The organism is uncultured Phycicoccus sp. (assembly GCF_947495705.1).
Classification (GTDB): Bacteria; Actinomycetota; Actinomycetes; order Actinomycetales; family Dermatophilaceae; genus Phycicoccus.
Genome location: NZ_CANLZR010000011.1, coordinates 1 through 56610 on the forward strand (window position 1 = coordinate 1; position 56610 = coordinate 56610).

Here is a 56610-nt window from a genome sequence, read left to right on the forward strand (position 1 = left end):
AACGGGTCCGGGCTGTGCGCCCGCTGCAACGGCGTCAAGGAAGCCCCCGGCTGGCAGGCCCGGGTGCTCTCCACCTCACCCCACGAGCTCGAGGTCACCACCCCGGCCGGGCACACCTACCACTCCCACGCCCCGCCCCTGCTCGGCTGGGGCACCGACCCACCCGACCCCGAACCCGAGCCCGCGTCAGGCACCGAGCCTGACCCAGACTCTCCCCTGGAACGACACCTCCAGGCACTCCTCCACGCCGCCTGACCCGGGCGGCCGAGGGCACACCTCCGGAGCAGATGACCTACGTCAAACGCGGCCCGGAACGACGCAGTTGCAGAGTGTCCGACTCTTCCGAGGGGCAGGCACATGCATCCTGGAACCGACCACGCCGTCCAGCTGGGGGCGCTGGGCCAGGTGCTACACCCTGATGGCCACCACGGTGTAGTTCTCTGCCTCAGGGTCAAACGTGCTTGTCTCGACTTCTAGCCCGACGCGCTCCAGTTCCGAGACGAGGTCGACGTACCGGTACGGCCACGACGACAGCCGTTCGGAGTGAACCAGGACCGAGTTGTCCTTTGCGACTTCCGCGATAGCGATCTCGATGTGGTGCTCGTCCTCCCAATGCGGCGCGATCTCCCACCAGTAGACCACCATGCCATCCCGGCCGTTCCGGCTGATGAGTCGGTCGCCGACGTCAAGCCGGGAACCTCTGGACCTGACGAGCTCCCACGTGCGGGAGGTCAAGACCAGGCGCCCGCGGGGGCGTAGAAGGCGTGACATCGACTCCAGGGCTGCCGCTCTTCCTCTCGCGCCCACGGCATGGTGCAGCGAGTTGCCGACGCAGAACACCATGTCGAAGGTGTCGTCGTCGAAATGGTCGGGCAGTTCCTGCCAGTCCGCCCATACCGTCCGGACAGATGCCCTGTGCTCCTCGGCGAGCTCCGCGGTCCGACGAACCATCGCTTCGCTGGCGTCGGTGGCGACGACCTGCATGCCACGACCGGCGATGCCTACCGCCAGCTGTCCCGTTCCGCACGAACAGTCGAGGACGTGAGCGTTCGACGGCAGGAGATCGAGGACGTCGTCGAACGACGCAGCGAACTCGGCTGGAACCAGCTTTGCGTCGGAGATGAGCCACTCGTAGACCTCAGCCAGCTCGCCGTAGCTGGTCACAGCACCCCCTCCGTCACACGGCAGACTCACGATGACGCATCAGTACATCAACGGAGCAGTGAGGGCACAAACGCTTTGCCGCAAGCGCAACTCGTCCGCTCGTGCCGCAACCCGGGCGGTCGACACGCGGCGCTATGCAGCGGGTCCACGACCTCGGGGAGGCGGTTCAGGGCACGTCCGATGGCTCAGCCCGTGGAGTTGCCACCCCAACGGCAGTGCCGCCACCCGCGCCCTCGACGGAGTAGCCCGTCGCCCCGACGAACGACGAGAACATGCCGCGCCGCTGACCTCGTCGACGGCGTGTTCTCGTCGTTCGACGCAGGGGTGGTCGGGGTAGCCCCTTCTGGGCGAAGAGACGCAGGTTCAGCTCGGGCCGGGGTCGCGCAGTCGGCTGGGATCCCTCGGTGTGCGCCGCCGTAGACTCCTGCGGGTGAGCAACCCTCCGACGTACCCCACGATGGAGGACGTCATCGGCGACACCCCACTGGTGCGTCTGCAGCGCCTGCCCGGGCCGGAGAACGACCGCCGCGGCAACGTGCTGCTCGCCAAGCTCGAGGGGAACAACCCGGCCGGCTCGGTGAAGGACCGGCCGGCGATCAGCATGATCCGGGGCGCTGAGGCGCGAGGGGAGATCGCCCCCGGCGACACGCTGCTGGAAGCCACGTCGGGCAACACCGGGATCGGCTTGGCGATGGCGGCGGCGATCAGCGGCTACCCGCTGGTCCTCGTGATGCCCGAGGACGCCTCCACCGAGCGGATCCAGACGATGAAGGCATACGGAGCCGACCTGGTCCTCACCCCGGCAGGTGGCGGCATGGAGGAGGCCCGCGACGTCGTGACGCGGATGGAGCGGGAGGGCCGCGGCCGGGTCCTGGACCAGTTCGGGAATCCGGACAACCCGCGTGCCCACGAGGACGGGACGGGCCCGGAGCTGTGGCGCCAGACCGACGGACGGATCACGCACTTCGTGTCCGCGATGGGCACCACCGGCACGATCACCGGGGTCTCGCGGTTCCTGAAGTCGCGCAACCCCGGCATCCAGATCGTCGGCGCACAGCCCGCGGAGGGCTCCAAGATCCCCGGTATCCGTGCCTGGCCACCGGAGTACGTGCCGAAGATCTTCGACCCGTCGGCGGTGGACCGGACCGTGGAGGTCACCCAGACCGACGCCGAGGAGGCGGCCCGCCGGCTGGCCCGCGAGGAGGGCATCTTCGGCGGCGTCTCCGCGGCCGGCGCCTGCTGGACGGCCCTACAGGTGGCCCGGGAGGTCGAGGGGGCGACGATCGTCTTCGTGGTCTGCGACCGCGGCGACCGGTACCTCTCCAGCGGCGTGTTCCCCGCCTGAGAGCGTTCCCGCGGCGGCCGTTCGCAACAGCGACGTCGAGTCACGCCACCCGTGAGGAGAAGGACGAGGAGCCGTCCTCGGCGGTCTCCAGGCGGTGGTCGGAAGCCAGCCGGTCGGCGTCGCGCTCAGGAAGGAAGCCCGAGTCCTGGCGACAGTCGTGGCAGACCGCGACGGCTTGGCGGCCGAGATGGACGACCTCGACCAGGTGAGGCTGGCAGGCCTCGTCACCTCCGTGGTGGTGGTCGCGTCGGTGGACTGCTTCGACGGTGCTGACGGCCACCGGGTTGTGGGACTGCGTGGGTGTCGAGTCGAACATCGGGCCGGCCCTTTCGTGAGGTCGTGTCTCTGCCTCCACTGAACCGCTGTCCGACGCTCCGGATCATCGGGCGATGGGCCGGGGGGCCCCGACGAACGGAGGAGCGTCAATCGGGTGATCGACCAGCCCGGACCATAGGCTGTCGACGCTCACCCCGAGCGACCCCGTCAGTCAAGGAACCCCATGTGCCGAGTGCTCGCGTTCATCGGGCCGGAGACCCCGCTGGCGAACCTGCTCCTCACGCCCACGAACAGCCTGTTCAACCAGGCACTCGACCCTGAACGGCACCCGGAGCTCCAGCTGGCCGGATGGGGCTTCGGCGCGTGGAGTGAGCACCTCCTGAAGCCGGAGGACCCGTTCATCTACCGCCGTCCCATCGCAGCCTTCTACGACGACAACCTCGAGCGCATCGTCCCGAGCCTGCGCGCCAGCACGATGCTCGCCCATGTCCGGGCAGCCGCCTACGACGCGAAGGTCGTCCTGGCCGACGAGAACTGCCATCCCTTCTCGTTCGCCGAGACGCCCTGGATCGTCGCCCAGAACGGCTACCTGCCGAACTGGCAGCTCCTGCAGCGGGAGCTCCTGCGACACTGCAAGGACACCTACCTGGAGCAGATGCGTGGCACGACGGACACCGAGTTTCTCTACGTGCTCCTGCTCTCGCTGCTCGAGGGCGACAGCAACGAGGACGTCCAGCGTGCGGTCGAGGAGATGATCCGGCTGATCGCCGGAGCGATGGCGGACCTCGACCTCCCGGGTCTGACCAAGCTGAAGATGGCGCTGGTGTCCCCGAACCGCATCATCGGGGTCAACGCCGGTCTCGGACTCCACGGCGAGACGAACCCGACCGGCGACTGGAAGGAGCTGCGCGAGTCAGGTCCGGGCACGGACGACTTCGCCCTCTCCATGCTCCTGGAGCCGATGTACCTCCTGATGGGTCGCAACTTCGAGAAGGACGAGACGACCTACAACTTCGAGACGTGCGACGAAGAAGGGGCGACCGGCGCCATCTTCGCCTCCGAGGCCCTCACCGACGACACCGACGGCTGGTCCTACGTCGAGTTCGGCGAGATGGTGTTCCTCGAGAACGACGGCGAACGAGTGACCAGGACCGTCAGCACGCTGTCGGTGTAGGCGCGAACCCGACCCGGGCCGCGGGTGCCGACGCCTCGGATCAGACCCGACCGCGGACCGGGGTGCGGCCGACCTCGTCCCCGTCCTCGTCCGGCATCGTCATCTCGGCGCGGACGCCGAGGAGCCGCACCTCCCGGCCCTCCTCGAGGTGGTCGGCGAGGAGGGCCTGGACCGCGGCCTGCACCGCCTCGGGCTCCGACGTGGGGGCCGGCAGCTTCCGGCTCCGGTTGACGGTGAAGAACGGGGCGTAGCGGATCTTGAGCCCGACCCGCTGCACCGGCCGTCCCTCCCGGTGCACGTCCTGGAGGACCTGCGCGGTGAGCACCCGGACCGCGTCGGCGATCGTCTCCGTCGTCGTGAGGTTCTGCTGGTACGTCGTCTCCCGGCTGTGGCCCCGCGCCACCCACGGCGCGTCGTCGACCTCCGCGCTACCCTCCCCGCGGCCGAGGGCGCCGTACCAGGCCCCCATCCGCGGCCCGAACTCGGCGACGAGCACCTCGGGGTCGGCCGCCGCGAGCTCGTCGACGGTGCCGATGCCGTGCTTGTCGAGGCGCGCCGACACCCGGGACCCGACGCCCCACAGCGCGATCGTCGGCCGGTGCCCCATGACCCCGGCCCAGTTCTCGGCGGTCAGCCGGTAGACACCTCGGGGCTTGCCGAAGTCGGTCGCGATCTTGGCCCTGACCCGGTTGTCCCCGACGCCCAGCGAGCAGTGCAGCCGGGTCCGCTCGAGCACCGCCGCCTGGATGCGGCGGGCCAGCGACTCCGGGTCGTCGGTGTCGCCGCCGACGAAGCCCTCGTCCCACCCGAGCACCTCGACGACGAGGCCGAGATCGCGCACGGTCGCGAACACCTCCTCGGACGCCGCGAGGTAGTGCGGCCCGTCGACGGGCAGGAACACCGCGTCCGGCGCCTTGCGGGCCGCGACCCGCAACGGCATGCCGGAGTGCACACCGCGCTCGCGCGCCTCGTAGCTGGCCGTCGAGACGACCGCTCGCTCGCTGGGGTCCCCGCGCCCGCCGACGACGACCTCGCGCCCGGCGAGCTCGGGGTGGCGCAGCACCTCGACCGCCGCGATGAACTGGTCGAGGTCGAGGTGCAGGACGAAGGGGAAGGCGCGCGCCGCCATCGCCCCATCATCCCCTCCAGGCTCGCGGATCGCCCGGCGGTGGGCAGGTTGTCCGGCCGGCGTCGGGTGGGGGTGGACACTCCTGGCCACAGTGACCCGGGTCGACCGCACAGGGATGCCAGTCGATCGCGCAGACTCTAGGGTGGGCTGGACCGAGCTCCGACCCCACAGCGAGGTGGACGACAACCGTGGCGCACTACCAGGCGATGGGCAGCATTCCCCCCAAGCGGCACACCCAGCACCGCCGGCCCGCCGGCCGCGGCAAGCAGGGCGAGCTGTACTACGAGGAGCTCATGGGGGAGGAGGGGTTCAGCTCGGACTCGAGCCTGCTGTACCACCGCAACATCCCCTCGACGATCGCCGGCGCCCGGGTCTGGACCCCCGGCGACCTGTCGACGACGCCGAACCACCCACTGACGCCGCGTCACCTCAAGCTGCACGACCTCTTCGCCCCCAAGGACGTCAAGAGCACCGACGTCGTCACCGGCCGCCGGCTCGTGCTCGGCAACGGTGACGTGCGCATCTCCTACGTCGTCGCCGGCGAGCCGAGCCCCTGGTACCGCAACGGCGTCGGCGACGAGTGCGTCTACGTCGAGCGCGGCCAGGCGCGGGTCGAGACCGTCTTCGGGGCCTTCGACGTCGCCGAGGGCGACTACCTCATCATCCCGCGGGCCACGACCCACCGCTGGATCCCGAAGCGGTCGACGAAGGACCCGCTGCGCGCCTACTGCATCGAGGCCAACAGCCACATCGCCCCGCCCAAGCGCTACCTCAGCAAGTACGGCCAGCTGCTCGAACACGCCCCGTACTGCGAGCGTGACCTGCGCGCCCCGCAAGGCCCCCTGCTGGCCGAGGACATCGGCGCGAAGGCCACCGACGGCGCCGAGGTGTACATCAAGCACCGCGGCAACGGTCCTGGGGGCATCGTCGGCACCATCCACGAGGTGCCCTTCCACCCCCTCGACGTCGTCGGCTGGGACGGCTGCCTCTACCCGTACGCGTTCAACGTCCGCGACTACGAGCCGATCACGGGCCGCGTGCACCAGCCGCCGCCGGTGCACCAGGTCTTCGAGGGCTGGAACTTCGTCATCTGCAACTTCGTCCCCCGCAAGGTCGACTACCACCCGCTGTCGATCCCGGTGCCGTACTACCACTCGAACGTCGACAGCGACGAGATCATGTTCTACGTCGACGGCGACTACGAGGCCCGCAAGGGCTCGGGCATCGGCAAGGGCTCGATCTCGGTGCACCCCGGCGGTCATGCCCACGGGCCGCAGCCGGGAGCGTCCGAGGCGTCCATCGGCGTCGAGTACTTCGACGAGCTCGCCGTGATGGTCGACACCTTCCGCCCGCTCGAGCTGGGGGAGGGCGGGCTCGCCGTCGACGACGGCGTCTATGCCGACTCCTGGAACCGCGGGCGCGGCTGACCCCACCGGGCCTCCTATCCTGGGGCGGTGTCGCTCGCACCCGTGACCGAGGAGGTCGTGACCCCCGAGGGGGACGTGGCTCCGGATGTCCCCTGGGTCACGATCGTGTGGAACGACCCCGTCAACCTCATGTCGTACGTGACGTTCGTGCTGCAGCAGCACTTCGGGTACTCCAGGGCGAAGGCCGAGAAGCTCATGATGCAGGTCCACACCGAGGGCCGCTCCGTCGTGAGCACCGGGCCGCGCGAGGCGATGGAGGCCGATACCGAGGCGCTCCACGGCTACGGCCTGTGGGCGACGTTCCAGAAGGACTCCTGATGGCCAAGGCCTTCCGGCGTCAGGGCAAGGGCGCGGACCGCCGCTACGTCGCGACGCTCGACGCCGACGAGCGCGAGATCGTCGCGACGCTCATGGAGCAGGTCGCCGACCTGCTCGAGGCACCCGACGTCGCGGGGACCGGGGACGCGCGGTTCGACGCGATCGTCGCCGGGATGACCTTCTCGGGGGACCCCCACGAGGCGACGAGCCGGGGCCGCACCGCCGGCGGGGGCCAGCGCGACCCGGCCCTGGACCGGCTCCTGCCGACGGCCAACCGGCAGGACCCCGAGGCGGCCGACGAGTTCCGGCACCTCACCGAGGGCGGCATCCGGCACCGCAAGGCGGCGGGGCTCGCGGCCTCGGTCGCCGCGGTGCGCGCCGCGAGCGGGGACGACGTCGTGCTCGACGCCGACCAGTCCCGGGCGTTCCTCACCGCGCTCACCGACGTGCGCCTGGTGCTCGGCGAACGGCTGGGCCTGCACACCGACGAGGACGTCGAGGCGGTCGAGGCGCGTGCCGACTCCTCGGACCCGGACGACCCGCTCGTGTACGCCGTGGCGCTGTACGACTTCCTCACCTGGCTCCAGGAGACCCTCGCGACCGCACTCCTGAGGCGGTGACGCCCGTGCGACGCCCCGGGGCCGGGGCGGCCGTCGTCCTCGCCGTGCTCCTCGTGCCGGTGCTGCTGTGGCCCGACGGCGAGGCCGTGCGCCGCGTCGTCGTCGACGGCTACGTGGTCCTGCTCGAGCGGGGGATGCCGCAGCAGGTCCGGCCGGAGCACTACGCGGCCCTGCTCAACGTGCTCGTCTTCGTCCCGTTGGGGTGGCTCGGGGTGGCCGCCCTGCGCGCCCGCGTCCTGACGACCGTCCTCGTGCTGGCGGGTCTCAGCGGCGCCGTCGAGCTCGCCCAGCTGCTGCCGGTCATGGAGCGCCAGGCGAGCCTGCTCGACGTCGCCTGCAACACGGCCGGCGCCGCCGTCGGGGCGCTCGTCGCGTCACGCGTACGTCAGCACGCCGGCCGCGACGAGGTCGTCGACGAACCGGGTGACGTCGTCCGCGACGACCTCGGCTGAGGTCTCCGCCGCGGCGGCCACCCGCGCGACGACCTCGGTGAGCGTCCCGCCCGGGACCGCCGCTCGCCACACGAGCGCGCCCGGGCCGTGCAGGACCAGGGGTGGGCCGTCGGGGAGCGCGGCCGCGTAGACGACACCGTCGACCTCGACCCAGCCCGCGGCGGCACTGACCTCGACACCCGGCGCTGTCATCGGCGGACCATCCGGCCCGCCACGGCCCCCACCCCGGTGCGCAGCCGCCGGACGAACTCGGCGGCGACGTCGGACCCGGTCGGCTCGTGCCCGAGCCGCTGCCGCAGGTAGTACCGGTTCACCCCGAGAGACCGGACGGCCACCGAGACCTTGGCCGCGGGGCCGCGGGCGGCCCGCCAGCGGGCCCGCCACTCGCCGAGCCGGTCGTCCTCCCGGGCGAAGACCTCCCACAACGCCGCCTCCGGCGTTCCGGCGTGCCGGGCGAGCTCACCGATGGCCGCGGCCAGGGCGACCGTCGCCCCGGTGCGCTCCGCCAGTGCGCGCAGGGCGTCCCGGTCGGCGGCGGTGCGCTCGGTCCAGTTCGGGGCGATGTCGGGATGCTCGCCCGCCGTGCGGGTCCGGGCCGCGTGCAGCAGCAGCACCAGGGACTGCCCCAGCGGGCTCGGCACGGCGCAGGCGACGTGGGCGAGCGGGCGGGCGCCGCGCTCGGCCCACAGCACCTCGAAGGCCGCCGCGGGCTCGTGGTCCATCCCGGGGTAGAGGCGGTGGACGTCGACGAGCCCCCAGCTGGGGTGGTACAGGTTCGCCGCGTGGTCGAAGGCCGACCCCGCCTCGAACGTCGTCTCGACCCGCCACCCGTGGGCGGCGAGGGCGGCCATGAGCCGGTCGACCCCGTCGGGGCGCACCAGGACGTCGGCGTCGGAGCCCGAGGACTCGTGACGACGCAGCCCGGGGTCGACGGCCGGACCCTTGATGTGGAGCACGTCGACCCCGCACGAGTCGGCGAGGCGCTGCACGGCGGCGTGCGCCAGCTCGACCCGCACCCGCAGGGGGACGGCCTGGCCCTCGGACACGAGCCCACTGTAGGTGGGCGCGCCGGTGCGCGGTGGCAGCATCGGGCCGGTCGTCAGTACGCGCCGCGCGCCCGGACCACGGCCGAGGCGGTGCGCCACAGGATGGCGAGATCCTGCACGAGCGACCAGTTGTCGACGTAGTACAGGTCGAGGCGCACCGAGTCCTCCCACGACAGGTCGGAGCGGCCCGACACCTGCCACAGCCCGGTCATGCCCGGGCGCACCGCGAGCCGGGTGCGGACGTCGTCGGTGTACCGCTCGACCTCGCCCGGCAGCGGTGGGCGTGGCCCGACGAGGCTCATCTCGCCGCGGAGGACGTTGAGGAACTGGGGGGTCTCGTCGATCGAGAAGCGCCGGATCACCCGGCCGGGGGGAGTGACCCGCGGGTCGGTGGCGTCCTTGAACAGCACGTGCTCCTCGCCGTGCATGTTGCGCGGGGTGCGCTCGCCGGTCGGGGCGTCGGCGTCGATGACCATCGAGCGGAACTTCAGGCAGTCGAAGAGCTCGCCGCCGCGACCGACCCGTCGTTGCCGGAAGATGACGGGCCCTCCGTCGTGGCGTCGGATCGCGAGGGCCGTGACGAGGAGCAGGGGGCTCGCGAGGACGAGGCACAGGCCGGCCCCGACGATGTCGAAGGCCCGTTTGGACACCCGGCTCGCCCGGTGCGCGCGCGGACCCTCGAGCTCCATGAGGTGCAGCCCGGCCGCCGGTCGGACCCGCACCCGGTCGGTCGCGACCTCGGTGAGGCTCGGGACGAGCATGATCTGCACGTCGGTGTCGTCGAGGTCCCAGGCGGTCCGGCGCATCTGCTGGGCGGAGGTCACGGCGCCGCCGGCGAACAGGACGATGTCGCAGGCCACCTCGGCGGCTACGGCTGCGGTGCGGGCCGTCGAGCCGAGTACGGGGATGCCGCCCGGGGTGCCGGTGCCGGACTCGCCGGCGGGCAGCAGGGCGCCGACGACCCGGAACCCGAGCCACGGCTCGCGTCGCAGCACGTCGGCCACCTCGTCGACCTGGCCCGCCGACCCGGCGACGACGACGCGGTGGGTGAGGTGCCCGCGCCGGCGCAGCGCGTGGATGGCCCGACGCAGCAGGTAGCGGCCGAGGAGCAGCGAGGGGACGCCGAAGAGGAGGAGGAGGAAGAAGAACCCCCGGGACAGCGGGACCTTGCCGAGGAAGCTCACGACGCCGATGGCACCGGCGGTGACGAGCGACGCCCGGACGATGACCTTGTACTCCTGGGTGCCGGCGCCGAGCAGGTGCGGGGCGTACCCGCCGTGGAGCGCGATGATGGCGACCCAGCCGACGACGATCGGCGCTCCCGCCATGGCGACGAGCTCGGGGACGTCGCCGACGTCGACGAACACCGGGAGCCGGGCCCGCCCGAACCCCGCGGCCAGCGTGACGAGCACGGCGAGGGCGAGGTCGACGAGGACGGCAGCGGCCGCGGGGGCGCGGCGGTTCCAGCGGGCGGAACGGGCGGCGAGCCGGGGCGCGAGGAGCTCGTTGACGGTCATCGGCGGCCTGGGGTCGGGAGTGTCGGGGGTGCCAGTATGGCCAGGCCCGGCGCTGTGCGGGGCCACGCCGGGGTCCTCCCGTCCGTTCGGACGAGGGCGGCGGTCCGGCCCGTGCTCAGGCACGGTCACGCGCCCCCAACAGGTGGACCTCGTCCCGGAGCCGCGTCGCGAAGCCGGCCTCGGCGAACCCAGCGGCGTGGGCCCTCAGGATCTCGGGGTCGAACGGTCGCGCCAGCGACTCGAGGGCACCGGCCCGCAGCAGTGCCGGGTCGGCCCGCTCGACGTACCGGCCGGTGACGCCGTCGCGGACGGTGTCGAGGTACCCGCCGGCGCCGAGGGTGAGGCTCGGGACCCCGAACGCGGCGGCCTCCAGGGGCGAGAGGCCGTAGTCCTCGATGCTCGGCGCGACGAGGAGACGTGAGTGCGCGTACGTCCACCGGACCTGGGCGTCGCTGATGCCCGAGACGAGGCGGACGTTGCCGGGCATCCGGGCCAGGAGGGCCTCGCGGCCGGGCCCGTCACCGACGACGACGAGCCGCAGGTCGGTGCCCCGGACGGCCTCGACGACCGCGTCGACGTTCTTGTACGGCAGCAGCCGCGACACCACGAGGAGCCAGCCCTGATCGGCCCAGTCGGCGAGTGCGGGCACCGGCTCCTGAGCGGCAGCGGGGTCCATCGAGTGCGGCGCGGGGACGACGTCGGCGTCGATCCCGTACGTGCTGCGGATCCGGCTCTGGACGATGCGGGAGTTCGCGAGGTAGCGGTCGTTGCGGCGGGCAGCGTTCGCGTCCCATCGGCGCAGCGGGGGTCGCATCGCGAGGAGTGCGACCCCTTTCGCCGACCGCGCCGGCGAGCCGCCGAGGTAGGTGGCGCTCTGGTAGAGCCAGCGGGCCGGGCTGTGGCAGTAGACGATGGACCGCCCGGTGTGCCGGAACCCGTGGGCCCAGCCGCTGGAGGAGACGAGGGTGACGTCGGCGTCCACCGTCATCGCGCTCGCGGCCGGGGCGAACAGCGGCAGGCCCACCCGGTGGTCACGGCGTACCGGCCCGATCCGGTTGAGTGGCGAGGTGACGATGTCGTGGTCGGCGAACTCGGGGTAGGTCGTTCCAGGCTCGTACAGCGTGGTGTGGATCCGCGCCTCGGGGAAGGCCCGGGCCATGGCGAGGACCACCCGTTCGGCGCCGCCCCGCTGGGTGAGGTAGTCGTGGGCGATGGCCACCGGGGGGCGCGCACTCACGCTGCGACCCGCTCGGACCCGGTGCGCAGGCCAGGTCGCGAGGGCAGGACTGGGGCACCCGGGGCGGCGGTCTCGTCGCGGACGTCGCCGAGCACCTCCGAGTCCTGGCCGCCGGCGATGCCGGTGCTGAGAGCACGACTCATGAGGACAGTGTCGCCTTCGCTGTGTGGTGAGCGGTCATCCTCGCAGACCAGCCGTGACCTGGACCCCGAGGTGATGGGTCAAGGCAGCCGCGGTCCGCTCCGCGACACGCTCCCACGTCCATGCCGCCGATCGCGCCGGACCCGCCAGAGCGAGCTCGCCGGCGCGGACCTGGTCGGTCAGGACGGTCGCCATGGCAGTGGCCATCGCCTCGACGTCGTGGGGGTCGGCGTAGAGGCCGGCGTCCCCGACGACCTCGGGGAGGGAGGTCGTCGACGAGGTGACCACCGGGGTGCCGCAGGCCATCGCCTCGAGCGCCGGGAGGCCGAAGCCTTCGTGGGTCGACAGGACCAGCACCGCTGCGGCGCCCCGGTACGCCTGGGCGAGTCCGATGTCGTCGAGTCGGCCGAGGAACCCGATCCGGTCCAGCACGCCGACGTCCTCCGCGAGGGCGCGGACGCGCGGCGCCGGGTCTCCGCTGAAGAGCAACAGCGTGTCGTCCGTGCCTCGCGCGAAGGCCTCGAGCATCCGGGGCAGGTTCTTGTGGGGCTTGTGGTTCCCGACGTAGAGGAGGTAGTCCTTCGGCTCCTGGCGGCAGGGGCCGTCGGGGCTGAACGTCGAGCTCACCCCGTTCCCGACGGTGACGACGCGCTCCGGCGGTAGACCGGCCCAGCGGAGGATGCGCGAGCGGGAGTGGTCGGAGACGGTGAGGACGACAGCGGCCGATCGCACGGACCGCAGAACGACGGTGTCGAGATACGCGCGCCGGGCGCGCCCGGCCTCTCCCGGCACGTCGCGGTGCATCAGGTCGTGGATCACGACCGCGGTCGGAGCGGGCCAGCTCAAGGGCGCCATGAACCCGGGGCACACGAGCGCCCGGGGGGTGGGTCTCCGGCGTTCTCGCACCGAGGCCAGCTCGAGGTCGAGCAGCCCGCGAAGGGAGGCCGGCGCGGCGTCCCCCGCGGCGATCGGGGGGATGCCGAGGCGGCCGCGCACCTCACGGCTGAAACGTCCGATGCCGCTGACCACCTCCCAGCGGGTGTCCCACGCGATCGTCGACGGCGGGGTCACGTGCGCACCTCGCGGTAGACCTGGGCGATGTCGGCGCACATCTGGGCCCGGGTGGGCCAGCCGGCGGGCAGGGCCGGCCGAGTCGACGGCTCGAGCCCCTGCCGGGCGACGGCATCCGCGACGGCGGCCGGCTCGTCGTGCGGCACGAGGGCCGCGGAGGGCAGGATCTCGGTGTTGCCACCCACCGGTGTGGCGACGACGCCCACCCCGTGGACGAGGGCGTCGAGGAGGGAGTACGAGCAGTTCTCCCACACCGACAGCTGGACGAGGACGTCGGACCGCCCGAGCAGGTCCGCGGCGTCGACGTGCCCGGGGAGCTCGGTGGCGTCGGCGAGGCCGAGCTCGTCGACGAGGCGGCGCACCGGCTCCTCCAGCGCGCCGGTCCCGGCGAGGGTCAGCCGGGCACCGGGATGGGTCGCGGCCAGCGTGGCGAAGGCCCGGACGAGCGCGTCGAGCCGCTTCTCGGGGGCGAACCGGGCGATCGAGCACACGTGCAGGCCCGGCGCCCGCTGCTCGCGGTGGGGGAGCGGGTCGACCCCGTTGCGGACGACGCGCACCCGGGTCGAGCGGCCCGGATGCCACCGGGCCCGCACGCTGCGCGCGGTCGCCTCGGACACCGCGATGACGGCATCGGCCCGGCGGAGCCGCGCGGTGTGCAGCGCCGCCTTGGCCCGGGACCGCCACACGGTGCGGTGGTACACGAGGTCGTCATCGGCGATGCCGTGCTCGGTGCTCACGAGGGCGGTGCCCGAGCCCACGGTCGCGGCGGCCGTGACGACGTCGGCCCAGGACAGGTGGGAGTGGACGACGGCGGGGCGTCGCTCCCGCACGGCTGCGCGCGTCGCGATGAGGGCCGAGCGCCCTCCGTGCTCCGGGCCCACGGGGCCGGTCGTGACGTCCGCGCCGCCGGCCCGCAGCCGGTCCGCGAGCGGACCGGGCGGGCACAGGACGGCCACCCGGTACCCGGGGATCCCGACCTCGGTGACGTCCAGGACATGGCGTGCGACCCCCCCGAGGTCGGAGACCGGGAGGACCCACAGGGCCAGCGGAGCCGTCAGAACCACTGCTCCAGCCGTTCGAGCGCCACCCAGAAGCCCTCGCCGTGGTTGACGTGCCCCTGCCAGATCTCCGGGATGAACGGGACCCCGGGGGCCTGCGCGTCGAGCTGCTCGGCGAGCACGGGCCAGTCGATCTCGCCGTCCCCGACCTGCGGGCCCTCGCCGTCGACCCCGACGGCGTCGACGAGGTGCAGGTGGATGGTGTGCGGCGCGAGGAGGTCGACGGCGTCCCGGAACGAGCGCCCGAGGAAGTTCGTCGCGAGCTTGGTGTGCGAGGTGTCGAGCGTCAGCGGGATGCCGGTGGAGCGGGCGAAGTCGGCGGTGTCGTCGGGGTCGAGGAAGAGGTTGTGGAAGTGCTGGCCTCCGATGAGCCACGGGTACGGGGGGAGGGTCTGGGCCGTGAGCCGGACCCCGGCGCTGTCCACCTGGGCCACGGCGGCCTCGACCCGCTCGTACCGGATCGCGCGCTCCGCAGGGTCGAGGTGCCGGTCGGAGGTGAAGCCGCCCATCGTCGCGACGACGACGGGGTCGTCGGTGAGGGTGAACCACTGCGCGAGCCGGCGGGTCACGTCGATCGTGCGCTGCAGCTCGTGGATCGACCGCTTCCAGGTGTCGTCGTCGAGGGAGGCGAGGTCGACGATGAAGTCCCGGGAGAACAGGTCGGGCAGGTGCGTCGTGAACGCCATGCCGAGCACGCCCGCGCGGTCGGTGCAGTGGTCGGGAAGGTCCCGGAAGAACGCCTCGGGCTCGAGCTCGAGGTCCTTGTACGAGAGGTGGAACTCGAGGAAGTCCGGCCGGGTGTCCGCGACGAGCTGGCGCCAGTCGTGGTAGCGGACCGGGACGCCCCACGGCCTGCGGAACGTGTAGTCGCGGGCCGTCGGCACGGAGTCGGCGAGGTCCGAGGCGTAGAAGAAGTCACCGGCCGCCAGCGGCCGGTTGGCGGTCCGCCCGACGAGCCGGTCCATCGCGTTCGGCTGGAGCCCGCGGCCGGGGCTCTTGACGTCGACGGCGGGGCGGTCGATGACCTCGCCCGGCGCGATGTCCCGGGCGGCGACGAGGCTCTTGGCGAGGTTGACCCGGTTCATCATCTCGCCGGTCGACACCTGACGCGGTGCGCCGCTCCCCAGAGCCTCCTCGACCTCGCGGATGCGCACGACCATCGCGCGCAGCTCGTCGGGCAGGAGCGAGACGGTGTGGTCGTTGCCCTCCATGGACCGGTCGACGGTGACGTGCTTCTCGATGATCGTCGCGCCCAGGGCCACGGCCGCCAGCGGGACGTGGAACCCGCGTTCGTGCCCGGAGTAGCCCACCGGGCAGTCGCCGAGCTCGGCGAGCCGGGCCAGGTAACGCAGGTGGACGTCCTTGAAGGGCGCCGGGTACGTCGACTGGCAGTGCAGCAGGGCGAACGGCGTGCCCGTGCCGCGCAGGAGCGCGACGCTCTCGCGGATCTCGGCCTCGGTCGACATCCCGGTCGAGACGACGAGCGGGGTGGCCGACGCGGCCGCATGGCGCAGCAGCGTGTGGTTCGTCAGGTCGGCCGAGGCGATCTTGAGCGCGGGCACGCCGTACTCGACGAGGGCGTCGACGCTCGGGGCGTCCCAGGGGGTGCACATGACGTCGACCCCGACGTCGCGGGCGTGGTCGAACACCTCGAAGAGGGACTCGGCGGGGAGGTTGACCCTCGAGAGCAGGTCCAGGGTGTACTGCGGACCGAGATCCTCCCCGGCGCTGCTGCCCGCCGTGCCGCGGTACAGGGCCGCCATGTCGCGGAGCTGGAACTTCACCGCGTCGGCCCCGGCCTCGGCCGACAGCTCGACGAGGCGCTTCGCGAGCTCGACGGACCCGTTGTGGTTGTTGCCGATCTCGGCGATGACGAACACCGCCTGGTCCTTGCCGACCTCGCGACGGCCGACCCGGAAGGCGTCGCTGCGGTTGACCGCGACGGCGACGAGGTGCCCGTGCTCGTCGAGGATCGGGATGTGGTCGACGGCCTCGGTGAACAGGGGCCGGATCTCGGACGGGGTGGCGGCCTCGGGAACGCTGACCGGGGCGGTGTTCGCCACGTCGGAGCACGGACGCGAGAGGTCCACGGCATCCTGGCCGGCCATCCAGCGGCGGACGTCGCCGTCGGAGATCGAACCGACGAGGTGGCCGTGCTCGGTGACGCAGAAGACGATGCGGGCCTTGTTCGCCGTGATCTTCTCGAGCGCCCTCAGGACGGGGTCCTCGCGGTAGACGACGAACGGGGTGACGGTGCGCTCGATGATCACGACGTCGCTCCGGGGGCCGTGGTGAGCGAGCGCAGGGTCTGCTCGGCGACCGCGAGGTCGAGCTCGGTGTCGACGTCGACACCTTCGAGCTCGTCCATGACGAAGAGGCCGACGCGCCCGCCGATCCGGTTGTCCAGCTCGTCGTACACCCAGGTCCGGGTGAGGTAGAGCGACCCGGTCTCGCGGTACCGGAGGGTCTGCGGGGTCAGGTCCTGGCGGCGGGGGCGGGCGGTCACGTCGTACGCGGCGCTCGGTTCGGGTCCGTCGGTCCAGATGAACGGGGCCTGCGGGACGACCCCGACGAGCGCGTCGACGCCGGTGGTCTCGAACTGGGCCACGGCCCGCGAGATGGTGCCCGGGAGCCGGACGGGTGAGGTGGCCTGGAGCAGCATGACGGCGTCAGGTGCAGCGTCGGCAGCGCGCGCGGCGGCGATGGCGTGCCGGACGACGGGTTCGGTGGGGGTGTCGTCGCGGGCGAGGTCGGCGGGACGCAGGAACGGCACGAGCGCGCCGGCGGCCCGGGCCACGGCGACGATCTCCTCGTCGTCGGTGGACACGACGACGTCCATCGCGGGCCGGGCGGCGAGCGCCTGCTCGACCGTCCAGGTGATGAGGGGCCGCCCCGCGACGGGCCGCACGTTCTTGCGGGGGACGCCCCGGGACCCGCCGCGTGCGGGGACGACGCAGAGGATCCTCACCTGTTCATCATCCCCTCCACGACGTCGGCCACGGCGCGGGAGGGCTGTACGGCGGGCCGTTCGGGGGAGGCCGTCGGGGGGCCGCCCCACGGGCTGAGGCCGTACCGGTCCCAGAGGGCGGTGAGCCACGCCGGCGCATCGGGGCAGTACACGTGGGCGGGCAGGCCGGCGGCGGCGGCCTCGAGCACCCCGGTCGAGAACACACTGACGACGGGCGCGCCGAGCTCGCGCAGCGGGGTCCCCGTGCGGTCGACCGTGATGCCCGTGGCCTCGAACCGGGTGTGGACCGCGCGCGAGCGCCGGTCGCGCTCGACGGGATGCGGCCGGTAGGTGGCGCCGGTCGTGCGGCAGAAGGTCTCGGCTGCGGCGACGAGCAGCTCGTGCGGCAGCTCCGCCCCGTGCATCTGCCCGAGGAAGACGGGCGGGACGCCGGGCCGGGCGGGTGACGCGGGCGGCCGTCCGGCCTCCCAGAGCAGCTCGGAGCCGACGACCGTGGGTCGCACGTCGTCGCGGCCGGCGCCCCAGAAGGCGGCGTCGGCGTCGGACCAGGCGAGCAGCGTCGTCCCCTCCGCCAGCGGGGGCGCGTGCGGGGTGAGCAGGCCGTGCTGGACGGTGACGAACCGGGCGGGGTCGGTGACCGCGTCGCGCGCCGCGCGGCCGAGGGGAAGGTAGTGACCGGTCGAGAGCACCGCGGGGGCCCCGGCGGCGAGGCGTGGCAGGTCGTCGTACACGAGGCCGCTCGACTCCCGCCACACCCAGGTGGGCAGCAGGTCGCGGACGGGCTCGGGCGAGAGCACGGTGACGCCCGCGAGGTCGAGGTGCTCGAGCGGGCGCGCGAGCGCCGACACCGTGCTCGTCGAGCGGGAGTCGAGGACCACGAGGACGCGCGTGGGTCCGGTGCCGCCGCGGGTGACGACGACCTCGCCCGGCCGGGTGCTCGGTCGCGCGATGTCCGCGAGGACCCCGGCGAGGTTGCGGACCCGGCGGCGCCACGGCTGACGTTCGAGCTGCCACCGGTGCCAGGCCTCGAGGTCGCGGGGGTGGGTCAGTCCGTCCACAGCGACTCCAGGGCCCGGGCGCGGTGCGCGAAGGTGTGCTCGGCCAGGGTCCGCGCGCGGCCGGCACGGCGCAGCCCGTCGGCCCAGGTCCGGTCCGTGGCCGCGCGACGGGCCAGCTCGACGGCCTCGTCGGCGTCGGTGAACACCGCGACCTCCGTGTCGGGGTCGTAGTGGAGCGTGACGTCGGCGCGGTCGAGGAGCTGGACGGCCCCGATCCCGCACGCCTCGAAGGTCCGCATCGTGAAGCCGTCCTGGTCGCCGTGGATGTTGAGGGTCGCCGTCGCGCCCGCCATCACACCGTAGGCGTCGGCGCGGTCGAGGTCACGGCCGGCGGGGAGGCCGGGCGCGCCGACGCGCCAGGTCCGGAGCCGGTCGACGGGGTGTGGCGACCAGTCCCGCCCGTAGGCGTGCACCGGGACGCCGGCGGCGGCGAGCCGGCGGAGCGTGGCCTCGCGGGACGGGTACCGGGCCCCGACGAACACGACCTCCTCGCGGGCCGCGCCGACGGGCCCCACCGGGTGGTCCGGGTCGTGGGCGAGCGGCACGTGCGTCGCCCGGATCCCCCGGGCGGTGAGGGCGGCGACGTCCAGAGGGGAGTAGGACGCGATCGGACCCGCTGCGGCCAGCGAGCGTCCGTCGTGACCGGTGCGGCGCAGCTCGTCGTACAGCCACAGCACGCGTCGCTGCCGGCGGTCCTCGAGCAGCTCCCAGAAGGCGTCGTCGAAGGCGTCGCCCTTGACGACGACGAGGACGTCGGGGTCGTGCTCGAGGACGGCGGCCCGGGCCCGGGCGCCGAGCATCGCGCGCCGGCGCGTGTCGGACCCGCCGAGCCGCTCGGGCAGGTCGTGGCCGACCTTGGCGGCCAGGCGGGTGAGCCCCCGGTGCTCGTCGTACGGGACGGTCCGGACGTCGTGGCCGAGGCCCCGGAGGGCGCGCTCCAGCGAACGCCAGTAGCCGTGGAAGGCCGGGCTGAGGACGAGGATCCGGGTCGGCCGGCTCACGAGGTGAGGCCGCGACGGGCCAGCTCGTCGAGGGCGGCGTCCCAGGCCGCGGCACCCGCGCCCGGCCGGTCCCAGGAGCGGCGGATGAAGTCGGCGACCGCGTCGTGCGCGCCCCACCGGGGCTCGGGGGCCCCGAGCTCGCGGAGCCGGTCGAGGTCGGCGCAGGCGTGGTCGATGTCGCCGGCCCGGTGGACGTCGACGTGCGTGACGCCGGGGGAGCGGACCGGTGCGCCGCTGATCGCGGCCTCGGCGAGCTCGACGAGGGTCGTGCGGACGCCGCTGCCGCAGTTGAGGATCCGCGGCTCGCCGGGCGGCGGCTGGTGCTCGAGGGCCCAGGCGAGCAGGGCGACGAGGTCGGAGACGTGGACGAGGTCCCGGGTCTGGTGCCCGTCGCCGTAGACGGTGAGTGCCCGACCTTCTCGCAGCATCGCGAGGAAGGCGGCGAGCACCCCGGTGTAGGGGTTGTGCAGCGCCTGGCCGGGGCCGACGACGTTCTGCGGCCGCACGACGGTGAGCGGGACCGCGCCCGCCGCCGCCTCGACGGCCGCCGCCTCGGCGAGCGACTTGGTCTCGCCGTACACCGACACGGGGTGGTGGGGGTCGTCCTCACGGGAGGCGGCCGGGGCCGCCCGCCCGCAGCAGCGCCCGCCGAAGGTCGTGCCGTGCTCGGGGCAGCCGTAACGCCCCTCGCCGTACACGGCCCGCGAGCTGAGGGAGAGGAGCGGCAGGCCCCGGGCGGCGGCGAAGCCCGCCGCCAGGCGGGTCCCCTCGACGTTGACCCGGTGGTACCGCTCGACCTCGTACATCGACTGGCCGGTGCCGGTCTCGGCGGCGAGGTGGACGACGGCCTCGATGCCCCCGGGCAGGTCGCCCCACGCGGCCTCGTCCGCGACGTCACCGACGGCGACCCGCCCCGGGAACGCCTCGACGGCCCGGTCCGGGTCCGCGTGCACCTGGGGGAGCAGCAGGTCGAGGGCCAGGACGTCGGCGCCGGCGGCCACCAGACGACGCGCGAGGTGCTGGCCGATGAAGCCCGCACCCCCGGTGACGAGGACGGTCACGGGGTGGCTCCCACGACCCGCGCGGGGACGCCCGCGACGGTGGCGCCGGCGGGCACGTCGTGGGTGACGACCGCGCCGGCGCCGACGGTGGCGCCCGCACCGATGCTCACCCCGCCGAGGACGACGGCGCGCTGGCCGATGAACACGTCGTCACCGACGACGACCGGACCCGACCCGTGGACGGCCGACCGGTCGGCACGGTCGTGGTCCGCCGAGCCGATGTACACGTCGTCGACGATGTGCACCCGGTCGCCGACCGTGACCGGGTCGAGGCAGTGGATGTGCACGCGGTGGCCGAGGTAGGCGTCGTCCCCGATGTGCAGCGGGCCGCCCCCGGCCTCGACCTGGAGCCAGACGCCCGCGTTGACCGCGCAGCGCGACCCGATGCGGATGTGCTCGACCCCGCGCAGCACGCGGGGGCGCACGATGACGGACCCCGGCCCGAAGCCCGCGAACGCGCGGCGGTACAGCGGACCGCGGACGCGGGCGAGGTGCCAGCGGATCGAGGGCGGAGCCTCGACGAGGCGGCGCGCGGCCCTCATCGGCGGTCACCGTGGATGAGCCGCCACTCCTCGCGTGCGACGGCGACGGGGTCGACGTCGGACCCCCTGAGGTGGCGGACGACGTTGGCCACGGTGTTCACGCCGGTGGCCACCGTCAGCGCCACTGCGAGCCGGCGCCGGCCGCCCCAGCGCTGCGCGTAGGCCATCCGGGAGGCGACGAGCCAGCGCCTGCGGGCCGCCGGGTCCGACGACCCGCCGCCGACGTGGGTGAGCGACACCGTGCCCGCGAACACCGAGGGCAGGCCGCGCTCGCGCAGCCGGCGCTGGAGGTCGACCTCCTCGGAGTTCATGAAGTACCGCGGGTCGAAGCCCTGCACGGCGCGGAAGTCCGCCGTGGGCACGAGCATGGCCGCCCCGACGACCCAGTCGACGGAGAGCACCGCTCCGGGGATCGCCCGGGTGTCGTGGCCGACGGCCTCGTGGAGCAGACGACGCTCCCGGAACCGCGCGAGCGGGGTCAGCCACTCGACGGCGTGGTGCCGGACCCTGGGGAAGTGGCGGGCGGTGGGAGCCGGCTTCCCCCCGGGGTCGAGGACGAGCGGGCCGACGACCGCGGGGAGCCAGGGGCGGGCGGCGGCCACGAGGTCGGCCACGAACGTCGGACCCACCGAGACGTCACTGTTGAGGATGAGGAGCAGCGGATGGCGGGCGTGCTCGACCCCGGTGTTGACCGCGGACCCGAAGCCCCCGTTCGTCGACCGGTGCACGACCTCGGCTCCGTCGAGGTCCCCGAGCGGCTCGGGGGAGTGGTCGTCGACCACGACGATCTGGAGGGGAGCGTGACGCTGCGCGACGAGGGAGCGCACCGTGTCGCGCGTCGGGGCCGGCGGCCCGTAGTGCGGCACGACGACGGTGACGCCCTCGGCGCGTCGGTCATCGGGCATGCGTGGATGCTAGCCGCGACCCTCCCGCGGTGCGGCCACGGAACGGAGAACCTCGACCGAGCGGACCAGAAGAGCGTCAGCCCTCGCGCGGGCGGTCCGGGCCTCGTCCTCGAGGTCCTCGCGGTCGAGCTGGGCCAGCACGGCCGCCGCGCTGTCGCGGGTCGTCCGGAGGTCCACGGTGGTCGTGACTCCCAGGGGCTCCAGCAGGGGGCCGAACTTGCGGGAGTACGCCATGGGGACGACCGGCGTGCCCATGGCCAGGGCGTTGAGGCAGGCATGCATCCGGCTGCCGACGACGACGGCGGCGGACCCGACGATCTGCCGGACGTCGTCGAGCGAGGCCGGCTCGGCGACCTCGACCGCGTCCGCACCCAGCGCGGGCAGCATGCCCTCCACGGCCGCCCAGTCGTTGTCCCCCACGGCGCCGCGGGCTCCGAGGACGTGCGGCAGCAGCGTCACCCGGCGACCGCGGTCGAGGAGCGCGCGGACCAGCGTCAGGCTCTGCTCGCGATACTGCACCGCGTCGACGTGGGGGTTCGTCTCGTCCCAGAGCAGGCCCGACACGTTGAGGACGACGTCGCGGGTGCGTGCCACGTGCGGCGCCGGCAGCGCGAACACGACGTCGGTGGACACGGCGTCGACCGGCCGGCCGAGGCGGGCCGCGGCGGTCGCGCTCTCCGGATCCCGGGCGCAGACGGCGGCCGCGGTCGCGAGGCTGCGCCGGGCGAGGACCCGCCCCCGGACGGTCCGGAACGGGCCGATGGTCTGTGGGGCCATGAAGACCGGCACCCCCCATCGGTGGGCGAGCTCGGGCAGTGCGGACATCTTGACGAGGCGGCGGACGCCGTAGATGTCCGAGAAGCTGTCGCCGGCGCGCGTGTCGACGACGACGTCGAAGGACGTGAGCCACTCGCGCAGCCCGCGCCGCGGCTGCACCACCTCCCGTGCCAGGGGTGGCAGGTGGCCGATGTTCATCGGGCCGTCGTTCGCCGGGTCGGCCCCTGCGCCGGCCCCCGAGCCGTGCGTCCTGACGTCGGCGTTCGGGAACGCCTCACGTGCGATGATGGCGGCGCCGGCGGCCAGGGCCCGTACCCCGAGGTTCGGTTGGTCCGCTCTGGCCCAGACGACGAGCACTCGCACGAGGGAGACGATATGGCACGTCGGCCTCGGGACGGTTCCGTACTGCGTTTCCCCGATGGGCGCCGATGACGGCCGCCAGCCCGCCGTCGTACGGGGCCCGGGCGGGGCGTGGCGTCGTCGCCACGATCGGCAACCAGCTGTACCGGATCCTGCTCCAGGTCACGTCGGTCGTCGTCCTCGCGAGGTTGCTCGACCCCCGTGACTTCGGGCTGGTCGCGATGGTCGTCGCCATCATCAGCCTCGGCGAGGTCCTGCGCGATCTGGGCCTCTCCGGTGCCGCGATCCAGGCGCCCGAGCTCACCCCCGGGCAGCGCGACAACCTGTTCTGGCTGAACACCGGAATGGGCGCCCTCGTCGCGCTCGTCGTCTGCGCAGCGGCCCCGCTCATCGCGGCCGTGTACGGCCGGCCGGAGCTCGTCGCGATCACCCTCGCCCTGGCCCCCACCTTCGTCGTGTCGGGCCTGACGACGCAGTACCGCGTCGGCCTCGTCCGGGCGCTGCGCTTCCAGCGGCTCGCCTGGATCGAGGCGGTGTCGGTGACCCTCGCACTGGGTCTGGGGGTCGCCCTGGCGCTCGCGGGCGCGGAGTACTGGGCACTGGTCGGGCAGCAGCTCGCGAGCGGGGTGTTCATGCTCGGGCTGGTGGTCGGCGCGGACCCCTGGCGGGCGGGCCGGTGGCGTGGGGGAGAAGGGACGCTGCGCTTCGTGCGGTTCGGAGGTCACCTGCTGGCGTCATCGGTGGCCAACTACCTCAGCTCCAACGCCGACACGGTCGTCGTGGGGCGCTCGTTCGGCGCGGACGTACTCGGGGTCTACAACCGGGGCGCCCAGCTGATCCGTCAGCCGGGCCGCCAGGTGATGGGGGCCTTCGGTGTCGTGCTCCAGCCCGTTCTCGCGAAGATCCACACCGACCGCACCCGGCTCGAGGCCGCGCTGCGGGACAGCCAACGGGCCGTCGCCTACCCGCTGGCCGTCGTCGCCGCGGTCGTGGCGGCGGCGCCCGCGGACATCGTGCGGCTGGCGCTCGGCGAGCGGTGGGTGGTCGCGGCGCCCTACCTGACGGCCATGAGCGCGGGGGTCGTGCTGCGTGCGGTGACACAGAACGTGTCCTTGGCCCTGGTCGCCTGCGGCCTCGGCCGGCACCTGTCCCGGTACGCGGTGTTCTCCGCCGCGTCGACCGTGACCGTCGTCGTCGTGGCCTCGCTCGGTGGCCCCGTGGCGGTGGCATGGACGGCCGCCCTGGCGCCCCTGCTGACCTTCACCCTCGGCTACGCGTGGCTCCACCGGTGGGCCCAGGTCGAGGTCCGCAGGCTGCGGCTCGACGGGGCCAGGGTCGTCGCGCTCGGCGTGGCCGCCGCCCTCGCGGGGAGGCTGGTGGCGGCCCAGGTGCCGGATCTGCACGATCTGGCTCGGCTGCTCCTCGTCGGTGGCGCCGTGCTGGCCGTCTTCGCGGTCGCGGTGACGCTGCGGCCCGTCAGACGCGATGTCGAGGCCCTGGTCGGGCACATCCGACGTGCTCTCGACCGAGGTGCGGCCTCATGAGGCCGCTGCTCCCCAGGGGATGGCGGCGCTCGGTCGATGTCCTTCCCTCGGCGGTCGGGAGGGTCGTCGACCGTGAGCTGTGCACCGGCTGCGGGGGGTGCGTCCAGCTGGACGACCGCATCACGATGGGCGACGTCCGCGGGTTCCGGCGGCCGATCGTCGACCCCGGCGCCGGTGCGCGGGACACGCGCGCCGCGGCGCGCACCTTCCGTCGGATGTGCCCCGGGATCTCGGTGACTGCGCCACGGCCGGACGGCGCGCGCCGCGACCGCACCCTGGGACCCGTGCTCGCACTCCGGCGGGCCTGGGCGGTCGCCCCGGAGGTCCGCCACGCAGGCAGCAGTGGCGGTACCTTGACCGCCCTCGTCGGTTGGCTGGTCGAGCGTGACGGGTCGGGGCCGTGCGTCGCGTCGTCCGGTGGTGCGTCGGACCCCCGCACCACCGTCCCGGTCCGCATCACCACGCGCGACGAGGCCTTCGCGACCGCGGGCTCGCGGTACGCCCCGGTATCGGTCGCGGCGCACCCGGCGACGACCGACCCGGCCGCCACCGTCGTCTGCAAGCCGTGTGAGGCGTCGGCCCTCCGCCGGCTCGCCGAGATCGAGGGCAGGGAGCCGCCGCTCCTCCTGACGTTCTTCTGCGCCGGGACGCCGAGCCAACGGGCGACCGACGATCTCGTGACGACCCTCGGCATGCCGGCCGAGGCGGTCCTCGAGTCCGTCCGCTACCGGGGCCGGGGGTGGCCCGGCCGGTTCGTCGCACGCTCGGTCGACGGTGCGGAGGTGTCCACCGACTACCGCACGTCGTGGGGCGCCCATCTCGGACCCCACGTCCAATGGCGGTGCCGGACCTGTCCTGACGGCGTGGGGGAGTCGGGTGACCTGTCGGCCGGCGACCTGTGGGACACCGACGACGAGGGCTACCCGTCGTTCGCGGAGGCGCCCGGGACGAGCGCCCTGGTGGTGCGGACGGCCCGGGGCCGGGCCCTGCTGGACGAGGCGGTCGCCGCGGGCGTCCTCGAGGTCGAGCCGGTGGAGGCGGAGACCGTCGTGGCCGCCCAGCCGTACCAGGCGCACCGTCGCAGGCTGCTGCTGCCACGGCTCGTCGCGACGCTCGTGCTGCGTCGCGCGGTGACTCGGGCGCGGGGTTTCGGCATTCTGGGCAGCGCGGCCCGGGCGCCGCGCGCCGCGCTCCGGGAGCTGCGGGGAACGGTCGTCCGCCTCAGGTACCGGGACCGCGAGGGCATCCGGTCCTGACGACGTCACCGACGCCACACTCCGAGACCCTCGGCCACGTCGGTGTCCGCGCTTAGGCTGCTCGGGTGACCGACTCACCCATCGGGGTCTTCGACTCCGGCTACGGCGGGCTCACCGTCATGCGGGCGATCCTCGACCAGCTGCCGCACGAGTCCGTCGCGTACTTCGGCGACACCGCGCGGGCCCCGTACGGCCCGCGACCCATCGCCCAGACCCGCGAGTTCGCGCTCGAGTGCCTCGACCGGCTCGTCGACCACGGGGTCAAGGTGCTCGTCATCGCCTGCAACACCGCGAGCGCGGCCGTGCTCCACGACGCCCGCGAGCGGTACGACGTGCCGGTCGTCGAGGTCATCCGGCCCGCCGTCCGGCGCGCGGCCGCGGCCACCCGCACCGGCCGGGTGGGGGTGGTCTCGACCCGCGGCACGCACCAGTCCGGGGCCTACCTCGACGCCTTCGCCGCCGCCCCGCACCTCGAGGTCACCTCCACCCCGTGCCCGCGGTTCGTCGAGTTCGTCGAGGCCGGCGTCACCGGCGGGGCCGAGCTCGTCGGCGTCGCGCACGAGTACCTCGACCCGCTCCGCGAGCGTGGCGTCGACACCGTCGTCCTCGGCTGCACCCACTACCCCCTCCTCACCGGCGTCATCTCCTACGTCATGGGCGAGGACGTCACCCTCGTCTCCTCGGCCGAGGAGACCGCCAAGGACGTGTACCGGGTGCTGGCAGACGCCGACCTGCTGCGGCCCGACGACCTCCCCCCGCCCGGACACGGCTTCACGACGACGGGGGACCCCGAGGAGTTCCGCCGGCTCGCCGCGCGCTTCCTCGGCGTCGGGGCCTCGGTCGGCCCGGTGTTCCCGTCGCCGCCCGTCGTCGTCCGGGCGGGCATCTCATGAGGCTCACCGTCGTCGGCTGTGCCGGGTCCTTCGCCGGGCCGGACTCACCCGCGTCGTCCTACCTCGTCCGGGCCGAGCACGCGGGCCGTACCTGGAACCTCCTGCTCGACCTCGGCAACGGTGCCCTCGGCCCCCTGCAGCGGCACGTCGACCTCGCGGAGGTCGACGCCGTCCTCGTGAGCCACCTGCACCCCGACCACTGCGCGGACATCCTCGGGCTCTACGTCACGCGTCGCTACCGGCCGGAGGGTCCGCTGCCGCACCGGATGCCCGTGTACGGACCGGCGGGCACGGCCGAGCGGCTGGCGCTGATGTACCACGGGCTCGAGCCCGGCGGGATGGACGGCGAGTTCGACGTCCTCGTCGTCACGGACGCCCAGCCGTTCACGGTCGGCCCGTTCACGGTCACGCCGTACGCGGTCGAGCACCCCGTCGAGGCCTACGGCTACCGGGTCGAGGCCGACGGCGCCGTCCTCGCGTACACCGGCGACACCGACGACTGCCCCAACCTCGACCCGCTCCTCGCGGGCGCCGACCTCGCGCTGCTCGACGCGGCCTTCGTCGACGGTCGCGACGCCACCCGCGGCATCCACCTCACCGGTTCGCGGGCCGCCGCGGCGGCGGTGCGCGCCGGGGGAGTGGGGCGCCTCGTCCTCACCCACATCCCCGCCTGGAACGACCCCGAGGTGTGCCGGGCCCAGGCCGCCGAGGTGTGGGGCGCTCGGGTCGAGCTGGCGCGCTCCGGCTGGACCACCGAGGTCGGCGCGCTGCCCCGAGAGACGGACCTGCTCGACCGGGCCGCGGCCCGGCGGATGTGGGACGAGTACGTCGCGACGGTCCCCGACCTGGTCGACCTCGAGATGCCCGTCGTCGAGTGGTTCGGCGACTCCCCGGAGCTCGCCGACGAGCTGCTCGCGTTCGTCCTCTCGGGCACCAAGCGGGCCACCGCGGGGCTGGTGGCCGAGTACACGGCCGAGCACGAGCCGCTGCCGCGGGTCGGTGACCACTGGGTGGTGTGCGACGGGTCGGGCGCACCGCGCGCCGTCCTGCGGGCCGTCGAGCTGCGGGTCGGGCCGCTGTCCAGCGTCGACGAGCGGTTCGCCTGGGACGAGGGCGAGTACGAACGCACGCTCGAGTCGTGGCTGCGCAACCACCGCGCCTACTGGCGCCGTTCCTGCGCCCGCATCGGGGTCGAGTTCTCCGACGACCTCGAGGTCTGCTTCGAGCGCTTCCGCGTGGTGTGGCCCCCGGAGCTCGCTGACGCCTGAGGGCGCCGCGACCCGCGCGCCGGCGCGTGGCTAGCCTGCTCCCCATGACGCGACACGACGGACGTTCCACCGACCAGCTGCGCGAGGTGCGGATCACCCGCAACTGGCTCGACCACGCCGAGGGCAGCGTCCTCGTCGAGTTCGGGCGCACCCGGGTGCTGTGCGCGGCCTCCTTCACCGAGGGCGTGCCGCGCTGGCTCAAGGGCAAGGGGACCGGCTGGGTCACGGCCGAGTACGAGATGCTGCCCCGGTCCACGAACACCCGCAGCGACCGCGAGTCGCGCCGGGGCAAGGTCGGCGGGCGCACCCACGAGATCAGCCGCCTCGTCGGGCGCAGCCTGCGCGCGGTCATCGACCTGGGGGCGCTGGGCGAGAACACGATCGTCCTCGACTGCGACGTCCTCCAGGCCGACGGCGGTACCCGCACCGCCGCTGTCACCGGGGCCTACGTCGCGCTCGCCGACGCCGTCGCCGACGCCAAGGCGCGCGGGCTCGTCGCGGCCGGCGCCGAGCCGCTCACCGGCTCCATCGCCGCCGTCAGCGTCGGCGTCGTCGGCGGCGTCGCCGTGCTCGACCTCGACTACCCCGAGGACTCCACCGCGGAGACCGACATGAACGTCGTCATGACCGGTGACGGGCGCTTCGTCGAGGTCCAGGGCACCGCCGAGGGGGAGCCGTTCGACCGGGACCTGCTCGGGCGTCTCCTCGACCTCGCGACCACCGGGTGCGCCGACCTGACCCGGCGCCAGCAGGAGGCTCTCGAGGCCCCCGCGCGGGAGCGGATCGGATGACCCGACGCCTCGTCCTCGCCACCCGCAACGAGCACAAGGTCCACGAGCTGCGGCAGATCCTCGCCGATCTGGTCGACGAGCTGGGGCTGGAGATCGTCGGCGCCGGCGAGGTCGACGGTGCTCCCGACGTGCCCGAGACCGAGGTGACCTTCCTCGGCAACGCCCGCCTCAAGGCCGTGGCGCTCGCCGACGCCACCGGGCTGCCCGCCGTGGCCGACGACTCCGGGCTGGCCGTCGAGGTGCTCGGCGGGTCTCCCGGGGTCTTCTCGGCGCGCTGGTCCGGGACCCACGCCGGGCCGGGTGCGTCCCGGGCCGACGTCGACCGGGCCAACCTCGACCTGCTGCTCGAGCAGGTCGCCGACGTCCCGGACGAGCACCGGGCCGCGGCCTTCGTCTGCGCCGCCGTGCTCGCGCTGCCCGACGGGCGGGTCGAAGGCGTGCAGGGCCGCGTCGAGGGCACGATCGTGCGTGAGCCCCGCGGGACGGGCGGGTTCGGGTACGACCCGGTCTTCGTCCCGGCCGGCGACACCCGCACCCTGGCCGAGTACAGCGATACCGAGAAGAACGCCATCAGCCACCGCGGCACCGCGTTCCGCGCCCTCGCGCCGGTGCTGCGCGACCTGCTCGGCTGACTCCCCGGAGCGTCCGGGAAGCAGCCGAGCCCGTACCCTGGGGGCCGCGCGCAAGTGGCGGAACTGGCAGACGCGCCAGGTTTAGGTCCTGGTGCCTTCGGGTGTGCGGGTTCGAGTCCCGCCTTGCGCACGACACGGCTCCCACCTGCTCGTCCGTTAGGTTGGGGACGGCACCGACGACAGGAGACACCCGTGGCCGACCGGCTCGCCCCGGGCGACATCGCGCCCGACTTCACCCTGCCCGACGACACCGGGTCGAAGGTGACCCTCAGCGACCTGCGCGGCCGCAAGGTCATCGTCTACTTCTACCCGGCCGCCATGACGTCCGGCTGCACGAAGCAGGCCTGTGACTTCAGCGAGTCCCTCGAGAGCCTGAGCGCCGAGGGTTACACCGTGCTCGGCATCTCGCCCGACCCGCCCGAGAAGCTCGCGAGGTTCCGCGCCGAGGAGTCCCTGACCGTCCCGCTGCTCGCCGACACCGACCGCGCCGTGATGACCGAGTGGGGCGCCTTCGGCGAGAAGAAGCTGTACGGCAAGACGGTCCAGGGTGTCATCCGCAGCACCGTCGTCGTCGGCGAGGACGGCACCGTGAGCCATGCCTGGTACAACGTCAAGGCCACCGGGCACGTCGCCAAGCTGCGCCGTGACCTCGGTTTGGACTGAGGGAGGACCCATGAGCGAGCAGAACTCCATACCGGCCCTCGAGGCCGAGGTCGTCGCCCGTCGCGAGCGGCTCGCCCGCACCGTCGACGAGCTCGTGGTCACCGCGAGCCCCAAGGCGATCCTCCAGCGCCAGGTCGACTCCGCGAAGGCCCGGTTCGCCGACGTCGCGCAGACGCCGGAGGGTGAGCTGCGCGTCGAGCGGCTCGCGGCCGTCGTCGCGGTCGTGGCCGTCGTCGGCGGGTTCGTCGCCTGGCGTGCCGTGCGCCGACGCTGACCCGTGGCAGCCGCACGCGGGCGGAGCCGCCTGCCCATCCGGATGCTGCACGACCGCGTCCTGGTGAGCCTCGAGGGTGAGCAGGGGGAGCGGCGCTCCGGCGGGGGCATCGTCATCCCCGCCACGGCCAGCGTCGGGAAGCGGCTCTCCTGGGGTGGGGTCGTGGCGCTCGGCCCCGCGGTCCGCAACCTCGAGACCGGCGACCGGGTGCTGTTCGACCCCGAGGAGCGCGCCGAGGTCGAGATCGGGGCCAAGGACTACGTGCTGCTCCGGGAACGCGACATCCACGCCGTCGCCGCCGAGCGGGTCGACGAGGGATCCACCGGCCTCTACCTCTGACCCGGGTCGCCTTGGGGTCGCGACCGTTCGCGGGCGGTCTCCCGGCCCTTCTGGGCCCGGAAGGTCGACAGGTCCGCGGGCCCGTGCCGCCGGCCCGCCAGCCCGGCCGCCTCGACCGAGAAGGCGACGAGCAGGCCGCCGAGTCGCGGGGTCAGGCGCGGCAGGGCCGCTTCGACGCCCCGCCCGAGCCGCTCGTAGGCCGTCCAGGTGCGCAGGACCCGCGCCGTGAGCCTGGTCCCGGCCGCCCAGACGTGCTGCGCGGCCGTCGTGGGGACCGCGTCGGCGACGTCGTGGGTGGCGCCGTGGACGCGCTGGAACAGGCTCCGCGAGGCGCCGGCGACGTACGCCCGGGGTACCCGGTTGGCCGCCGAGAGGCAGGCGCCGCGGTGCTCGATCTCGAGGGCGGGGTCGAGCACGACGATCACCCCGGACCGGACGAGCCGGAAGGCGAGCTCGCTGTCCTGCCCGTAGACGAACCGCGGGTCGAAACCGTGGTCGAGCCGGTCCCACGCGGCGCGGGTGACGGAGTTGTGCGCGGACCAGTCGATCCAGCGCAGCGCGGCCGGCCGCTCGGAGAACTGCCGTCGCCGCCGGGCGGCGGCGGCAGCGCCGTACGCGGTGACGTAGGGGGCGCTGGAGGGCATGTCGCGCGTCAGGCAGGACACCCCGAGGTCGTCGCGCCCACGGTGGTGGTCGAGGTGCAGCCGGACCATGCCCGGGGCGGGCGTGAGGTCGTCGTCGCAGCGGATGAGGACGCGGCCGCGGGCGGCCGCGAACCCGGCGTTCAGCGCCGCGACCACCCCGTGCGGCGGAGGGCTGTCGATGACGCGCAGCGGCAGCCGGTCACGGTAGGCCTCGAGCACGTCGCGGGTGTCGTCGGTGGAGCCGTCGACGACGACGAGGACCTCCCACGGTTCCGACGCGTCCTGGGCGGCGAGCGCGTCGAGAAGGACCGGCAGGCGGTGCCCGCCCTGGTAGGTGGGGACGACGACGGACGCGGCCGGGTCGGGCGTCGTCATGGGTCCTCCCGGGTCCGGAGACGAGTGAGGCTCCCCGTGGCCGGGGAGCCTCTGCTCGGTGAGCGATGGTGCGCCATCAGGGACTCGAACCCCGAACCCGCTGATTAAGAGTCAGCTGCTCTGCCAATTGAGCTAATGGCGCGCGACGGGAGACATTAGCAGCCGGGTGGACCGGTCGCGAAATCCGGTCAGCCGGCCGCCCCGTCCGGCCCGTCGTCGGTGGGCCGCCGGGTCCGCGCCAGGAGCGCGCCGCCGGTGGCGAGCAGTGCCAGGAGGGCCAGGAAGGCGGCCGGCAGGACCCAGCCGGGCGTGCCGGCGGCGGCGGTGGGGGCCGTCGCCGGGCTCGCGCTGGACGCGGACGGGGCCGCAGTCGTGGCGGACGGGGTGGGGGTGGCCGGCGGCGTCGGGGTGGCCGCCTCGTCGGTCGTGGTGAAGGAGACCGTGCCCGACACCGGGTGCCCGTCGACGCTGACGATCCGGTACGTGACGGTGTGCTCACCGGCCGGGAGGCCGGCGGCGAGCGCCTGGGTGACGGCGGTGCCGTCCACCGTCGGCTCGCCGTCGGTCTCGTCGCCGCCGGGGCCGTCGACGCGGACCTCGACGAACGTCTCGTTCACGGTCTCGCTGAAGGTCAGCACGACCTCGGTCGCGGTCGCGACGGTGCTGCCGTCGGCCGGCGTCGTCGAGACCAGCCGGGCGTGCAGCGGCAGCGCGGCGGGGCCGGCGAACGCCGGCAGCGCGGAGGCGAGCAGGGACAGCGCCACGAGGGCGACGAGGAAGATCGTCACGGCGGCCGACATCTTGCGGGTGAACACCGGTCCATCGTCGCAAACCGGCGCTGCGGCAGCTGAGCGACCCCGGACATGACTCGGCCCCCGGTGCGAAGACCGGGGGCCGAGTGCTGGGGTGAGTGACGGGACTTGAACCCGCGGCCCTCGCGACCACAACGCGATGCTCTACCAGCTGAGCTACACCCACCACGGCGGGCGGCAGCCGTCCCGGAGGGGATGGCGTGCGCCCGCAGCGCGGATCATCCTACCTGCTACGAGGGGGTGCTCCCGACCGCCCCGGGTCCGGGGTCCTCGGCGGGCTGCTCGGCGGCCCCGTGGTCGACGACGTGGCGGGCCGCAGCGGCCCGCAGCTCCTCGCTGGACCGGCCGGGCGGGTCGACGAACACCGCCTCGCGGTAGTACCGCAGCTCGGCGATCGACTCGCGGATGTCGGCCAGCGCCCGGTGGCCGCCCGACTTCGCCGGCGCCGAGAAGTAGGCCCGGGGGTACCAGCGCCGGGACAGCTCCTTGATCGAGGAGACGTCGATGATCCGGTAGTGCAGGTGCTCCTCGAGCGCGGGCATGTCGCGGGCGAGGAACGCGCGGTCCGTGGCCACCGTGTTGCCGCCGAGAGGCGACCTGCGGGCCTCGGGCGCCCAGAGGCGCACGTAGTCGAGGACCTTCGCCTGGGCCTCCTCCAGGGTCACCCCGGCGGCCAGCTCGTCGAGCAGGCCAGACGTCGTGTGCATCTCGCGGACGAAGTCGCCCATCTGCTCGAGGGCGTGGTCGGGGGGTCGGATCACGACGTCCACACCCTCGCCGAGGACGGTGAGGTCGAAGTCGGTCACGAGGGCGGCCACCTCGACGAGCGCGTCGTGCTCGAGGGACAGGCCGGTCATCTCGCAGTCGATCCACACGATGCGGTCGGTGTGCGTGCGGTCGGTGGGGCTGGACATGCGCGCCATCGTAGGTGGCGGGGGCGCCCTTCCGGGACGGGTCGGCGCACGGGCGCTAGGGTTCGGGCTCGTGAGCGGGGACCTGCGGACGGTCGAGGCCGGGGCGCTACGGCGCGACCCGACGACCCGCTCCGCCCTGCGCTCGTGGGTGCTCACCGGCGTCGCCGGGGTGGGCTTCCTCGTCGCCGCCCTCGTCGTGTCGGCCTACCTCGGTGCCACCTTCGGCGTCCAGACCGCGCTCCTGGCGCTGGCCGTGGCCGTCATCCCGCTCGGCATCGTGATCCCCACCTTCCTGTGGCTCGACCGCTTCGAGGCCGAGCCGACCCGGTACCTCGTCGGCGCCTTCCTCTGGGGGGCGCTCGTGGCCGCCCTGGTCGCCGCGGTCTTCAACACGAGCGCCATCGTCGTGCTGCAGTCGGCCACCGACGCCGACGCCGCGCTCGCGACGACCGCCGTCGTCGTGGCCCCCGTCGTCGAGGAGGCCCTCAAGGGGCTGCTCGTGCTCCTCGTGTGGCTCCTCCTGCGGCGTGAGTTCGACGGGGTCACCGACGGCATGGTCTATGCAGGCGTCTGCGCGGCCGGGTTCGCCTTCACCGAGAACATCCAGTACCTCGCGCAGGCCTACACCGAAGGCGGCGGGGAGGCGCTGACGGCGACCTTCGTGGCCCGGTGTCTCCTCTCGCCGTTCGCCCACCCGATGTTCACCGTGCTCATCGGGGTGGGGGTCGGGGTCGCGGCGACGAGCCGCACCTGGCTCCCGCGGATCCTCGCGCCGGTCGCCGGGTACGTGCTCGCGGTCCTCGCCCACGCCCTGTGGAACCTCGCCGCCGTCTCCGGCGGGGCGGGTCTGCTCACCGTCTACATCCTCATCGAGGTCCCCGTGTTCGTCGCGTTCGTCGGGTTCGTCGTCTGGGCGCGCCGCCGGGAGGGGCGGCTCATCGGCTACTTCCTGCGGCCGTACGCCGACGCGGGGTGGATCTCGCCGGACGAGGTCGCGATGCTCTCGTCGATGCCGCGGCGCCGCGAGGCCCGGATGTGGGCGCGGATGAACGCCGGGCCGCGGGGGCTCGCGGCGATGCGGGCCTTCCAGGACACCGCGAGCGAGCTGGCCCTGCTGCGGCGCCGCATGCAGCACGAGGCCGCCGACTCCCACGCGCTGGACCAGGAGCGGGAGCTGCTCGCGGCCCTCACCGCGCGCCGGGGCCACTTCGTCGGGATGCCGGTCGGATGACCGTGAGCGCTGCACTCGAGGCCGCCCGGCGGCACGGACCCGACCTCGTCGACCTCCGGCGACGGCTGCACCGGGTGCCCGAGGTCGGCCTGCACCTGCCCGAGACCCAGGCCGTGGTCCTCGAGGCGCTGGCCGGGCTGGACCTCGAGGTGACCACCGGCGCCGGGCTCAGCTCGGTGGTGGCGGTGATGCGGGGCCGGGCCCCGCACTCGGGGGAGCGGCCCGTCGTCCTCCTCCGCGGCGACATGGACGCGCTGCCGGTGGCCGAGGAGGTGGACGTGCCCTACCGCTCCGAGCGGCCCGGGCGGATGCACGCCTGCGGGCACGACCTGCACGTCGCCGGGCTCGTCGGCGCCGCCCGGGTGCTCGCCGAGCTGCGGGACGAGCTCGTCGGTGACGTCGTGCTCATGTTCCAGCCCGCCGAGGAGGGCCCCGGCGGCGCCGAGCCGATGATCGCCGAGGGCGTGCTCGAGGCGGCCGGCCGGCGGGTCGACGCCGCCTACGCCGTCCACGTCTACGCGGCCGACCACCCGCGCGGCACCTGGTTCGGCCGGCCGGGCACGCTCATGGCCGCCGCGGACGAGGTGCACGTGCTCGTCCGCGGGGTCGGCGGGCACGGGTCGGCTCCCGAACGGACGAGGGACCCGGTGCCGGTGGCGTGCGAGATCGTGCTGGCGCTGCAGACGGCCGTGACGCGCCGGTTCAGCGTCTGGGACCCGGTCGTGCTGACCGTCGGCCGGGTCGCCGCGGGGACCAAGGACAACATCATCCCCGACGACGCAGCGCTCGAGGCGACGCTGCGGACGTTCTCGGCGGAGCACCGCGAGCGGGCCCACGCCGTCGTCCGCGAGGTCGCCTCCGGGGTCGCCGCCGCGCACGGGCTGAGCGCCGAGGTGACGATCGCGCACGGGTACCCGGTCACGGTCAACGACGACGACGAGTTCGCCGTCGCGCGCGGAGTCGTCGTCGACCTGTTCGGGGAGCAGCGCTGGGCCGACATGGTCAACCCCGAGGCCGGCTCCGAGGACATGTCCTTCGTCCTCGAGCAGGTGCCCGGTGCCTACCTCAACGTGTCGGCCTGTGTGCACGCCGACCACACCCTCGCCGCCGACAACCACTCGCCGAGGGCCGCGTTCGACGACTCGGTGGTCCCGGACGTGGCGGCGGCGATGGCCGAGATGGCGCTGCGCCGGACCCGGCAGCTCGCGTCGGGCTGAGCCGCAGCCGGGCTCACGCACACCTACACTGGCGGCGGCGTCCGCCCGGTCGCCACCGGCCCCCGTAGCTCAGCCGGATAGAGCAAGAGCCTTCTAATCTCGAGGTCGCAGGTTCGAGTCCTGCCGGGGGCACCCGAGAACGACCTGCGGCGCCTCGGCCGCCACGGAGTCAGCCGCCGAGCGGCAGGCGGGCCAGCACGTCGTGGCGCGGCCGGTGGCCCCGTTCGCGCGGGAGGTGGGACTCCACGACGACGACCTCGCCGACGATCCATTCCGGGCCCGTGTACGTGTCGAGCACGTGGAGCCAGCGGCTCGCGTCGACCGGCCGGGGGAAGCGGGCCACCGTGAGGTGGGGGCGGAACCGGCCGCCGGCAGGGGCCGCGCCGACGACCGCCGCCGCCGAGCGCACCCCGCCGGCCAGCGGCGCGACGGCCTCGCCGCCGGCGATCCCGGCCCACAGGACGGTGGCCCGGGTGACGTCGGGGAAGCAGCCGCCGCCGGAGACGGCGATGGGCACGGGTGCCTGCCCGGCCGCGACGACGCGCAGGGCCTCGACGAGCGGCTCGAGCACCCGGGAGGGAGCGTCCGCCATGAACGCGAGGGTGACGTGCCATTCGGCCGACGGCAGCCAGCGGGGGCCCGGCACGTCCCGGCGCGGGTCGAGGAACGCGTCGAGGTCCTCGACGGCCGGCGCCGGAGGGACGACCGCGACGAACACCCGCATCCCGACATCCTGGCCCGTCGGGCGGGGGAATGCACGGGGACCCCTCGCCGCCTCGTTAGGCTGTGTCCCGTGGCAGTGGACCGGGACGTGGAGGCTCTTGTCTCCGCCGTCGAGTCCCTGCGCGGGGAGGTCGAGCAGGCGGTGCTGCCGCTGGACGTCCCCGGGCGCGACGAGGCCGCCACCGCGCGCCGGCGGCTCCTCGACCAGCTCGACGACTACGTCCTCCCACGGCTGCGCTCCCTCGACGCGCCCCTGCTCGCGGTGGTCGGCGGATCCACCGGTGCCGGCAAGTCCACCCTCGTCAACTCCGTCGTCGGCCAGACCGTCAGCCGCACCGGGGTCCTGCGCCCGACCACGACCTCGCCGGTGCTCGTGCACCACCCCGAGGACCTCACCTGGTTCGAGGACGAGCGCATCCTGCCCGGGATCGCGCGCGTCACGGGCCGGCAGACCGTCGAGGACCAGCCCGGCACGGTCCGGCTCGCCGCCTCGGACACCCTCCCGGCGGGCCTGGCCCTGCTCGACGCCCCGGACATCGACTCCGTCGTCTCCGCCAACCGCGAGCTCGCCACCCAGCTGCTCTCCGCGGCCGACCTGTGGCTCTTCGTCACGACCGCAGCCCGCTACGCCGACGCCGTGCCGTGGGACCTGCTCCGCACCGCGGCCGAGCGCGGCACCGCGGTCGCGATCGTCCTGGACCGGGTCCCGCCGGAGGCCGTCGAGGAGATCCGTCCCCACCTGTTCTCGATGCTGCGCGAGCAGGGCCTGCCGACGGCCCCGATCTTCAGCATCCCCGAGGTGACGCTCGAGGAGGGCCTGCTGCCCGCCTGGACCTTCGCCCGGCTCCGCGACTGGCTCGAGGCGCTCGCCGGTGACTCCCGGGCCCGCGACATCGTCGTGAGCCAGACCCTCAGGGGGGCGGTCGGCTCGCTCTCGGACCGGACCCGGGCGCTCGTCGCGGCGAGCCGGGCCCAGCAGGAGGCCGAGGACGCCCTCGTCGCGGCCGCTCGCGAGGCGTTCGAGGTGGCCCACGGGCGCGTCGCCGACGGGATGACCGACGGCACCCTGCTGCGTGGCGAGGTCCTGGCCCGCTGGCAGGAGTTCGTGGGCACGGGGGAGTTCTTCCGGCAGGTCGAGTCGACGATCGCCCGCTGGCGCGACCGCATCACCGCCGCCGTCAAGGGCACGCCCGCGCCGGTCGACACCCTCGGCGAGGCCCTGCACACCGGGGTCGCGGCCCTGCTGCTGGCCAACCTCGAGGCCGCGACCTCCGACACGGTGCGCAGCTGGCGACGGCTCCCCGGGGGCCCCGCGGTGCTCGCGGCGAGCCCCGGGCTGGGCTCCCCGTCCCCGGAGGCGACCGCTGCCGTCGAACGGCTCGTGCGGGCCTGGCAGGGCGAGGTGTTCGACCTCGTCCGCACCGAGGGCCAGGGCCGCCGCACCAACGCCCGGGTCGCCGCGTACGGCGTGAACGCGATCGGCCTGTTCCTCATGCTCGTGGCCTTCGCCCAGACGGGCGGGCTCATCGGCGCCGAGGTCGGGATCGCCGGCGGGACGGCACTGCTCGCGCAGCGCGTGCTCGAGGCGATCTTCGGGGACCAGGCCGTCCGCGACATGGCGACCAAGGCCCGCCGGCGCCTGCTCGAGCTGGCCGACGAGCTGTACGGGCAGGAGCGGGGACGATTCCTGGCTGCGCTCGCGACCCGGACCGCGCCGCAGGACCAGGCCTCCCGCCTGGAGGCCGCCGGCACCCGGCTCGCGGCGGTCGCGCGATGAGCCCGCTGCGGATGGGCGCGGCCCGCGGTGCCGTCGTCTCGCCCGAGCGCCTCGCCGCGGCCGCGACGTCGCTGAGCGCCGCCGTCGACGCGGGCGACACCGAGCTGCCGGCGGACGAGCGGCGGCGGGCCCACGCCGTCGTCGACAAGGTGGGCCGCCGCACCGCCCTCGTCGGCGGCCACACGGTCGTCGCGCTCGCGGGAGCCACCGGGAGCGGCAAGTCCTCGCTCTTCAACGCCCTCATCGGGGCCGACGTCGCCACGGTGGGCGTGCGCCGCCCGACGACCTCGACCCCGACCGCGGCCATCTGGGGTGACGCGCCGGCAGGGGAGCTGCTCGACTGGCTCGGCGTCGGCGCCCGGCACCACGTCGCGGCCGAGGACGGGGCCCAGGTCGGCTCCCTCGACGGCCTCGTCCTGCTCGACCTGCCCGACGTCGACTCCCGGGAGCTGGCGCACCGCGTCGAGGCCGAGCGGGTGCTCGAGCTCGTCGACCTCTTCGTCTGGGTCGCCGACCCGCAGAAGTACGCCGACGCCCGCCTCCACGACGACCACGTCGCCACGCTCGCCTCGCACGAGGCCGTGACGATGGCCGTGCTCAACCAGTCCGACCGGGTCGCCCCGGAGGACATCCAGCCGCTGCGCACCGACCTCGTCCGGCTCATGGAGCGTGACGGGATGCCGGGCGCCACGGTGCTCGCCACGTCGGCCCGCACCGGCGCCGGGGTCGACGAGCTGCGCCAGCGCCTGGCGAACGCCGTCGCCGCCCGGACGATGGCCCGCGCCCGGCTCGCCGCCGACGTGCGGTCCGCGGCCGGCGCGTTGTCGGCCCACGTGGCACCGGCGGAGGGCGGCGTCGACGACAGCACCCGCGCCGAGCTCCTCGACGCCCTGGCCCGCAGCGCCGGGGTGCCCGCCGTCGTCGAGGCCGTCGTCCGGGACTACCGGATGGAGGCCGCGGCCGACACGGGCTGGCCCTTCACCCGGTGGGTGCACCGGCTGCGGGCGCGGCCGCTGCGCCGGCTGCGCCTGGACGGCCGGGACGTGCGGGTCTCGGAGTCCGACGTGCGCTCGGTGCTCGGCCGGTCCTCGCTGCCGCCGCCGTCCCCGGCGGCCCGCGCCGCGGTCGAGCTGGCCACCCGTCGGGTGGCGGACCGGGCCGGTGCCGACCTCCCGGCGCCGTGGGCCGAGGCGGTGCAGCGGGCCGCGACGCCCGCAGGCCCGGACCTCGGCGACGCCCTGGACCAGGCCGTCGTGGGGACCTCCCTGTACGCCCGCTCGCCGGTCTGGTGGCGGGTCGCGGCCCTCGTCCAGCTGCTGCTCGCGGCCGCGGTGGTCGCCGGTCTCCTCTGGCTCGCCGCCTACGTCGTCGCCGGCTGGCTGCAGCTCGACGGCCTGCTCCCCGAGGCGCCGACGGTCGGGGTGCTGCCCGTCCCGTTCCTCCTCTTCGCGGGCGGGCTCGTGCTCGGCCCGCTCCTGGCCGCGCTGTCGTCGTGGCTCGCCCGGATCGGGGCGCGCCGCCGCGGCACGGTCATGGATGCCCGGCTGCGGTCCTCGATCGAGACGGTCGCCGACGGCGAGATCCTCGCGCCCGTCCGGCGTGTCCTCGACCGGCACGCCGCGACCCGCGAGGCGCTGCGGCACGCCGCCGACGTCTGAGCGGAGAGGTCAGGCCAGTCGCTGCACGATCTCGCGGGTCTCCCCGTCCACGGTGACCGTTGCCAGCGCCCCGTTGACGAGCGGGAGGTGCGGCGGGACGTGGCCGATCTCCAGGTCGAGGACGATCGGGAGCCCGAGCCGGCCGAGAGCGTCGAGGACGGCCTCGCGCTGGGTCATCCCTGGGCTGTCCGCCGCGTTCGTCCGGCCCACGAGGACCGCCCGGGCGTGCTCGAACCACCCGGCGAGGCGCAGCCCGTGCAGGTTCCGGCAGATCGTCGCCGCGTCGTCCCCGGAGGCCTCGACGTAGACGACGAGCCCGTCCTCCGCGTGCCGCCGGCCGAACGCGGCGACATCGCCGTACGGGGTGCCGGCGAGGTTGGCGAGGGTCTCGACGCAGCCGCCGACGAGCCGGCCGCTCACGTGGAGGGTGTCGGCGCCGTGGAGTGTCCACGCGCCGGCGCCGACCTGCTTCCAGGTGGTGGCGCGGCTGTCCTCCTCGAACCGCCACCAGTCGGCGACGAGGCCGGAGTCCCGTTGCCGGTGCGGACCCGGCGCCGAGACGATGTCGAGCCAGCGGAGCAGGCCCGCGGGCGGGGTGTACGGGGTGTCGGCGAGGTTGTCGCCGTGGACGGTGGCCCAGCCGAGGCGGGTCGTCACGGGCAGCAGGACGGTCGAGATGTCCGAGAAGCCGACGAGCCAGGTCGGATCCGCGGCCGCCAGGGCGTCCCAGTCGAGCAGGTCGATGAGGTCGATCGCGGTCTCCCCGCCCCACGGAGGGACGACGCACCGGATCGCCGGGTCGCACAGCATCGCCGTGAGCTCCGCGGCCCGGACCGCGGCGGGGGCCGAGGTGATGCCGGTGCCGTCCATGGCCGCACCGACGACGACGTCGTAGCCGGCCTCGCGCAGCCAGCCGACGCAGAAGTCGATGCGGTCGGCAGCCGGCCCCGCCACGCCGGACGAGGGTGAGGTCACGCCGATCCGGTCACCGCGTCGCAGGGGGGCAGGGAAACGCATCACCGCATCGTGCCAGCCCGAGTCCCGGTTCCGCCTGCTGGTTCCGGGCGGTGGGGGAGCGGTCGTCCACAGGTCGTCGCCGGGCAGGCCCCTCGTCCACAGATCCGCCCGCGGCCGTTGTCGGGGCGCGCGGCGGCGACGAGCGTGGTGCTCGCCGGGCCGGGAGGCGGCCCCGCGGGAGGAGCACACGATGTACGAGACCTACACGACCGTCCAGGGGCGCCTCGTCGCCGACCCCGTCGTCAAGCAGGGGCGCTACGGGGACTTCACGACCTTCCGGGTCGCGCAGTCCGAGCGGCACCCGGTGCGCGAGGAGCCCGGCCGCTGGGCCGACTCCGAGCCGAGCTTCTACGACGTGTCCGTGTCGCGCGGCGCCGGGGAGAACGCCGCGCGCAGTTTGCGCAAGGGGCACCCCGTCCTCGTGCACGGGCGGCTGCGGGTGCGCCAGTTCCGGCGCGACGACGGCTCCTACGGCACCGCGGTCGAGCTCGAGGCCTACGCCCTCGGTCACGACCTGCGGTGGGGGAGCACGACGTACACCCGCAACGGCGACCTGGCCCCTGCGCTGCCGGCCGGGGACGGCGGCGTCGGCGACCCGGAGCGGGACCCCTACGTCGTGCTCGACGGCGGGATGGCCCCCGAGTCGACGCCCGGACCCGGCAGAGGGCATGCCGACAGCGGGCCGCTCGTCCCGCCCGCCGAGGAGCAGGTCGCCTGACCACGCCTCCGGGGGCGCCGCCGCGGATTCGGGCCGGGCCCCCGGGCTCGTTACGCTGGGCCCATGCCCGAGTTCATCTATGTGATGTCGCGTGCCCGCAAGGCGCACGGCGACAAGGTCATCCTCGACGACGTCACCCTGTCGTTCCTGCCCGGCGCCAAGATCGGCGTCGTCGGCCCGAACGGTGCCGGGAAGTCGTCGGTGCTGAAGATCATGGCCGGCCTGGACCAGCCGTCCAACGGCGAGGCGCGCCTCACCCCGGGCTACACCGTCGGCATCCTCATGCAGGAGCCCGAGCTCAACGAGGAGAAGACGGTCCTCGGCAACGTCGAGGAGGGCGCGGGCGAGATCAAGGCCAAGCTCGACCGGTACAACGAGATCTCGGCCGAGATGGCCGAGCCCGACGCCGACTTCGACGCCCTGATGGCCGAGATGGGCCAGCTCCAGGAGGCCATCGACGCCGCCGACGCCTGGGACCTCGACTCCCAGCTCGAGCAGGCCATGGACGCGCTGCGCTGCCCCCCGCCGGACGCCGACGTCACGGTCCTCTCCGGCGGTGAGCGCCGCCGGGTGGCCCTGTGCAAGCTGCTCCTGCAGAAGCCGGACCTGCTGCTGCTCGACGAGCCGACGAACCACCTCGACGCCGAGTCCGTGCTGTGGCTCGAGCAGCACCTCGCGAACTACGCCGGCGCCGTCGTCGCCGTCACGCACGACCGGTACTTCATGGACAACGTCGCCGAGTGGATCCTCGAGCTGGACCGCGGCCGGGCCTACCCCTACGAGGGCAACTACTCGACCTACCTCGAGAAGAAGCAGGCCCGCCTCCAGGTCCAGGGCAAGAAGGACGCCAAGCTCTCCAAGCGCCTCGCCGAGGAGCTCGAGTGGGTCCGGTCCAACGCCAAGGCCAAGCAGACCAAGTCCAAGGCACGCCTCCAGCGGTACGAGGAGATGGCGGCCGAGGCCGACCGCACCCGCAAGCTCGACTTCGACGAGATCCAGATCCCGCCGGGCCCGCGCCTCGGCAGCAAGGTCATCGAGGTCACGAACCTCACGAAGGGCTTCGGCGACCGCGTCCTCATCGAGGATCTCTCGTTCACTTTGCCGCGCAACGGCATCGTCGGGGTCATCGGGCCCAACGGGGTCGGCAAGACCACCCTGTTCAAGACGATCGTGGGCTTGGAGGAGGCCGACGGCGGGTCCGTCACCGTCGGCGAGACCGTGAAGATCTCCTACGTCGACCAGAGCCGCGGCGGCCTCGACCCGAACAAGAACCTCTGGGAGACCGTCTCCGGCGGCCACGACTACATCAACGTCGGCCACGTCGAGATCCCGTCCCGGGCGTACGTCAGCCAGTTCGGGTTCAAGGGCCCGGACCAGCAGAAGAAGGCCGGGATCCTCTCCGGCGGCGAGCGCAACCGGCTGAACCTCGCGCTCACCCTCAAGGAGGGTGGCAACCTCCTGCTGCTCGACGAGCCGACGAACGACCTCGACGTCGAGACCCTCGGCTCGCTCGAGAACGCGCTCCTGGAGTTCCCCGGCTGTGCCGTCGTCATCAGCCACGACCGGTGGTTCCTCGACCGGGTCGCGACCCACATCCTGGCCTACGAGGGCACCGACGAGAACCCGGCGCGCTGGTACTGGTTCGAGGGCAACTTCGACTCCTACGAGAAGAACAAGGTCGAGCGCCTCGGCGAGGACGCGGCCCGCCCGCACCGGGTCACCTACCGCAAGCTGACCCGCGACTGACCACCCGCTGCCGGGGGCCGCGTCGCGGCTAGGGTGTCCGGCGTGGAGAGCGAGACCGGCGGGCCCGAGCCGCACCGTGTGTCCGTCGTGGTGCCCGTCTACCAGGGCGCACGGACCCTGCCGGCCGTCGTCGCCGAGCTCGCCGCGTCGACGGTGCCCCGCAGCACGCCGGGCGGGCGCGCCTACGTCGTCGAGGAGGTCGTCCTCGTCGACGACTGCGGCCCCGACGGGTCGGACGCCGTCATCCGGCGGCTGGCGGCCGAGCACGACTGGGTCCGTCCGGTCTGGCTGAGCCGCAACTTCGGTCAGCACGCGGCGACGCTCGCGGGCATCTCGGCCTCCGGTGGGGAGTGGGTCGTGACGATGGACGAGGACGGCCAGCACGACCCCGAGCACATCGGGACGCTCCTGGACACCGCGATGGCCGAGCAGGCCGACCTCGTGTACGCGCGACCGACGAACCCCCCGCCGCACGGGGCCGGCCGCAACCTCGCCTCCCGGTCGGCGAAGTGGCTCGTCTCGAAGCTCGCGCGGGGCGCGCGCGCCGCCGACTTCAACAGCTTCCGGCTCGTCCTCGGCGAGGTCGCCCGCTCGGTGGCCGCCTACGCCGGACCGGGCATCTACCTCGACGTCGCCATCTCGTGGGTCGCCCGGCGGGTCACGACCGCGCCGGTCCCGATGCGCGCCGAGGGCGACCGCCCCTCGGGGTACGACGTGCGGCGGCTCGTGTCGCACTTCTGGCGTCTCGTGCTGTCCAGCGGCACGACACCCCTGCGCTGGGTCAGCCTCACCGGGGCGGCCGCGATCGTGCTGGCCCCGCTCATCGCGGTCGTGCTCGTCGTGGGCCGGGCCACCGCGCGGTGGGACGCGCCCGGCTGGACCTCGACGATGGTCCTGCTCATGGCCGCCACCGGCGCGATCCTCTTCGCCCTCGGGGTCATCGCCGAGTACGTCGGGATGGCCGTCAACATGGCGATGGGCAAGCCGCTCTACCTGCCCGTCCGGGACCGGCTCGACGGGCCCCTCGGGCGCGAGCGCGCCGGCGAGGAGGCGTGAGCGCCGACCTCGCGCCGCTCGCCTGGGTCGTGGGCGCCGGGGGCCTCGTGGGCCGCCACCTCGTCACGGCCCTGCGCCGGGACGGCTGGGAGGTGCGCACCTGCAATGTCCCCTGGGACGACGAGGCCGCGGCGTCGGCGGTGCTGGCCGAGGAGTACACCCGGTTCAGCGCGGACCGGGCCGGGCGCCGGTGGCTCCTCGCCTGGTGTGCGGGGGCGGGCGTCGTCGCGACCTCCGAGGAGGCGCTGGCCGGCGAGCTCCGCGTCTTCGAGCGGTTCGTGGGGCTGCTCGGCAGCGACGCCGCGGCCGACGACGACGGCGTCGTGTTCCTCGCGTCCTCCGCCGGTGGCCTCTACGCCGGCTCGTCGCGCCCGCCCTTCACCGAGCGCACCGCACCCGCCCCGCTCGTTCCGTACGGGCGCACGAAGCTCGCGATGGAGCGCGTCCTCACGGACGCGGCCGCCCGGACCGGGGTGCGGGTCGTCCTCGGCCGGCTCGCGAACGTCTACGGGCCCGGGCAGACGCTCGGCAAGCCGCAGGGCCTGCTGTCGCAGCTGTGCCTGTCCGACGCGACGACCCGCCCGCTGCCGGTCTTCGTCTCGCTCGACACGATCCGGGACTACGTCTTCGTCACCGACCTGGCCCGGATGATCGTGCGCTGTGCCGAGCTGGCCCGCGCCGCCGCGCCCGGGTCCGCCGTCGTCAAGGTCCTGGCCTCCGGGCGTCCCGTCACGGTCGGCCATCTCGTCGGTGAGGCGCGCCGGGTGTTCCACCGGCCGCTGCGGACAGTGACGGTGCCGGGTGGGCGGGGGCAGGTGCTCGACCTCCGGCTGGGGTCGGTGCGGTGGACCGAGGTCGACGCGCTCGCCGCCACCCCGCTCGCGGCCGGGCTCGCGGCGACCGCCGCCGACGTGCGGGCCCGGGTCGTCGCCGGGGGACCGCTCGACCGGCGCTGACCTCGCGGCTCAGGCGGGACGGGTGGCGGCGAGGAAGACCGAGGACCCGAACGGCAGGTCGCGCCGGGTCAGGACGGCCCGGTCGAGGCGGCACAGGGCGGTCAGGGCGGTGTTGACGACCGGAGGCACCCGCGGCACCTGCACGATGTCGACCGGCCCGTCGGCCCGGCGCCGCCGGATCCTGCGGCCGAGCCGCTCGGCCGCGAACAGCGGGAAGACGGTGGCGAAGCCGTAGGTGGCGCGGTCGACGCGGAACCCGGCCGCGGTGACGGCCTCGACCGCACGGCGGCGGGTGTAGCGCCGATGGTGGCCGTTCGCGACGTCGAAGTCGCTCCAGGCCCAGGCGTAGGCGGGGACGGACAGGAGGAACGAGCCCCCCGGTCGCAGCACCCGACGGACCTCGGCCAGCGCCGCCTCCTCGGGGGCGCAGTGCTCGATGACGTCGAAGGCGGCCACGGCGTCGAAGGTGCCGTCGGGGAACGGCAGGGCGAGCGCCGATCCGCAGACTCCGCTCGAGTCCAGCCCGCGGGGGTCGATGTCGAGGGAGACGGTGCGGGCGGCCGCCGCGCGGAACCACCCGGCGCTCGGCCCGTCGGCGCTGCCGATGTCGAGGGCGAGGCCCGCGCCGCCGACATGGCGGTGCAGCGCGGCCTCCAGGAGGTCGGAGCGGGCGACGTACCACCAGTAGTCGGAGACGGCGATCGAGGCCGAGCCGCCGTGGCCTTGCGTCGCTGTCACCGCGTCAGGGTACCCAGCGCGGCCGGGGACTCCGTCGGGGTGTCCGGTGGCGGGGGCTCCGCCGCGCGGCGGGCCGCCATCGCACCGAGCAGGCCCGCGCCCAGGGCGAGCATCCCGGTCGTGGTCCCGAAGACCTCACCGAGCCGGAGGGCGCACACGAGCACCGCGACGTTGGCGGCTTCGGCGGCGGCCCAGGTCCGGGTGGCCCGGCCCGGGCGCAGCAGGCCCACGCCGACGAGAAGGGTCACGGCGACGTACGCGACGGCGAGCACCCAGCCGCCTTCGACGAAGGCGCTCCAGTACGAGTTGTGGAAGAGGAAGGTGCGGCCGTCGAGGAACACGTACGCCGAGCCGAGGCCCTGCCCGGGCCACGGGGTGTCCTCGACCTTGCCGCTGGACGCGGCGTCGATGCGCTGCCGGAGCGCGTCGGTGCCGTCCCGGTTGGCGAAGACCCCGACGCGGGCGTAGCGGGTCTCGATGACCTGGATGGCGGCGGCGAGGACCGCGGCCAGCGCGAGCCGGCCGAACCGCCCCAGGTGTGGCCGCAGGAGCAGCCAGGCGATGCCGCAGGCGAGCGCCGCGATCGACGTCCGGGACCCTGTCGTCCACACGAGCCACGAGGTGGCGGTGAGGATGACCAGCTGCGAGGAGGTCCGCTGGGTGAGGCCGACGAGGAGCAGACCGGTGACCGTGTACGCGAGTCCGGCCACGTTCTTGTCGAGGAGGAACCCCGAGAGGTAGTCGCCGTACGGGGTGGGCGCCAGGCCGGCCTCGAAGAGGGCGGCGTTGGCAGCGAGCCCGGCCGCCAGTCCCCGGACGAAGGAGGGGTAGTGGATGCGGCCGGACACGACGACGAGGAGGAAGGCCATGACGAGGACGAGCCGCAACGCCCGCCGGGGCCAGCCGTTGATGGAGTCGTCCGGCGTCGCGATGCTCACGGCGACGGCGAACGCGAACACGGTGAGCATGAGCGGCACGAACCAGCCCAGCCGGTAGGGGGCTCCGGTCAGGTGCCGCACCGGGCGCCGGGTCGCCCCGACGGCGACCGTCACGGCGAGGACGAGGAGACCGACGGAGAGCCCGTTCGGGAACCACGACGGGGTGACGGCGACGAGCGCGAACGCGCCGAGCAGGGCGTCGACGACCCGAGTCGGCTCGGCCGCGGGCCGGTCGAGCACCACGTCGCCGCCGGGCGGGGACGCCACCGGCGTGCGGGTGCGGGGCTCGGTCACGCGGGCCACTGTACGGCGGGCGGGTGCCGGGGACCGGGACGATCGGGGAGTCCCGGCGGCGGGGTCGGCCGGGTCAGCCGGTGCGCCGGACGAGCCGGACGGCGAGCTCGCCGTACTCGGCCTCGATGGCCTCGGGAGTCCTCCGGGCGCCCGGCACGTACCACCGGGCGACGTCGATGGCCATGGACAGCAGCGCCAGCGCGGTGGTCCGCACGTCGTCGACCTCGAACTCGCCGGACGCGACACCGTCGCTCAGGACGTCGGCGACGACGTGGTCGATCTCCTTGCGCAACCCGAGGACCTCCACCTGGTGGTCCTCGCTGAGGTGGCGGAACTCGAACTGGACGATGCGACCCAGCTGGTGGTGCTCGGCGTGCCACCGCGAGAACCCGCCGATGATCGCGCGCAGGGCCTCGGTGGCCGTCGCGGCGTCGCGGGACGCCTCGACGAGCAGGTCGCGAGCGCGGGCATGGCCGCGGCGGCTCAGCTCGAAGAGCAGGATCTCCTTGGACGCGAAGTGGACGTAGACGCCGGCGGGGGAGAGGCCCGCCCGGGACGCGATGTCCCGCGTGGTCGTGGCCGGGAACCCGTTCGCGGCGAACGCGTCGGCGGCGGCGAGCATGATCCGGACGGCGGTGTCGGACGCGTCGGTGCCGCCGCCCGGGCGCCCGCCCTCGGGGGCGATGGCGGCGAGGACGGCGCTCTCGGTGAGCGGTGTGGTGCTCGGCACGGTTGACAGCATGCCGCACCCGGGTCAGACTAAGCAAGCGCTTAGTCAATGCGGCGTCGTCGCCGCACCCGCGACCGCTCGAGGAGCCCCCATGCCGCGCAACCTGTACGCCAGCGAGCACGAGGACTTCCGCGCCTCGGTGCAGGAGTTCGTCGAGCGCACGCTCAAGCCGCGCGCCGAGCAGATGCTCGAGGTCAAGTCGATCGACCGCGACATCTGGAAGGAGGCCGGCAAGCAGGGCCTCTTCGGCCTCGACATCCCCGAGGAGTTCGGGGGCATGGGCGCCGAGGACTACCGCTTCAACGCCATCTCCGCCGAGGTCATCGCCGGCTTCAACTTCGCCGTGTCGTCGTGTTTCGGCATCCACTCCGACGTCTGCCCGCCGTACATCGTCGACCTCGGCACCGACGAGCAGAAGCAGCGCTGGCTGCCCGGCATGGCCAACGGCGACCTCATCGCGGCCATCGCGATGACCGAGCCGTCCGGCGGCTCCGACCTCGCCGCCCTGAAGACCACCGCCGTCCGGGACGGCGACACCTGGGTCCTGAACGGCAGCAAGACGTTCATCACCAACGGCTACCAGGCCGACCTCGTCATCGTCGCCGCCCGCACCGACCCGGGCAAGGGCGCCAAGGGCATCACCCTGTTCGTCGTCGAGGCCGGCATGGACGGCTTCACCCGCGGCCGCAAGCTCGACAAGGTCGGGCAGGAGGAGGCCGACACCTCCGAGCTCTTCTTCGAGGACGTGCGTGTCCCCGACACGAACCGGCTCGGCGAGGAGGGGCTGGGCTTCATCGCGATGATGCAGCGGCTCCCGCAGGAGCGGGTGGGCGCGGCCGTCGCGAACACCGCCCACGCCTTCCAGATCTTCCGCGAGACCGTCGAGTACACCAAGGAGCGCACGGCGTTCGGCCAGCCGGTGGGTGCGTTCCAGCACAACAAGTTCAAGATGGCCGAGCTGCTCACCAAGCTCGAGGTCACCCAGGCCTACGTCGACGACTGCGTCGCCGCGCACGCCGAGGGCGCCCTCACCCCCGTCGACGCCGCGAAGGCCAAGTGGTTCAGCGCTCAGGTGCAGAACGAGGTGCTCGACGAGTGCGTCCAGCTGCACGGCGGCTACGGCTTCATGAACGAGTACCGGGTCGCCCGGGCCTGGCGCGACGCGCGGGTCTCGAAGATCTGGGCCGGCTCCAACGAGATCATGAAGGAGCTCATCGGCCGCGACCTCGGCCTGTGACCGACGCGGCTCAGTCGAGCGGGCCGCCGGCGACGTAGATGACCTGCCCCGAGACGAAACCGGCCTCCTCCGAGACGAGGAAGGCGATCGTCGCGGCGATGTCGGCGGGCTGCCCGACCCGGGCGACCGGGATCTGGGCGGCGGTGTGGGTGAGGAAGTCCTCGAACGAGACCTTGAGCCGCTCGGCCGTCGCCCGGGTCATGTCCGTCTCGATGAAGCCGGGCGCCACGGCGTTCGCGGTGACCCCGAACTTCCCGAGCTCGATGGCGAGGGTCTTGGTGAAGCCCTGCAGCCCGGCCTTGGCGGCCGCGTAGTTGGCCTGCCCGCGGTTGCCCTGCGCCGAGGAGGACGACAGGTTGACGATCCGGCCGTACCGCTGCTCGGTCATGTGGGCCTGGCACGCCTTGGTCATGAGGAACGCGCCCTTGAGGTGGACGGCCATGACGGCGTCCCAGTCGTCCTCGGTCATCCTGAAGAGGAGGTTGTCGCGGATGATCCCGGCGTTGTTGACCAGGACGACGGGCGGGCCGAGCTCGGCGGCGACCCGGGCGACCCCGGCCTCGACCGCGGCCGCGTCCGACACGTCGACCCCCAGCCCGACGGCCCGGCCCCCGGCGTCCCGGATGCCGCCGGCCACGACCTCGCACGCGGCCTCGTCGAGGTCGAGCACGGCGACGGCGAACCCGTCCCGAGCCAGCCGCTCGGCGGTCGCGGCCCCGATCCCGCGGGCGGCTCCGGTGACGACGGCGACACGCTGCACGGGCATGGTGGACTCCTCGAGGCTGGGGGGCTGGGCCGGAGGCCCGACAGTAGCCGAGCCGGGGCCCGGCCCGTCCAGGCCTGACGCGGAGGTCATCGACGGGCCCCCGGGCCGGGTAGGTTGGGACCTCGCGCGGGGGACCCCCGCGCGAGCGCCGGCAGCGCGGCTGGCCTGTAGTGACCCCCCTCGAAAGGCATTCTGTGGAGATCTGGCCTGGGACGGCGTACCCCCTCGGCGCCACCTACGACGGCAGCGGTGTCAACTTCGCGCTGTTCAGCGAGGTCGCCGAGACCGTCGAGCTGTGCCTCGTCGACGACGACGGCGCCGAGACGCGCATCGAGCTGCCGGAGGTCGACGGCTTCGTCTGGCACGGGTATGTGCCGGGGATGCAGCCGGGCCAGCGCTACGGCTACCGCGTCCACGGGCCGTTCGAGCCGACCGAGGGGCACCGCTGCGACCCGAGCAAGCTGCTGCTCGACCCCTACGCGAAGGCCGTCGAGGGGCAGGTCGCCAACGACCAGGCCCTCTTCTCGTACGACTTCGCCGACCCGACCGAGCGCAACACCGAGGACAGCCTCGGCAAGACGATGCTCGGCGTCGTCACCAACCCGTACTTCGACTGGGGCCACGACCGGCCGCCGCGCCACGAGTACCACGAGAGCGTCATCTACGAGGCCCACGTCAAGGGCCTGACGATGACCCACCCCGAGATCCCCGAGGAGATCCGCGGCACGTACGCCGCGATCGCCCACCCGGCGATCATCGAGCACCTCACCGCGCTCGGCGTGACCGCCATCGAGCTCATGCCGGTGCACCAGTTCGTCCAGGACACCTCGCTGCAGTCCAAGGGCCTGTCCAACTACTGGGGCTACAACACCATCGGCTTCCTCGCCCCGCACAACGGGTACTCGCGCTCGGACCGGGGGGAGCAGGTCACCGAGTTCAAGGCGATGGTCAAGGCGCTGCACGAGGCCGACATCGAGGTCATCCTCGACGTCGTCTACAACCACACCGCCGAGGGCAACGAGATGGGCCCCACCATCTGCTTCCGCGGCATCGACAACGCCGCGTACTACCGGCTCGTCGACGACAACAAGGCCCACTACTACGACACGACGGGCACGGGGAACAGCCTCCTCATGCGCAACCCGCACGTGCTGCAGCTCATCATGGACAGCCTCCGCTACTGGGTCACCGAGATGCACGTCGACGGCTTCCGCTTCGACCTCGCGGCCACCCTGGCGCGGCAGTTCCACGAGGTCGACAAGCTCTCGGCGTTCTTCGACCTCATCCAGCAGGACCCGGTCATCTCGCAGGTCAAGCTGATCGCCGAGCCGTGGGACGTCGGTGACGGCGGCTACCAGGTGGGCGGCTTCCCGCCGCTGTGGACCGAGTGGAACGGCAAGTACCGCGACACCGTGCGTGACTTCTGGCGCGGGGAGCCCGGCTCGCTCGGCGAGTTCGCGTCGCGGCTCACCGGGTCCAGCGACCTCTACGAGCACAACGGCCGCAAGCCGATCGCCTCGATCAACTTCGTCACCGCGCACGACGGCTTCACCCTGCGCGACCTGGTGTCTTACAACGACAAGCACAACGACGCCAACGGCGAGGACGGGCGCGACGGCGAGTCGCACAACCGGTCGTGGAACTGCGGGGTCGAGGGCCCCACCGACGACCCCGAGGTCATCGCGCTGCGGGTGCGCCAGCAGCGCAACTTCATGGCGACCCTGCTGCTGAGCCAGGGCGTGCCGATGATCGCCCACGGCGACGAGATCGGACGCACCCAGGGCGGCAACAACAACGTCTACTGCCAGGACAACGAGATCGCCTGGGTCGACTGGGACCTCGATGCCGAGCAGCGGCGCCTCTTCGCCTTCACGGCGGCGGTCGCCAAGATCCGCAGCGAGCACCCCGTGTTCCGCCGCCGGCGGTTCTTCGCGGGCAGCGCCGACCACGGCGGGCAGTCCGAGATGGGCGACATCGCCTGGTTCCAGGCCGGTGGCGAGCCGATGGGCGAGCACGACTGGACCGACGGCGAGGCCCGGATGATGACGGTGTTCCTCAACGGCGACGCCATCCCCGGCCCCGACACCCGGGGCCGGCGGGTCGTCGACGACGACTTCCTCGTCCTGTTCAACGCCGACCACGAGGGGCACGAGTTCCTCCTCCCCGGGCCGGAGTACGGCGAGCGGTGGGCCGTCGAGGTCGACACCGCCGTGGACGACGTCGACGCCGGCTGGCACGACGCCGGCGAGAAGGTCCACGTCGAGGCCCGCTCGGTCGTCGTCCTGCGTCACCCGCGCGAGGTCCCGGCCCCGCCGGCCGCCACCGCGGCCGCCGCCCCCGCCCGAGGCTGAGCCCCGTGGCGGCCCACCGACCCGACCCCGCGCGCGTGGTCCCGACTGCCACGTACCGGCTCCAGATCCACGGCGGCTTCGGCTTCGACGACGCCGCGGCGCAGGTGCCGTACCTCGCCTCCCTCGGGGTGTCGCACGTCTACCTCTCGCCGGTCCTCCAGCCGGCGCCGGGCTCGACCCACGGGTACGACGTCCTCGACCACACCCGCATCAACGTCGAGGCCGGTGGGCGGGGCGCGTTCGAGCGGCTCGTCGCGGCCTGCCGCGAGGCGGGCCTCGGGGTCATCGTCGACGTCGTGCCGAACCACATGGCCGTGCCGTCGCCGGAGCACCTCAACGCGCCGTTCTGGTCGCTGCTGCGCGAGGGGGCTCGCTCCCCGTACGCGGGCTGGTTCGACGTCGACTGGGTCGCCGAGGACGAGCGGCTGCTCATGCCGGTGCTGGGTGGCAGCCTCGAGCAGGCGCTCGAGCGCGGCGAGCTGGCCCTGGCCGACGACGGCGGCCCCGGCGGCACCGACCCCGTCCTGCGCTACTTCGACCACGAGTTCCCGGTCGCCCCCGGCACGGAGGGGCTGCCCCTGCGCGAGCTCGTCGACGCCCAGGCCTACCGCCTGTCGAGCTGGCGGGAGGCCGGCGACGCGCTCAACTACCGCCGGTTCTTCGACGTCACCTCCCTCGTCGCCGTGCGCGTCGAGGACCCGGTCGTGTTCACCGCCACCCACGCGCTGCTGCTCGCGCTGCACGGGCACGGCGAGGTCGACGGCTTCCGCATCGACCACCCCGACGGCCTCGCCGACCCGGGCGGCTACCTCGAGCGGCTCGCCGAGTCGACCGGGGACGCGTGGGTCGTCGTCGAGAAGATCCTCGAGGGCGAGGAGCGGCTGCCCGACGCCTGGCGGTGCGCGGGGACCACGGGGTACGACGCGCTCCTGCGGGTCCAGCAGGTCCTCACCCCGCCCGACGACACCGGCACCCTGGACCGCCTGTGGGCCGAGGTCGCGCCCGACCTCGTCGACCTCGACGAGGTCGTCATCGCGTCCAAGCGGCTCGTCGTCGACGACGTCCAGGCCGCCGAGGTCGACCGCCTGATGCGCCTCGTCCGCCGGGTCCTCGCCGGCGAGGACGCCGCCGCCCTGCGCCGGGCGCTCGAGGCGCTCCTCGTCGCGATGGACCGGTACCGCGCCTACGTCGTGCCCGGCCGGGGAGTCGACCCCGAGCAGGCCGCCGTCGTCGACGCCGCGGCCGAGCGGGCTCGGGCGCTGCTCGCGCCCAGCGACCACGACGCGCTCGACGTCGTCGTCCGTCTCGTGCTCGGGGGCCACCTGCCCCAGGCCCAGGTGGACAGCGGCCAGGCGGCCGACGAGTTCCGGGTGCGCTTCCAGCAGACCTGCGGACCGGTCATGGCCAAGGGCATCGAGGACACCGCCTTCTACCGGTGGTTCCGGCTGGCGGGGGCGAACGAGGTCGGCGGCCACCCCGAGGTGCCGTCCATCGACCTCGACGCCTTCCACCACTGGTGTGCCCGTCAGCAGGCGGAGTGGCCCACGTCGATGACCACCCTCACCACCCACGACACCAAGCGCTCCGAGGACACCCGGGCACGCCTGATGACCCTCTCGGAGGACGCGCAGGGATGGGCCGAGTGGCTGGAGCGGGCCCGCGGGCTCGCCGACCCGTACCGCACCGCCCGGGTCGACCCGCCCACGGAGTACCTCGTCTGGCAGACCCTCGTCGGCACCTGGCCCATCTCGGGCGCCCGGCTCGAGGAGTACCTGCTCAAGGCCGTGCGCGAGGCCAAGGTCCACACGGCCTGGGTCGACGGCGACAGCGAGTACGAGGACGAGGTCGTCGCCTTCGCCCGCGCGCTCGGCCGGGACCTCGGCGTCCACGAGCACCTCGACGCGTGGACGGTGCCGCACGAGGCGTCGGTGCGCGCGAACATCCTCGGCCAGAAGCTCGTCCAGCTGACGATGCCGGGCGTCCCCGACGTCTACCAGGGCGGGGAGCTCGGGATGCTGGCCCTCGTCGACCCCGACAACCGCCGCCCCGTCGACTGGACCGACCGCGTGGAGCGGCTCGCCCGCGTCGACGACGACGAGCCCTGCTTCGACCTCGACGACGACAAGATGCGGCTCACCGCGCTCACCCTGCGGCTGCGGCGCGAGCACCCCGAGGCGTTCGTCGGCCCCGAGGCCACGTACACGCCGGTCGAGACCGGCAGCGAGCACGCCCTCGCGTTCGCCCGGGGCGACACCGACGGCCCGCGTGCCGTCACCGTCGTCACCCGGGGGGCCGGCCGGCTCGCGGCCGCCGGTGGTTTCGGCGACGCCGGGTGCGCGGTGCCGCCGGGCCGGTGGCGCGAGGTGCTGGCCGGCCGGGACGTCGAGGTCGGCGGGTCCGGGATCGCGCTGGCCGAGCTGCTCACCGAGCGGCCGGTGGCCCTGCTCGTGCGCGTCGACGACGGGGGCGCGGCCGAGGAGGAGACGACCGGCGAGGAGGTCGGCGCGTGAGCCCCCGCACGATCGAGGTCTGGGCGCCGACCCCCGAGCGGGTCGAGCTCGAGTGGTCTCCCGTCCCGGATCCGACCAATAGGTCACGCGGGGTCCGGCGGGAGGCGATGACGCCCGCCGGCGACGGCTGGTGGCGCCTCCAGCTGCCGCCCGGCGTCGGCGAGGTCGACTACGCCTTCGTCCTCGACGGCGAGGAGCCCGCACTGCCGGACCCGCGCGGCGCCTGGCAGCCGGGCACCGTGCACGGCCCCAGCCGGACCGTCGACACCGCCGGCTTCGGGTGGACCGACGACGGCTGGCGCGGCCCGCGGGACGGCGCCGGAACCCTCGGCGGATTGTTCTACGAGCTGCACATCGGGACCTTCACCCCCGAGGGCACCTTCGACGCCGCCCGGGCCCGCCTCGACCACCTCGTCGCGCTCGGTGTCGACGTCGTCGAGGTCATGCCGGTGGCCTCCTTCCCCACCGACCGGGGCTGGGGCTACGACGGGGTCGGGCTCTACGCCGTCCACGACGCCTACGGCGGCCCGGAGGCCTTCGCGCGGTTCGTCGACGCCTGCCACGCACGCGGCCTGGGCGTCTGCCTCGACGTCGTCCACAACCACCTCGGCGCCAGTGGCAACTACCTGGCCCGCTTCGGCCCGTACTTCACCACCGCCCACGAGACGCCCTGGGGCCCGGCGGTCAACCTTGACCACGACGGCTCCGACGTCGTACGCCGGTTCCTGCTCGACAGCGTCCGCCGCTGGTTCACCGACTTCCACGTCGACGCGCTGCGGCTCGACGCCGTGCACGAGCTCAAGGACGACTCGCCCCGCCACTACCTCGCCGAGCTGTCCGACGAAGTGGCCGCCCTGGCCCACCGGCTCGGGCGCCCGCTCGACCTCGTCGCCGAGAGCGACCTCAACGACCCGGTGATGATCACCCCCACCGCCCAGGGTGGCCACGGGATGACGGCGCAGTGGGACGACGACGTGCACCATGCCCTCCACGTCACGCTCACGGGGGAGACCCAGGGCTACTACACCGACTTCGGGGGCGCGGCGGGGACGCCCGAGGCCACGCCGCTCGCGGTGCTCGCCAAGGTCCTCACCCACGGGTTCCTCCACGACGGGACGTACTCCAGCTTCCGCGGGTCCACGTGGGGCGCGCCCCTGGACCGGCACCGGGTCGACGCCCGTCGCCTGCTCGGGTACCTCCAGACCCACGACCAGGTCGGCAACCGGGCGACGGGGGAGCGCATCTCCGCCCTCGTCGATGACCCCGCGCTGCAGGCGGCCGGTGCCGCGCTGTACCTGCTCGCCCCGACGACGCCGATGATCTTCATGGGCGAGGAGTGGGCGGCGTCCACCCCGTGGCAGTTCTTCACGAGCTTCGCCGAGGACTGGCTCGCCGACGCGGTCCGGGACGGGCGGCGCGCGGAGTTCGGCACGCACGGCTGGTCCGCCGCCGACGTGCCGGACCCGCAGGACCCGGCGACACGCGACCGCTCCGTCCTGGACTGGGCCGAGGTCGAGACCTCGGAGCACGCCCGGATGCTGCGCTGGTACACCGACCTCACGGCCTGGCGGCGACGGCTGGTCGGCGACGCGGCGACCCGGTTCGCCGACGTCGACGTCACGGTCGACGAGGACGCCCGCTGGCTCGTCCTGCGCCACGCCCGCGACGGTGCCGGCGCCTACGCCGTCGTCGTGAGCCTCGGTGCGGGCCCCGTGGAGATCCCGGTCCCCGGGCTCGAGCGGCTCCTGCTCACGTGGGACCCGGACGATGTGTCCGCCGGAGCCGGGACGCTGGCACATCGTTGCCGATCTGTGTCCGTCGTCTCGGTGGGGCCGCGCTGACCCCCCGCTAGCCTCACCCCCGGGGCGAGGACCCGCCCGGGAGGAGCGGTCGGC

The 56610-nt window shown here is 73.9% G+C and carries 54 protein-coding genes, 4 tRNA genes and 1 pseudogene; 30 read left to right on the forward strand and 29 right to left on the reverse strand.

Translation table 11 applies throughout. From position 1 onward, the window contains the following. Positions 1 to 255, forward strand: a pseudogene (locus Q0963_RS14140) (HNH endonuclease); the annotation flags it as partial. A 153-nt stretch (positions 256 to 408) separates the two neighbouring features. Here the strand turns inward: Q0963_RS14140 and Q0963_RS14145 are convergent. Beyond that, positions 409 to 1164 (reverse strand): class I SAM-dependent methyltransferase, encoded by a 756-nt coding sequence (locus tag Q0963_RS14145; RefSeq protein ID WP_299447201.1) that lies wholly within the window; start codon positions 1162 to 1164, stop codon positions 409 to 411. Positions 1165 to 1621: 457 nt separating this feature from the next. Between Q0963_RS14145 and cysM the strand changes: the two genes are divergently transcribed. Then, positions 1622 to 2509 (forward strand): cysteine synthase CysM, encoded by an 888-nt coding sequence (cysM, locus tag Q0963_RS14150; protein ID WP_367180073.1) that lies wholly within the window; start codon positions 1622 to 1624, stop codon positions 2507 to 2509. 40 nt (positions 2510 to 2549) lie between these two features. On the opposite strand, the gene Q0963_RS14155 is transcribed toward cysM, so the two are convergent. Then, complete coding sequence (locus Q0963_RS14155) at positions 2550 to 2825, reverse strand: hypothetical protein (protein ID WP_299447206.1); 276 nt, start codon at positions 2823 to 2825, stop codon at positions 2550 to 2552. A 183-nt stretch (positions 2826 to 3008) separates the two neighbouring features. On the opposite strand from Q0963_RS14155, the gene Q0963_RS14160 reads away from it, so the two are divergent. Next, positions 3009 to 3959 (forward strand): class II glutamine amidotransferase, encoded by a 951-nt coding sequence (locus Q0963_RS14160; protein ID WP_299447209.1) that lies wholly within the window; start codon positions 3009 to 3011, stop codon positions 3957 to 3959. Positions 3960 to 3999: 40 nt separating this feature from the next. Here the strand turns inward: Q0963_RS14160 and Q0963_RS14165 are convergent, their stop codons facing one another. Beyond that, positions 4000 to 5088: a DNA polymerase IV gene (locus Q0963_RS14165; protein ID WP_299447213.1), complete on the reverse strand. Its 1089-nt coding sequence runs from the start codon at positions 5086 to 5088 to the stop codon at positions 4000 to 4002. Positions 5089 to 5276: 188 nt separating this feature from the next. On the opposite strand from Q0963_RS14165, the gene Q0963_RS14170 reads away from it, so the two are divergent. From Q0963_RS14170 to Q0963_RS14185, 4 genes are read left to right on the forward strand one after another with little or no spacing between them, the layout of a single operon-like run. Beyond that, on the forward strand, positions 5277 to 6515 hold the full coding sequence (locus tag Q0963_RS14170; RefSeq protein WP_299447216.1) for a homogentisate 1,2-dioxygenase: 1239 nt from the start codon (positions 5277 to 5279) through the stop codon (positions 6513 to 6515). Positions 6516 to 6542: 27 nt separating this feature from the next. Then, complete coding sequence (gene clpS, locus Q0963_RS14175) at positions 6543 to 6833, forward strand: ATP-dependent Clp protease adapter ClpS (protein WP_299447219.1); 291 nt, start codon at positions 6543 to 6545, stop codon at positions 6831 to 6833. Beyond that, positions 6833 to 7453, forward strand: coding sequence for a DUF2017 domain-containing protein (locus Q0963_RS14180; RefSeq protein WP_299447222.1), 621 nt, complete (start codon positions 6833 to 6835; stop codon positions 7451 to 7453). Before clpS ends, Q0963_RS14180 begins: the two co-directional genes overlap by 1 nt. Beyond that, positions 7450 to 7905, forward strand: coding sequence for a VanZ family protein (locus tag Q0963_RS14185; protein WP_299447224.1), 456 nt, complete (start codon positions 7450 to 7452; stop codon positions 7903 to 7905). Before Q0963_RS14180 ends, Q0963_RS14185 begins: the two co-directional genes overlap by 4 nt. On the opposite strand, the gene Q0963_RS14190 is transcribed toward Q0963_RS14185, so the two are convergent. The 15 genes from Q0963_RS14190 to Q0963_RS14260 form a co-directional block, all read right to left on the reverse strand. Beyond that, complete coding sequence (locus Q0963_RS14190) at positions 7828 to 8097, reverse strand: PqqD family peptide modification chaperone (RefSeq protein ID WP_299447226.1); 270 nt, start codon at positions 8095 to 8097, stop codon at positions 7828 to 7830. The genes Q0963_RS14185 and Q0963_RS14190 overlap by 78 nt on opposite strands. Then, complete coding sequence (locus tag Q0963_RS14195; RefSeq protein WP_299447228.1) at positions 8094 to 8951, reverse strand: nucleotidyltransferase family protein; 858 nt, start codon at positions 8949 to 8951, stop codon at positions 8094 to 8096. The genes Q0963_RS14190 and Q0963_RS14195 overlap by 4 nt, the downstream gene beginning before the upstream one ends. Positions 8952 to 9004: 53 nt before the next feature. After that, entirely contained in the window at positions 9005 to 10468 is a 1464-nt protein-coding gene (locus tag Q0963_RS14200) for a sugar transferase (protein WP_299447231.1), read from the reverse strand. Positions 10469 to 10583: 115 nt separating this feature from the next. After that, positions 10584 to 11705, reverse strand: coding sequence for a glycosyltransferase (locus Q0963_RS14205; protein ID WP_299447234.1), 1122 nt, complete (start codon positions 11703 to 11705; stop codon positions 10584 to 10586). After that, positions 11702 to 11848 (reverse strand): hypothetical protein, encoded by a 147-nt coding sequence (locus tag Q0963_RS14210; protein ID WP_299447236.1) that lies wholly within the window; start codon positions 11846 to 11848, stop codon positions 11702 to 11704. Before Q0963_RS14210 ends, Q0963_RS14205 begins: the two co-directional genes overlap by 4 nt. Positions 11849 to 11882: 34 nt before the next feature. Next, a complete protein-coding gene (locus Q0963_RS14215) occupies positions 11883 to 12917 on the reverse strand; it encodes a glycosyltransferase family 1 protein (RefSeq protein ID WP_299447238.1) in 1035 nt (344 codons plus the stop codon). Next, positions 12914 to 13981: a glycosyltransferase family 4 protein gene (locus Q0963_RS14220; RefSeq protein ID WP_299447241.1), complete on the reverse strand. Its 1068-nt coding sequence runs from the start codon at positions 13979 to 13981 to the stop codon at positions 12914 to 12916. The genes Q0963_RS14215 and Q0963_RS14220 overlap by 4 nt, the downstream gene beginning before the upstream one ends. Further along, on the reverse strand, positions 13972 to 16245 hold the full coding sequence (locus Q0963_RS14225; protein WP_299447243.1) for an N-acetylneuraminate synthase family protein: 2274 nt from the start codon (positions 16243 to 16245) through the stop codon (positions 13972 to 13974). Before Q0963_RS14225 ends, Q0963_RS14220 begins: the two co-directional genes overlap by 10 nt. After that, positions 16242 to 16943: a cytidylyltransferase domain-containing protein gene (locus Q0963_RS14230; protein WP_299447245.1), complete on the reverse strand. Its 702-nt coding sequence runs from the start codon at positions 16941 to 16943 to the stop codon at positions 16242 to 16244. The genes Q0963_RS14225 and Q0963_RS14230 overlap by 4 nt, the downstream gene beginning before the upstream one ends. Further along, positions 16940 to 18001, reverse strand: coding sequence for an RNA-binding protein (locus Q0963_RS14235; RefSeq protein WP_299447248.1), 1062 nt, complete (start codon positions 17999 to 18001; stop codon positions 16940 to 16942). The genes Q0963_RS14230 and Q0963_RS14235 overlap by 4 nt, the downstream gene beginning before the upstream one ends. After that, a complete protein-coding gene (locus Q0963_RS14240) occupies positions 17989 to 19002 on the reverse strand; it encodes a glycosyltransferase (protein WP_299447250.1) in 1014 nt (337 codons plus the stop codon). The genes Q0963_RS14235 and Q0963_RS14240 overlap by 13 nt, the downstream gene beginning before the upstream one ends. Beyond that, positions 18999 to 20063, reverse strand: coding sequence for an NAD(P)-dependent oxidoreductase (locus tag Q0963_RS14245; protein ID WP_299447252.1), 1065 nt, complete (start codon positions 20061 to 20063; stop codon positions 18999 to 19001). Before Q0963_RS14245 ends, Q0963_RS14240 begins: the two co-directional genes overlap by 4 nt. Beyond that, a complete protein-coding gene (locus tag Q0963_RS14250) occupies positions 20060 to 20605 on the reverse strand; it encodes a DapH/DapD/GlmU-related protein (RefSeq protein WP_299447255.1) in 546 nt (181 codons plus the stop codon). The genes Q0963_RS14245 and Q0963_RS14250 overlap by 4 nt, the downstream gene beginning before the upstream one ends. Continuing rightward, positions 20602 to 21510 carry a glycosyltransferase family 2 protein gene (locus Q0963_RS14255; RefSeq protein ID WP_299447258.1) on the reverse strand — a complete coding sequence of 303 codons (909 nt, stop codon included), beginning with the start codon at positions 21508 to 21510 and terminating at the stop codon, positions 20602 to 20604. The genes Q0963_RS14250 and Q0963_RS14255 overlap by 4 nt, the downstream gene beginning before the upstream one ends. 9 nt (positions 21511 to 21519) lie before the next feature. Continuing rightward, entirely contained in the window at positions 21520 to 22650 is a 1131-nt protein-coding gene (locus Q0963_RS14260; protein WP_299447261.1) for a polysaccharide pyruvyl transferase family protein, read from the reverse strand. Positions 22651 to 22715: 65 nt separating this feature from the next. Here Q0963_RS14260 and Q0963_RS14265 point away from each other — a divergent pair, with 65 nt between their 5' ends. The 10 genes from Q0963_RS14265 (at position 22716) to Q0963_RS14315 (ending at position 30307) form a co-directional block, all read left to right on the forward strand. After that, positions 22716 to 24191: a lipopolysaccharide biosynthesis protein gene (locus Q0963_RS14265; RefSeq protein WP_299447264.1), complete on the forward strand. Its 1476-nt coding sequence runs from the start codon at positions 22716 to 22718 to the stop codon at positions 24189 to 24191. After that, positions 24188 to 25447, forward strand: coding sequence for a Coenzyme F420 hydrogenase/dehydrogenase, beta subunit C-terminal domain (locus tag Q0963_RS14270; RefSeq protein ID WP_299447267.1), 1260 nt, complete (start codon positions 24188 to 24190; stop codon positions 25445 to 25447). The genes Q0963_RS14265 and Q0963_RS14270 overlap by 4 nt, the downstream gene beginning before the upstream one ends. A 65-nt stretch (positions 25448 to 25512) precedes the next feature. Next, positions 25513 to 26340 (forward strand): glutamate racemase, encoded by an 828-nt coding sequence (murI, locus tag Q0963_RS14275; RefSeq protein ID WP_299447269.1) that lies wholly within the window; start codon positions 25513 to 25515, stop codon positions 26338 to 26340. Further along, positions 26337 to 27608: an MBL fold metallo-hydrolase gene (locus Q0963_RS16570; RefSeq protein WP_367180070.1), complete on the forward strand. Its 1272-nt coding sequence runs from the start codon at positions 26337 to 26339 to the stop codon at positions 27606 to 27608. The genes murI and Q0963_RS16570 overlap by 4 nt, the downstream gene beginning before the upstream one ends. A 44-nt stretch (positions 27609 to 27652) precedes the next feature. Then, entirely contained in the window at positions 27653 to 28399 is a 747-nt protein-coding gene (rph, locus tag Q0963_RS14290) for a ribonuclease PH (protein WP_299447271.1), read from the forward strand. After that, a complete protein-coding gene (gene rdgB / locus Q0963_RS14295; protein WP_299447274.1) occupies positions 28396 to 29031 on the forward strand; it encodes an RdgB/HAM1 family non-canonical purine NTP pyrophosphatase in 636 nt (211 codons plus the stop codon). The genes rph and rdgB overlap by 4 nt, the downstream gene beginning before the upstream one ends. 48 nt (positions 29032 to 29079) lie before the next feature. Continuing rightward, positions 29080 to 29161 (forward strand) — tRNA-Leu (locus Q0963_RS14300). A gap of 62 nt (positions 29162 to 29223) precedes the next feature. Beyond that, positions 29224 to 29694 carry a thioredoxin-dependent thiol peroxidase gene (bcp, locus tag Q0963_RS14305; RefSeq protein ID WP_299447276.1) on the forward strand — a complete coding sequence of 157 codons (471 nt, stop codon included), beginning with the start codon at positions 29224 to 29226 and terminating at the stop codon, positions 29692 to 29694. A gap of 10 nt (positions 29695 to 29704) precedes the next feature. Beyond that, on the forward strand, positions 29705 to 29968 hold the full coding sequence (locus tag Q0963_RS14310) for a DUF3618 domain-containing protein (protein WP_299447278.1): 264 nt from the start codon (positions 29705 to 29707) through the stop codon (positions 29966 to 29968). Positions 29969 to 30010: 42 nt separating this feature from the next. Further along, entirely contained in the window at positions 30011 to 30307 is a 297-nt protein-coding gene (locus Q0963_RS14315; protein ID WP_299447411.1) for a co-chaperone GroES, read from the forward strand. On the opposite strand, the gene Q0963_RS14320 is transcribed toward Q0963_RS14315, so the two are convergent. From Q0963_RS14320 to orn, 5 genes are all read right to left on the reverse strand, one after another. Continuing rightward, entirely contained in the window at positions 30298 to 31326 is a 1029-nt protein-coding gene (locus tag Q0963_RS14320; protein WP_299447280.1) for a glycosyltransferase family 2 protein, read from the reverse strand. The genes Q0963_RS14315 and Q0963_RS14320 overlap by 10 nt on opposite strands. A gap of 66 nt (positions 31327 to 31392) precedes the next feature. After that, positions 31393 to 31468 (reverse strand) — tRNA-Lys (locus Q0963_RS14325). 46 nt (positions 31469 to 31514) lie between these two features. Further along, positions 31515 to 32141, reverse strand: coding sequence for a copper resistance CopC family protein (locus Q0963_RS14330; protein ID WP_299447282.1), 627 nt, complete (start codon positions 32139 to 32141; stop codon positions 31515 to 31517). Positions 32142 to 32228: 87 nt separating this feature from the next. Beyond that, a tRNA-His gene (locus Q0963_RS14335) sits at positions 32229 to 32304 on the reverse strand. 64 nt (positions 32305 to 32368) lie between these two features. Further along, the gene (gene orn, locus Q0963_RS14340) at positions 32369 to 33061 is read right to left on the reverse strand and encodes an oligoribonuclease (RefSeq protein ID WP_299447285.1); all 693 of its coding nucleotides are present in this window, start codon (positions 33059 to 33061) and stop codon (positions 32369 to 32371) included. A 61-nt stretch (positions 33062 to 33122) separates the two neighbouring features. Between orn and Q0963_RS14345 the strand changes: the two genes are divergently transcribed. The 3 genes from Q0963_RS14345 (at position 33123) to Q0963_RS14355 (ending at position 35632) form a co-directional block, all read left to right on the forward strand. Next, positions 33123 to 34283 carry a PrsW family intramembrane metalloprotease gene (locus Q0963_RS14345; protein ID WP_299447287.1) on the forward strand — a complete coding sequence of 387 codons (1161 nt, stop codon included), beginning with the start codon at positions 33123 to 33125 and terminating at the stop codon, positions 34281 to 34283. Further along, positions 34280 to 35500, forward strand: coding sequence for a M20 family metallopeptidase (locus tag Q0963_RS14350; RefSeq protein ID WP_299447289.1), 1221 nt, complete (start codon positions 34280 to 34282; stop codon positions 35498 to 35500). Before Q0963_RS14345 ends, Q0963_RS14350 begins: the two co-directional genes overlap by 4 nt. A 58-nt stretch (positions 35501 to 35558) precedes the next feature. Continuing rightward, positions 35559 to 35632, forward strand: a tRNA-Arg gene (locus Q0963_RS14355). Between the two features lie 37 nt (positions 35633 to 35669). Here Q0963_RS14355 and thpR read toward each other — a convergent pair. Then, positions 35670 to 36224 (reverse strand): RNA 2',3'-cyclic phosphodiesterase, encoded by a 555-nt coding sequence (gene thpR / locus Q0963_RS14360; RefSeq protein WP_299447292.1) that lies wholly within the window; start codon positions 36222 to 36224, stop codon positions 35670 to 35672. A gap of 69 nt (positions 36225 to 36293) precedes the next feature. On the opposite strand from thpR, the gene Q0963_RS14365 reads away from it, so the two are divergent. Together Q0963_RS14365 and Q0963_RS14370 are read left to right on the forward strand one after the other, a co-directional pair. After that, a complete protein-coding gene (locus Q0963_RS14365; RefSeq protein ID WP_299447295.1) occupies positions 36294 to 38000 on the forward strand; it encodes a GTPase domain-containing protein in 1707 nt (568 codons plus the stop codon). Then, entirely contained in the window at positions 37997 to 39658 is a 1662-nt protein-coding gene (locus tag Q0963_RS14370) for a GTPase (protein WP_299447297.1), read from the forward strand. Before Q0963_RS14365 ends, Q0963_RS14370 begins: the two co-directional genes overlap by 4 nt. 9 nt (positions 39659 to 39667) lie before the next feature. Here Q0963_RS14370 and Q0963_RS14375 read toward each other — a convergent pair whose 3' ends face one another. Then, positions 39668 to 40675 carry a S66 peptidase family protein gene (locus tag Q0963_RS14375; protein WP_367180071.1) on the reverse strand — a complete coding sequence of 336 codons (1008 nt, stop codon included), beginning with the start codon at positions 40673 to 40675 and terminating at the stop codon, positions 39668 to 39670. Positions 40676 to 40865: 190 nt separating this feature from the next. Between Q0963_RS14375 and Q0963_RS14380 the strand changes: the two genes are divergently transcribed. From Q0963_RS14380 to Q0963_RS14395, 4 genes are all read left to right on the forward strand, one after another. Then, positions 40866 to 41393, forward strand: a complete 528-nt coding sequence (locus Q0963_RS14380; protein WP_299447302.1) for a single-stranded DNA-binding protein — start codon at positions 40866 to 40868, stop codon at positions 41391 to 41393. A 63-nt stretch (positions 41394 to 41456) separates the two neighbouring features. Continuing rightward, entirely contained in the window at positions 41457 to 43139 is a 1683-nt protein-coding gene (gene ettA, locus Q0963_RS14385) for an energy-dependent translational throttle protein EttA (RefSeq protein WP_299447304.1), read from the forward strand. A gap of 42 nt (positions 43140 to 43181) precedes the next feature. Further along, positions 43182 to 44195: a glycosyltransferase gene (locus Q0963_RS14390; RefSeq protein WP_299447306.1), complete on the forward strand. Its 1014-nt coding sequence runs from the start codon at positions 43182 to 43184 to the stop codon at positions 44193 to 44195. Next, positions 44192 to 45151, forward strand: a complete 960-nt coding sequence (locus Q0963_RS14395; protein WP_299447308.1) for an NAD(P)-dependent oxidoreductase — start codon at positions 44192 to 44194, stop codon at positions 45149 to 45151. The genes Q0963_RS14390 and Q0963_RS14395 overlap by 4 nt, the downstream gene beginning before the upstream one ends. Positions 45152 to 45160: 9 nt before the next feature. Here the strand turns inward: Q0963_RS14395 and Q0963_RS14400 are convergent, their stop codons facing one another. The 3 genes from Q0963_RS14400 to Q0963_RS14410 form a co-directional block, all read right to left on the reverse strand. Beyond that, positions 45161 to 45889 carry a bifunctional 2-polyprenyl-6-hydroxyphenol methylase/3-demethylubiquinol 3-O-methyltransferase UbiG gene (locus Q0963_RS14400; RefSeq protein ID WP_299447310.1) on the reverse strand — a complete coding sequence of 243 codons (729 nt, stop codon included), beginning with the start codon at positions 45887 to 45889 and terminating at the stop codon, positions 45161 to 45163. Then, positions 45886 to 47121 carry an ABC transporter permease gene (locus Q0963_RS14405; RefSeq protein WP_299447312.1) on the reverse strand — a complete coding sequence of 412 codons (1236 nt, stop codon included), beginning with the start codon at positions 47119 to 47121 and terminating at the stop codon, positions 45886 to 45888. The genes Q0963_RS14400 and Q0963_RS14405 overlap by 4 nt, the downstream gene beginning before the upstream one ends. 73 nt (positions 47122 to 47194) lie before the next feature. After that, positions 47195 to 47851 (reverse strand): TetR/AcrR family transcriptional regulator, encoded by a 657-nt coding sequence (locus tag Q0963_RS14410; protein WP_299447314.1) that lies wholly within the window; start codon positions 47849 to 47851, stop codon positions 47195 to 47197. A 91-nt stretch (positions 47852 to 47942) separates the two neighbouring features. Here Q0963_RS14410 and Q0963_RS14415 point away from each other — a divergent pair, with 91 nt between their 5' ends. After that, positions 47943 to 49088 carry an acyl-CoA dehydrogenase family protein gene (locus tag Q0963_RS14415; protein ID WP_299447316.1) on the forward strand — a complete coding sequence of 382 codons (1146 nt, stop codon included), beginning with the start codon at positions 47943 to 47945 and terminating at the stop codon, positions 49086 to 49088. A gap of 10 nt (positions 49089 to 49098) precedes the next feature. On the opposite strand, the gene fabG is transcribed toward Q0963_RS14415, so the two are convergent. After that, positions 49099 to 49854, reverse strand: coding sequence for a 3-oxoacyl-ACP reductase FabG (gene fabG / locus Q0963_RS14420; protein WP_299447318.1), 756 nt, complete (start codon positions 49852 to 49854; stop codon positions 49099 to 49101). A 194-nt stretch (positions 49855 to 50048) separates the two neighbouring features. On the opposite strand from fabG, the gene glgX reads away from it, so the two are divergent. The 3 genes from glgX to treZ are packed head-to-tail and all read left to right on the forward strand — an operon-like array spanning position 50049 to position 56556. After that, the gene (gene glgX, locus Q0963_RS14425; RefSeq protein WP_299447320.1) at positions 50049 to 52205 is read left to right on the forward strand and encodes a glycogen debranching protein GlgX; all 2157 of its coding nucleotides are present in this window, start codon (positions 50049 to 50051) and stop codon (positions 52203 to 52205) included. Between the two features lie 5 nt (positions 52206 to 52210). Next, positions 52211 to 54715: a malto-oligosyltrehalose synthase gene (gene treY, locus Q0963_RS14430; protein WP_299447323.1), complete on the forward strand. Its 2505-nt coding sequence runs from the start codon at positions 52211 to 52213 to the stop codon at positions 54713 to 54715. Then, positions 54712 to 56556, forward strand: a complete 1845-nt coding sequence (treZ, locus tag Q0963_RS14435; RefSeq protein ID WP_299447326.1) for a malto-oligosyltrehalose trehalohydrolase — start codon at positions 54712 to 54714, stop codon at positions 56554 to 56556. Before treY ends, treZ begins: the two co-directional genes overlap by 4 nt. The last annotated feature ends 54 nt before the right edge of the window (positions 56557 to 56610 follow it).

Coding starts and splice junctions, on each gene's coding strand:
- cysM (WP_367180073.1), top strand. CDS start 1,622: ATGGAGGACGTCATCGGCGACACCCCACTGGTGCGTCTGCAGCGCCTG.
- Q0963_RS14155 (WP_299447206.1), bottom strand. CDS start 2,825: ATGTTCGACTCGACACCCACGCAGTCCCACAACCCGGTGGCCGTCAGC.
- Q0963_RS14160 (WP_299447209.1), top strand. CDS start 3,009: ATGTGCCGAGTGCTCGCGTTCATCGGGCCGGAGACCCCGCTGGCGAAC.
- Q0963_RS14165 (WP_299447213.1), bottom strand. CDS start 5,088: ATGGCGGCGCGCGCCTTCCCCTTCGTCCTGCACCTCGACCTCGACCAG.
- Q0963_RS14180 (WP_299447222.1), top strand. CDS start 6,833: ATGGCCAAGGCCTTCCGGCGTCAGGGCAAGGGCGCGGACCGCCGCTAC.
- Q0963_RS14190 (WP_299447226.1), bottom strand. CDS start 8,097: ATGACAGCGCCGGGTGTCGAGGTCAGTGCCGCCGCGGGCTGGGTCGAG.
- Q0963_RS14200 (WP_299447231.1), bottom strand. CDS start 10,468: ATGACCGTCAACGAGCTCCTCGCGCCCCGGCTCGCCGCCCGTTCCGCC.
- Q0963_RS14210 (WP_299447236.1), bottom strand. CDS start 11,848: ATGAGTCGTGCTCTCAGCACCGGCATCGCCGGCGGCCAGGACTCGGAG.
- Q0963_RS14250 (WP_299447255.1), bottom strand. CDS start 20,605: ATGAGGGCCGCGCGCCGCCTCGTCGAGGCTCCGCCCTCGATCCGCTGG.
- Q0963_RS14255 (WP_299447258.1), bottom strand. CDS start 21,510: ATGCCCGATGACCGACGCGCCGAGGGCGTCACCGTCGTCGTGCCGCAC.
- Q0963_RS14265 (WP_299447264.1), top strand. CDS start 22,716: ATGACGGCCGCCAGCCCGCCGTCGTACGGGGCCCGGGCGGGGCGTGGC.
- Q0963_RS14270 (WP_299447267.1), top strand. CDS start 24,188: ATGAGGCCGCTGCTCCCCAGGGGATGGCGGCGCTCGGTCGATGTCCTT.
- Q0963_RS16570 (WP_367180070.1), top strand. CDS start 26,337: ATGAGGCTCACCGTCGTCGGCTGTGCCGGGTCCTTCGCCGGGCCGGAC.
- rph (WP_299447271.1), top strand. CDS start 27,653: ATGACGCGACACGACGGACGTTCCACCGACCAGCTGCGCGAGGTGCGG.
- rdgB (WP_299447274.1), top strand. CDS start 28,396: ATGACCCGACGCCTCGTCCTCGCCACCCGCAACGAGCACAAGGTCCAC.
- Q0963_RS14310 (WP_299447278.1), top strand. CDS start 29,705: ATGAGCGAGCAGAACTCCATACCGGCCCTCGAGGCCGAGGTCGTCGCC.
- Q0963_RS14315 (WP_299447411.1), top strand. CDS start 30,011: ATGCTGCACGACCGCGTCCTGGTGAGCCTCGAGGGTGAGCAGGGGGAG.
- Q0963_RS14320 (WP_299447280.1), bottom strand. CDS start 31,326: ATGACGACGCCCGACCCGGCCGCGTCCGTCGTCGTCCCCACCTACCAG.
- orn (WP_299447285.1), bottom strand. CDS start 33,061: ATGGCGCGCATGTCCAGCCCCACCGACCGCACGCACACCGACCGCATC.
- Q0963_RS14350 (WP_299447289.1), top strand. CDS start 34,280: ATGACCGTGAGCGCTGCACTCGAGGCCGCCCGGCGGCACGGACCCGAC.
- thpR (WP_299447292.1), bottom strand. CDS start 36,224: ATGCGGGTGTTCGTCGCGGTCGTCCCTCCGGCGCCGGCCGTCGAGGAC.
- Q0963_RS14370 (WP_299447297.1), top strand. CDS start 37,997: ATGAGCCCGCTGCGGATGGGCGCGGCCCGCGGTGCCGTCGTCTCGCCC.
- Q0963_RS14375 (WP_367180071.1), bottom strand. CDS start 40,675: ATGCGTTTCCCTGCCCCCCTGCGACGCGGTGACCGGATCGGCGTGACC.
- Q0963_RS14380 (WP_299447302.1), top strand. CDS start 40,866: ATGTACGAGACCTACACGACCGTCCAGGGGCGCCTCGTCGCCGACCCC.
- ettA (WP_299447304.1), top strand. CDS start 41,457: ATGCCCGAGTTCATCTATGTGATGTCGCGTGCCCGCAAGGCGCACGGC.
- Q0963_RS14415 (WP_299447316.1), top strand. CDS start 47,943: ATGCCGCGCAACCTGTACGCCAGCGAGCACGAGGACTTCCGCGCCTCG.
- fabG (WP_299447318.1), bottom strand. CDS start 49,854: ATGCCCGTGCAGCGTGTCGCCGTCGTCACCGGAGCCGCCCGCGGGATC.